This is a genomic window from Mycobacterium intermedium (assembly GCF_002086275.1).
Classification (GTDB): Bacteria; Actinomycetota; Actinomycetes; order Mycobacteriales; family Mycobacteriaceae; genus Mycobacterium; species Mycobacterium intermedium.
Genome location: NZ_MVHT01000049.1, coordinates 1 through 47064 on the forward strand (window position 1 = coordinate 1; position 47064 = coordinate 47064).

The window sequence follows — 47064 nt, forward strand, 5'->3', positions numbered from 1 at the left end:
GCGCAGCCGTCACGGCAATCTCGCTGAGCGCGGGCCGTCGAGATTGCGGCCGCCCCCGCCTTTCCAAGGGTCTTGGCCGTCGAGATGGCCGCCACGGTTGTGGTCGGCGGCCAAAGCGCAGCCGTCACGGCAATCTCGCTGAGCGCGGGCCGTCGAGATTGCGGCCATCCCCCGACTTTCCTGAGCGCGGGCCGTCGAGATTGCGGCCACGGTTGTGGTCGGCGGCCAAAGCGCAGCCGTCACGGCAATCTCGCTGAGCGCGGGCCGTCGAGATTGCGGCCGCCCCCGCCTTTCCAAGGGTCTTGGCTGTCGAGATGGCCGCCACGGTTGTGGTCGGCGGCCAAAGCGCAGCCGTCACGGCAATCTCGCTGAGCGCGGGCCGTCGAGATGGCCGCCACGGTTGTGGTCGGCGGCCAAAGCGCAGCCGTCACGGCAATCTCGGCGACCCTGACCGGCCCGACCGGCGTTCGAGTGCGTCGCCGACCCGCTGGACGATCATGTAGGGACGATCTTCCTTGACCACCTTGATGACGTGCCAACCGCGCTCATAGACCATTTCCGACCTCTTGATGTCATCGACATACTGCGGTCGGTCGGTACGGTGTTGTTCTCCGTCATACTCCACACCCACCTTCGGTTCCTCATAACCCATGTCGATGAAAGCGACACGCCTGCCATCGGTGACTCGGATCTGCGTGACAGGTCTGGGAAGGCCGCCGTCGATGAGAACCAGCCGCAACCAGGTTTCCTTCGGCGATTGGGCACCACCGTCCATCAGAGACAACGCCACCTGGCATTGCCGCACGCCGCGCGCACCTCGATGGCGACCAACCACGTCGGCCACGTCATCGGTAACGATTCCTGTCGCGTTGGAGAGGGCGTCGAGGTTTGCGACGGCTATGTCGCGCGGCAGGTGCCGGCCCAGATCGAAGGCCGTGCGGGCCAGGTTCGTCACCGGTAAGCCGGCCAACTCCACGATGTCGTCGTCGGCGATCCGTTCCCGCCGCACGATGATGCCTGGCGGCGGATGATTCAGCGGACCCACCAGTTCGATCGGCGTGAAGTCGTCGACCCATTTCGCTCCGTGCAGCGCGGCCGCCGCGCGGCCCGCGATGACACCCCTGCGGTCTGACCACAGCCATGCCGCGCGGATGTTGTCCCGTAATGACCTCGCGGCATCCCGCGGGATGTACACATCGCGATGAATTCTCCGGTAATTCCAACGCAATTGGCCACGAGTAAGCGCGCCGCGTGCGAGGGCTTCGCTGCCAAGGAAGACTTCTGCCATGCGCTGATAGTGCTCAGCGTCCTCGACATGTCGCAATGAGATGGCCGCCATGGCTGTGGATAGAGCCAAAAGCACTGCCGTAGCAGCAATCTCGGCGTCAAAGAGGAAGCTCAGCGCCCTCGGCATGTCGCAATGAGATGGCCGCCATGGCTGTGGATAGAGCCAAAAGCACTGCCGTAGCGGCAATCTCGGCGCCAGCCGCGAACGAGGAGCGAAGAAATCACCGCCAGCTAGGCAGCCACATCTCCATGTTCCAGGTCTGCTGTGAGATCGGCAGACCGGTGAGGATGGGGAACAGCCACGCGAAGTTCGTCACCACCAGGGCGACGTAGCAGGAGACGGCGATCATTCCCAGCGTGCGTCTCTCTGCGCCTTGCCTCGGCTGGTACAGGATGTCGCCGAGGATCAGCGCGATGGCCATCACCAGGAAGGGCGCCATCGTCGCGGCGTAGAAGAAGTACATCTGCCGGTCGATGTCGGCGAACCACGGCAGCCAGCCGGCGCAATAACCCACCAACACGACCGCGTAGCGCCAGTCGCGGCGCACGAACATCCGCCAGGCGGCGTATACCAGGACCGGGACCGCCAGCCACCACATCGCCGGGGTGCCGACCAGCATCACCGCCTTGACACACGATTGCGCGCCACAGCCTTTGACTTCGTTCTGGTCGATGGCGTAGAGCACCGGACGCAACGACATCGGCCACGCCCACGGCTTGGACTCCCAGGGGTGGTGGTTGCCCGCGGAATTCGTCAGCGTCGCGTGAAAGTGGAACGCCTTGGCCGTGTAGTACCAGAGCGACCTGACGGCGTCGGGCAACGGAACGATGCTGTCGGCACCGATGGTCTGCCCCACCTGGTGCCGGTCGATCGCCGTCTCCGACGCGAACCAGCCGGCATAGCTGGCCAGATAGACGCCGAAGGGGATGAGCGCAATCGCGTAGCCCGTCGGAAAGAGATCCCGTCGCACGGTTCCCAGCCAGGGCCGCAGCACGTGGTACTGACGCCGCGCCGCGACGTCGAGCGCCAGCGACATCGCCCCGAAGAACACCATGAAGTACAGGCCAGACCATTTCGTGGCGAAGGCCAGTCCGAGTAGCACGCCGGCGCCGAACCGCCACCACCGCACACCCAACCGAGGACCCCATACCGTCTCAGCGATCCGGCCCTCCATGAGGGCGACGTGCATCCGCTGCCGGACTTGGTCGCGGTCGACGATCAGGGCACCGAACGCGGCGACCACGAACACGGTGAGGAAACCGTCGAGCAGCGCCGTCCGCGACGTGACGAAGGTGACGCCGTCGCAGATCAACAGGATTCCCGCGATGCCGCCGACCAGCGTCGAGCGACTGATCCGCCGCACGATCCGGGTAACCAGCACCACCAGGACGACGCCCATGAGCGCACCGGTGAACCGCCACCCCAGGCCGGTGTAGCCGAACAGGGCTTCGCCGAGCGCGATCATCTGCTTGCCGACCGGCGGATGAACGACCAGGCCGTAGCCGGGGTTGTCTTCCACCCAGTGGTTGTTCAGGATCTGCCAGGCCTGCGGCGCGTAGTGCTTCTCGTCGAACAGGGGAGTGCCGGAATCCGTTGGCGAATTCAGGTTGACGAAGCGCGTCAGGATGGCGAGCAGCGCGATCACGCCGGTCACAAGCCAGCCGCGCAACCGGTCCGTCGGCCCGAAATCGGCGATCGGCACCCGCGGCCCCGGGCTGACCAGCAGTCTCGCCCGCTCCTCGCCTACAGCAGCGGCTACTTCGGGCGGGGCGGTCATCGGTATCGATCGTATTCTGTCCGTCATGTCTTCCGGTCGCCTATTGCTCGGTGCGACCCCGTTAGGCCAACCCTCGGACGCCTCGCCACGTCTGGTCGAGGCATTGGTCAGTGCCGACGTGGTGGCGGCCGAGGACACGCGGCGGGTGCGCAACCTCGCCAAGGCCTTGGACATTCGGTTGACCGGCCGGGTGGTGAGCCTCTACGACCGGGTGGAAGCCTCGCGGGCCGCCGCCCTGGTGGAGGCCATGGCTGAGGGTGCGACGGTGCTGGTGGTCAGCGATGCCGGGATGCCGGTCATCAACGATCCCGGCTATCGGCTGGTCGCCGCGTGTGTGGAAGCGGGAATTCCGGTGACGTGTCTGCCCGGGCCGTCGGCGGTCACCACCGCGCTCGTCGTGTCCGGACTGCCGGCCGACAAGTTCTGTTTCGAGGGGTTTGCCCCGCGCCGCGCTTCGGCGCGCCGAGCCTGGCTGGCGTCCTTGGCCGACGAACCGCGCACGTGGGTGTTCTTCGAGTCACCGCGCCGGTTGGCCGCCTGCCTGCGCGACGCCGTCGAGCAACTCGGGGGGGCCCGCCCGGCAGCGGTCTGTCGTGAGTTGACCAAGGTGCACGAGGAAGTGGTGCGCGGATCGTTGAGCGAACTGGCGGAGTGGGCTGCCGACGGCGTGCTCGGCGAGATCACGGTGGTGGTGGCCGGGGCGAACGCCGTCCCGCGCGCCGCCGACGAAGCGACCATGGAATCCCTCGTCGAGGAAGTCGAAAACCTGGTGGCCGCCGGCATCCGCGTCAAGGACGCGTGCAGCGAGGTCGCCGCCGCATACCCGGAAGTGCGCACCCGGCAGCTCTATGACGCCGTCGTCCTCGCCCGCCGTGCAGTGGACGAGGACGAGGACTCAGACGGGAACTAGCGCCGCAGGGCGTTATTAGGGCGTTATTACGGCGTGCAGAACCCGATCGGGCCGAAGCCCGGCGTGCACAGCTGAGGGTGCGGCGGCAGCGCCGGAGGCGGCAACGCCGGCAGGGCCGGCAGCGGAGGCAGCCCCTGCGGCAACCCTGCGGGCAGCGCGGGAAGGCCCGTCGGAATGCCGGCCGCGGCCGCAAGTTGCGGCAGTGCCGCAGCCAGCATCGCGGGGTCCAGCCCCGGCAGCGGCGGCAGGGCAGGCAGCCCCGGCGCACCGGCCGCGAGGGCGGGCAGTGCGGCCGCAATGCCCGGCAGCGCGGCCTCCAGGTTCGGCAGGGCCCCGGCGAGGGCCGGGAGGCCACCCGCGGCCAGCGCCATCAGGTCCTGTGGCCCCACCCCAGGAGGCAGGGCCGGCAGGCCCAGGCTTGGCAACACGCTCGCGGCCAGATTGACCAAGTCTTGCGGCGCAATGCCCGGCAGACTCGGCAGGCCGATGCCGGGCAGGCCGCCCGCCGCCGCCAGCGCCATCAGGCTCGCCGGCGACAGGCCTGGGATACCGGGCAGACCGGGTATGGCCATGGCCGGCAGGGCCGCGGCCTGCGGCAGCAGGATGTTGCCGATCGAACCGACCGCGTTGTTAGCCGCCGGCAAGATGCCCGAGGACTGCAGCATGTTGTAGGCAAGGACCACATAGGTGACGGCCAGCGCGCTGGAGGTCACCAGGCCGGTGACGCTGTTGCCAACGCCGATGAGGCCGTTCACCACCGCGTAGGCCGTGTTCACCCCATTGATGGCGTTGGGCGCGCCAACCACGGCGAAGGGGTCGATCCCGGGGATGCCGTAGCCGGGAATGCCGATGCCGGGTGGAAGCCCGATGCCGGGGACCGCAGCAGCGTCAACGCCCGGCGGCAGCACGGCGTCCGCCGCAGGTCCGGCCGGAGGCAGGGCGCTCGCGGGAGGCAAGGCGGCCGGGGCCACATTGCTGTTGCCCGGCAGCAGCAGGTCAGAACCCCCGGTGCCGGATCCGGGTAGCGTGGCGGCGGCGGGCTCGGCGGCCGGTTTCGGCGGCTCCGGCACCGCGGCAGGTGGCTCGACGGGCCCCGGCGTCTGCGGCCCGAGGTTGTTCGGTGTCGGCTGCGTCTCGGTGTTGGGCATCAGCACCGATGCCAGCCGATCGCACTGCTGACCTGCGGTGCACGTCCCAGTCGGCAGCTTCGTCGGAGTGGAGAACGTCAACGGCGTGACCGCCAGCGCCCCACCCACTACGGCAGCAGCCGCAGCGCCAACGATGGCGACTCTCATCACGGACCCCTCTCAGATTCAATACGCCAAAGACACGTATCGATCACATGAGCTTATGCATGCCCGCTGGTTCGGGGGGCGGTTACGAAAAAATTGTGACGTGTTCGCTCTGAGCGAAAGTTTGCTGGGTTAACCCACTCGGATGGCCGTCGCGGTGACCGGCAAGTCCACGATGGGGGCCGCTTTATGCAGGCATTCCGCCCATTCGGCGGCGGGATCGGAATCGGCGGTAATCCCGCCGCCGACCCCCAGCACGGCGTTGCCGGCAGTGTCGAATTCGACGGTGCGGATGGCGACGTTGAGCTCACACCCGGCCACGGGTGATGCGAAACCAACTGTGCCGCAATATATTCCGCGCCTGTGCTGTTCCCAGTGCGAAATCAGTTGGCGGGCACGAAGCTTCGGCGTTCCGGTGACCGAAGCCGGCGGGAAGGCGGCGTCCAGCAGCGTCGACATGGGCACCTCGAGCGGAACCTGCGCGGCCACGGTGGACACCAGGTGCCACACGCCCGGCGCCCGGCGCACCACGAGCAGCTCGGGAACGGAGACGGTGCCGGTGATCGCCACTCGGCCAAGGTCATTGCGCACCAGGTCGACGATCATGATGTTCTCGGCGACCTCTTTGGGAGAGGCGCGCAATGCCGACGGCCACGCGTCCAACGGCAGGGTGCCCTTGATGGGACTGGAGGCGACGTTGGTACCGCGGCGGCGCAGGAAAAGTTCCGGCGACAGCGAGGCCACGGCGCCCCAGTCGCCGGCGACATACGCCGCCCGCGCCGGTGACGTTCGGGCGACGCCGTCGGCGAAGAAGTCCAAAGGCGATCCGACGACGGTTCCGGTGAACTGGGTGCAGACGCACGCCTGGTAGACCTCGCCCGCGGCGATCGCTTCGAGGCAGCTCAGCACACCATCGCGATGTGCTGAGCGATCGCCCTTTTCCCATTCAATTCGGCACATCTGTGCCGATCTGGGTGTCGCGGCGGGTATGGCGGCCAGGGCGCTGGACAGCCATTCCGGCATGGGCGCTGCCGAGAGGCTTTCGTAGGACCACTGCCCGTCGCGGTCGCGGCGCAGCACGCAATCGGTCCAGCCACCTGCGGCTTCGGGAATCCGATGCGGTTTACCGTCAGCGCCGGGGTCGGGGTAGGACAGATATCCGACCCAACCGCCACCGATCGCCCCTGGAACGCCGCCGACCTGGTCGCTTGGCCCGAATGGGATGGAAAACGCGTCCCGGGGGTCGACGGGTTGTACGGATACGCTCGGTGCGATCACCGCCAGGGCGTCGAACCATTCGCCGGTCAGCGCGGCCGGCGGCGGCAAACCGAGCCGACTGGCGGCCCGCCCGACGGCGCGCAGCACCTCGGGGGCGCTACCCAGATCGCCGAGCCGGTCGATTCGCACCGACCTAGCTTGACAGAACAGCGGATTTCCGCACGCCAGTACCTACACCGGGGCCCACCGACTGGCCGTCCTCAGCCGCGGCTGATCGAGCGTGCCGTGGCCAGCGCCGCCAACTTCTCCGGATTGCGCATCACGTAGAAGTTGGTGATCTTGTCGTCGATGATCTCCACCGAGATCACCCCTTGCAGCTCCTCACCCAGGTACATCAGCACCGCTGGTGCGCTGTTGCAGGTCACAAACTCCACCCGCAGCCCCAGGCCGCCGCCCTTGCGCATCATGCCGCTGACCGCCCGGGCCACCCGGTCGGCGCCCACGATGGGCCGACGGGCCGCGCTCACCTTGCCGTTGCTGTCGGCCATCCAGGTGGCGTCCGGCGCCAGCATCGTCACGAGCGTCTCCACGTCACCGCTGGCAGCGGTCGCCAGAAATTGTGCGGTGAGCTCCGCATTGCGCTGAGGGTCGACCGCGTCGAACCTCTTGCGCCGCGCCTGAACGTGCTCGCGAGCGCGGTGGGCAACCTGACGCACCGTCGGCGCCGGCTTGCCCACCGCGTCGGAGATCTCGTTGTAGTCGAATCCGAACACCTCGCGCAGCACGAAGATCGCGCGCTCGTCCGGGCTCAGGGTTTCCAGCAGCACCAGCATCGCCATCGAAACCGATTCCGCCAGAACGACATCGGTGGACGGGTCTTGCTCGTCGAGCAGTATCGGCTCGGGCAGCCACGGCCCCACGTACTCTTCCCGGCGGCGGGCGCCGGCCCGCAACGCGTTGAGCGCTTGCCGGGTGACCAGCTGGGCCAGGTAAGACTTGGTATCGCGAACGGTCGACAGATCGACGGCGGCCCACCGCAAGTAGCTGTCCTGCAGCACATCATCGGATTCCGTTGCCGAGCCGAGGATTTCGTAGGCAATGGTGAACAGCAATGGGCGTAGCAGGGTGAACCTTTCGGCGTGCTCGCCGCCGTCTGCCGCGTTCGTCACCGGACCACGACCTCCTTGTCCGCCTCGTCGGCTTGCAACCGTGCGGGGCGGTTTCCGCCCTTGAGCCAGCGGTAAAAGCCCGGCTTGGCGGCTTCGCGCCGCAGCTGCCACAGCGTGCCCTTGCACACCGCCTCCTTGATGGAAGCAGCCACCCGCCCTCCGATGATCGCGTTCGCCGGGGTGTCGTCCAAGTGGGCCAACTGGATGGTGCCGTAAGTGCGACCCACGCTGATGCACTGACCGACGAAGGCCTGGTTCAGCACCGCCGGCGTGGTTCCCGCGATCCGGCTGAGCACCGTGTTCGCGGCCTGCGCGGCCAGTGGGAACGCGGCCTGGCAGCTCATCCGCAGGGGGTGGTTGGAAGGCGCGGCGGAGTCGCCGGCGGCGATGATGCGGTCGTCGCTGATGCTGGTCAGTGTCTCGTCGGTGAGCAACCGGCCCAATGCATCGGTGCGAAGTCCGCTGCGGCTGGCCAGGTCCGGAACACCGAATCCGGCCGTCCAGACCGTCACCGCGCTGGGCAGCCGGGTGCCGTCGGCAAGGATCACCGAGTCCCACCGCACCTCACTGACGCTAGCGTCTTCGAGCACGTTTGCCCCGAGCTTGCGCAGGTGCTTGGCCACCGACCGCCGACCGCGTGCGCTCAGCGAGGGGCCCAGGATGCCGCCGCAGATCAGGGTGACCGAGCGTCCCTCCTCGGCCAGCTCGGAGGCGACCTCGATGCCGGTCAGGCCGGCGCCGACCACGGTGACACGGCTATCCTCGCGCACATCGGCCAAGGCGTAGCGCAGTCGCGTCGCGCTCTCCAAATCCGCTACGGAGTAGGCGAATTCGGCTGCCCCGGGTACGGCGATCGGGGTGGCGCCGGTGCTGCCGACGGCGTAGATCAGGTAGTCGTAGTCGAGGGCGGCGCCCGATGCCAGCTCCACCCGCCGAGCCGGGGCGTGGATGCGGTCGGCGGTGTCGACAACTAACTGGATGTCCGCGCCGAGCAGCGTGCCGTAGTCGGCGGTGGCGGTGCCGGTGCCGGCGACCAGTTGGTGCAGGCGGATGCGCTCGACGAATTGCGGGCGGGGGTTGACCAGGGTGATGTCGACGTCGTCGCGCAACCGTAGGTGATTGGCGGCCATCGTCCCGGCATATCCGCCGCCGATGACGACCACGCGGTGGCGCTGGCCGGTGTTCTCGTTCATCTGAACCTCCTTGTTCGGTGTCTTGCAGGCTTGCTGCCCTTCAGACACCGCAGCTCGCCCATACGTGACATCACCACCCCCTTTTGTGAGCTGTCTCACGCCGAGCAGACGCAAACTCGTACGCTTCGGCACGAAAACGTACGAGTTTGCGTCTGCTCGGCGGAGGTGGCTAGCGCGCGTTGGGCAGGAACACGAAGTTGTTGACGTACACCCCGCGGGTGGTCCAGCCTTCGTCAGCGCCGGCGATATTGCCGGGGTTCTGGTGCACGGCCGCGTCGAACTCCGCGATGGGTCGTCGCTCGTCGCCGACCGGGAAGTAGCCCGTGAAGTTCAGGCCCGCCAACAGTTTGGTGATCTCGGCCACGGCATTGGGGTGGTGGCGCTCCTCGGCCTCCACCAGGATCGCCGGGCGGTTGCGGGTCAGCGTGTCGGTTGCCCCGCGCAGCACGGCCAATTCGTGGCCTTCGGCATCGACCTTGACCAGTCCGACGTCATCCAATTTCAGGTCGTCGAGACGCTGCACCGGAACCTCGACCGTGCTGCGGCCGGGGTCGGAACCCAGCACCCGCATGGCGGTGACGCCAGGTTCGTCGGACAGCGCCACCGCTTCGAGGCGTACGGGCGCGCCCACGGCAGCGAACATGGTCGCCAACTCGCGGGCTTGGGCGGGGCGCGGCTCGAACGCGATCACCGAGCGCGACGCCGTGAGCATCGCGATGGTGAACTCGCCGACGTCGGCTCCGATGTCCACGGAGACCCGGTTGGGGTCGCACAGCGAGCGGGCCAGCTGCACGTCCGGCCGGGAGTCGCCGAGGCGTTGCAGGATGCCGTACCTGCGCCGCCAGAACAGGCGGGGCGCCAGGGTCTTCGCCGCCGCCGCAAGCCACCGTTTGGCCGTGCGTGCGTCAGGCATCTGGCTTGGTCCCCCCGGTCCTCATCTACCTGGCGAGTTTCCCCCGGGCCAGCGCAAGTCGCCAGCGATATTTCCGCCCGCACAACCCTAGCCGACGGCGGTCCGCGGCGGCCTCTGCCAGCCCTCCGCTGACCATTCTCTCGGCCGATTAAAAAGCCGTGCGCATGATACGATTTTGGACCAATTACGAACCGCGGACCTAATTCGGTCCTCCTTTCGATGCTCACGGTTGTGCATTCGAAAGTTGCCAATGAAGACCGTCCCCGTGCCACGTCTAACAGGCAGAACGGGGACCCGTTGCACGTATCGGAGGTCCTCGTTGCCACGCAGCCTGGATCTCGTCGTTACCTCCGTAGCCACCCAGTTGATGGAGGCCACGGCCTCGACGGCGACACAAGTCAGCGAAAAAGTCCTCGCGCAGCTTGTCGAACAGTTCGATGTCGACGCCAGCTTCCTGCGGCACCATGACCACGAAATCCGCGCTTCGGTGTTGGTCGCGGAATGGCCCCCGCGCGTAGACGTTCCGAATCCGGACCCGCAGGCCATCGTCCACTTCACCAGTGCCGACCCGGTGCTTGCCCTATGCGAGCACGGCAGGAAGCCAGTGGTGATCCGGCCGGAACAGAACAGCCGACCCCGCTGGATCGGGGGCGCCAGGCAGGCGGCATCGCCGTCGGTGGCGGCGGCGCCGCTGGTGTCGGGCGAGATGACCACCGGTGTGCTCGGCTTCGTCAAGTTCGGCGCCCGCAAATGGAAACAAGAAGAGATCAACACGCTCGAAGCGGTCGCGGCCCTGTTCGCGCAGCTGCAGGCCCGCATCGCCGCCGAGGAGAAGCTTCGCTACCTGGCCGAGCACGACGACTTGACCGGTCTGCACAACCGCCGGGCCCTCGTCGCGCACCTCACCGAACGGTTGTCCTCGGGCAGCCCCGGCCCGGTAGCGGTCCTGTATATGGATCTGGACCGGCTGAAGTCCATCAACGATTACCTCGGCCACACGGCCGGGGACTGGTTCATCCGGGTCTTCGCGCAACGCCTGCGGGTCTGCGCGGGCCCGCAGAGCATGATCGCCCGGCTCGGCGGCGACGAGTTCGTGGTCATCCCGGACCAGACGATGTCGTCGGCTGCGGCGGAGTCGTTCGCCCGCCGGCTCGGCAACATGCTGCGCGAGCGGTTGGCGATCGGCGGCCACCAGATCACCCGCACGGTCAGCATCGGACTGGCCGTCGGCATGCCGGGACGCGACAACAGCACCGACCTGCTGCGCCGCGCCGACGAGGCAGTACTGACGGCCAAACGCGCGGGCGGCAACCAGGTCGCCGTCTCCACCGACGACATGTCCCTGAAGAGCGCCTTCCGTAATGACATCGAGTTGCATCTGCAGGGCGACATCGACAGCGAAGCCCTGTTGCTGCACTACCTGCCCGAGGTCGACCTGTGGACGGGGGCCGTCGTGGCGGCCGAGGCGCTGGTGCGCTGGCGGCACCCGATTTGGGGTCTGCTGTTGCCGGATTCCTTCATCGGGGTGGCTGAATCGACGAACTTGGCCGGCGAGCTCGGACGCTGGGTAATGCGAAGTGCCTGTGCCGAATTCAGCCGTTGGCGATCCAACGGAGTGGGCCAGAGCGCCGTTTTGCGGATCAATGTGTCCCCGGTGCAGTTGATCACTCGCGGCTTCGTGCGCAGCGTCGCCGACACGATTGACGAGTTCGGCATCGACGGTGGCTCGGTCTGCCTCGAAATCACCGAGCGCGCAGTGGTTCACGACATCGAGGCAACCCGTAAGACGCTGCACGAACTGAAGGAGGTCGGGGTCCAGATCGCGATCGACGACTTCGGCACCGGGTACGCCGTGCTTTCGCATCTGAAGTCCCTTCCGGTCGACATGCTCAAGATCGATACCGGATTTGTGCGCGACCTCGGCTCCAACGCCGGTGACCTGGCGATCGTTCGCGCCATCATCGGTCTGGCCGAGGCGTTCGGGTTGCAGTTGGTCGCCGAAGGTGTCGAAACCCCCGCTGCCGCAATGACTTTGATGCAACACGGTTGCCACCGGGCGCAGGGATTCCTGCTTTCGCGCCCCGTCCCGGGCAACGCCATGGAGGCGTTGCTGTCCGCTCGCTGGATGCCCATGCCGTTCCTCGCCGATCGCGAGGCGCTGACGCTGGGTGCCATCTAGCTCAAGTGTGAGAGTGGATGAAAACTAGGAACCGCGTCGTCGTCGTTGCCGTGTGCGCGACGCTGCTGCTCGCCGGGTTGATCACCGGGTGCAGCAGGAACCGAAACCCCGACAGCCCATTGGCCGCTATGGCCAGTCCGGCCATACCACCGGCCGCACAAGAGATTTCGAATCCGTTGCGTGGCCAGTACGAAGACCTGATGCAGCCGCTGTTCCCGCAGGGCGAGCCCGTGCAGCGGCGCTACCCGGCGTGGCCCGCGTCTTATGACGCCAGCCTGCGGGTGTCGTGGCGACAGTTGCAGCCCGTCGACCCGGTCACCTTGCCTCCCGACGCTCCCGACGACGCCAGGTTCGACTTCAGTGCGATCGATGATGCGCTGAACAAGCTCGCCGAGCGAGGCATGCGGCTGACCCTTCGGGTCTACGCCTACAACTCGTGTTGCAACTCCTCGTATCCGGACAACACCAACATTGCGATCCCCGATTGGGTGCGTGCGATACCGAGCACCAACACCAGCTACACGGCATCGTCCAAGGGCTCCACGCCCGGCGTCACACATGTGGTGCCGAACTTCAACGACCCCACTTACCTTGATGATTTCGGTCTACTGTTGGCGGCGCTCGGCCGCCGTTATGACGGCGACGAACGACTCAGCGTGTTCGAGTTCTCCGGGTACGGAGACTCCAGCGAGAACCACATCGCCTTCCTGCGCGACGTGCTGAACGCGGCCGGTCCGGGTCCTGACGAAAGCGCTGGGGCGCTGGGGTATTACAGCCAGTACCGGGACCAGAACATCACCACCGCGTCGATCCAGAAGCTGGTTGCGGCCAACGTCAACGCATTTCCCCGTACGCAACTGGTGGTGACGCCGAACAATCCCGAGATCGTGCGCGAGCTGCTGGCCGACGACGTCACCACGAAACTCGCTGCGCCGGTAGGCATCCGCTCCGATTGCCTGGGCGTGAACGCGCCACTGCCTACCTGGGCCGAGACCAACTCGTCGCACTACGTCCAGACTTCTGATCCGCTCGTCGCCGCGCTCAAGCAGCGGATGGCCACGGCGCCGGTGATCACCGAATGGTGCCAACTGCCGAATGGCACTACGCCGCACGCCTATTACGAGAAGGGTCTGCGTGACGTCATCCGCTACCACGTGTCGATGACGTCGAGCATCAACTTCCCGGACCAGCAAGCGACCTCGCCGATGGACCCCAAGTTGTACGTACTGTGGGCCCAGGCGAACGCGGTCGCCGGCTACCGGTATTCGGTGGAGGCCCGTCAGGGATCGCAAGCCTTGCAGGACAACGTGGCGACCATCGGGGTCACCTGGACCAACTACGGTGCCGCCGCGGCCACCGAGAAGTGGGTGCCCGGCTATCGACTCGTCGACTTCAGCGGCCGTGTGGTCCGGAATCTGCCTGCAAACGTGGACTTGAAGAAGTTGGTCACCGATCAGCCCAGCAGCACCAGCAACCAGCCGACCCCGGCATCAACCACCGAGACCGTCCGCGTTGAACTCAAGGACCTGCCACCCGGGCACTACACGTTACGTGCGGTGATCGAATGGCAGCAGCACAAGCCGAACGGTTCGCACGTGGTGCACTATCCGCCCATGCACTTGGCGCGCGATGGGCGGGACGAGTCCGGCTTCTATCCCATCGCAACGCTGGATATCGGGCGTGACGTGCTGACGTCCACCCCCAAGCCCTGAACCGCGAGCCACGCCGCATACTGCGACAAACGACTCGGGCGCCCAACAAACCGAACATCGTGATGAACGAGCTAATACATATGTCTAGAATGTTGTGAAGCCACTACGGCGACTTTAAGTCTGATCGATATCACGTTTAACTCGCGGGCAAATGCAATACCGCACGTCGCATGACGGACTGCTAACCTCAGAGACGGCGCCCGCCGCCTTACTCCCGGTGAGCGTTTAAGCACCTAGTACGAGGCTCACGACCCTGCTTCGAGAGGAAGGCGCGAACCTGAATGCGACTCTCGGGCGTGAGCATCATCCGTCCAGACGGACCATGTGAGCTATTCGCCCAAGATGACCAGCGACTCGACTGACGGACGAGCGGATACCACTCGTCAGCAGATCTTGCGTGCTGCCGCTCATCAGTTCGCTCGCCGGCCCTACCACGATGTCGGCCTGGACGACATTCTCGCCGAGGCCGAATTGACCAAGGGCGCGATGTACTTTCACTTCCGCTCCAAGCACGCGCTGGCGGTCGCGATCATCGAGCAGCACATCGTGTCGGGCCGGGTTGCCACGCAGGAGTTGATGTCCAAGGAGCTTTCCGGCCTGGAGACGCTGATCGACTTCACTTACCTGGCCGCCAGTCGAGAACTCAGCCAGGACGTGTCACGCGCGGCGGGGCATCTGCTTGAATCGGTCGGGCGTACCGAGGGCCTGCAGGCCAGACTGCTCGGTGGCTGGATTGACGCTCTCGCGGAGGTGGTCCAGCGCGCGATTGCCGAGGGCGACGTCGCACCGCGATGCGAGCCGGCGGATGTCGGACGCCTCGTGGTGTCGATGTACATGGGTTTGCGGCAGACCAGCGACCTGGACGACCCGCAGCGGTATCTGCTCGACCTGGAGAAGAACTGGGTGTTGGTGCTGCACGGTATCTTGCAACCGGATCGGTTCGACTACTTCAGGCAGTTCCTCCGCCGTCGCACGGCGCTGGCGGTCAATTCGATGGCCGCCCGCCAGGCCTCGGCCTGAGTCGCCTTGGGGCTGTTACGATTTAGTCGTCCGACCAGCAAAAACAAGACGCGGAGGTCCGTAATTCGCGGATCGTGGCACTGTCCGGGGGTGCAGAATCGATGGCTCGCCAGGTACGGTCCGAGCTAACCCGGCGAAAGATTCTGGCTGCTGCCATCGACGTCTTTAGCGAGGTCGGCTACGCCGCTGCGGGGTGGGGCACGATCATCGAGCGAACGGGCATGACCAAGGGCGCCCTGTATCACCATTTCGATTCGAAGGAAGCGCTCGCCTCCGACATCATCGACGAAGGCTCGGAAACGATGGTGCAGGCTTTCAACAACGTCTGCGGGTCGGCATCGCCGGCGCTGGAGAACATGATCCACGGCACCTTTGCCATCGCCAAGGTGTTGAGCACCGACAAGGTGGCGCGTGCGGCCGAACAATTGACCGCGGCGCTGAGCGGATTCAACGAGGCGACCGCGCGCAGCTGCCGCAACTGGGTTGAGGCAATGGCGCACCAGGCCCAGCGGGCCATCGCGGAAGGCGACCTTCGACCCGAGCTCGACCCCGGCGTCGTCAGCGCAACGATCGTCGGAGCCATGTACGGTGCGCGCGTGCTGGCGGTTTCCATCTCCGGACAACGTGCCAGCGAAGGTCTGGCCGAAGACCTCAGTGGCCGACTGAGTCAACTGTGGGGAGTGCTGCTGCCCGGCATCGCGACCGAGGAGTCCCTGCCGTATTTCCGGCAGTTCCTGGCCCGCGAGGCGATGCGACATGCCCGTTCGAAGAGGTCGGCCAACGGCCTGGCGGCCAGCGTTTCGGCAGCCGGCGACGCGCCGGCCACCGATGCGCCGGCCATCAACCAGGCGATCCTGGAGAACTAACCAGGCGGCCGCGAGCACGGCCTCTACGGGCAGAGCGTCAGCGCTCCTCCAACCACAGCTGTTCGGTGAGGTCCTGGAACGCTGCGAGGGCGAACTTGTCGTCGGACCGCATGACCGCCGACCGGCTCATCAGCGCCTTCACCACGGAACCGTCCTTGTGTGACAGTTCGACCACCTCGTTGGCCAGGGCCCGCACGAACGACAGCAGCGACGACTCCGAGTCAGGGGTCTGGTGGAAGATCTCGTGGAACTTCAGGGCGAGCACCTCCTCCGGATCGAATCCCACCATCTCCGCGAACGCGGTGTTGGTGAACAAGATGCCCCCGTCATGCCCGATCGCGAGGATGGGAACCGGGATCCGTTCCAACACCACCAGCGCCGGCAACTGCTTAAGGGTGGCCATCGGCGATTGGCTGGCTTGCCGATTCCGTCGTCGCTCCACAGCCCGATTATGTCCTATGCCAGACGGTAGGTCGGACGCTTTCGATTTACCGGTTGTGAAGCGGCACGCCGGACATCGGCGTTTGGTATCAGTCCACTTGATAACGCGGAAAAACCCCGGTTGGCTGTGGTAATGCGGTGCCGGGAACCAGCCGCGCGCCGACGGAAGTAAACGTCCGCTCGTCCGCGGGCTGGCCAAGTAGATCCAGCAATCTGCCCGCCGATTCCGGCATCACGGGCTGCACCAGCAGCGCCGCGATCCGCACCACCTCGCACGTCGTGTACAGCACGGTGCGGAATCTGATCTGGTCCGCTTCGGAGTCGCTCTTGCGCAGCACCCACGGCTGCTGGGCGGAGAAGTACTTGTTCGCGTCACCCAGCATCAGCCAGATCGCTTCCAAAGCCAGATGCATCGCCTGGGCGTCGAAATGCGTGCGCACCCGCTCCAGCAACCCGTCAGCGGTGGCCAGCAGTTCGGTGTCCGCAGCGGTGAATTCGCCGGGTTCCGGGACCGCCCCGTCCAGGTTCTTGGCGATCATCGACAACGAGCGCTGGGCGAGGTTGCCGAGCTCGTTGGCCAGGTCGGTGTTGATCCGGGTGATGATCGCCTCTTCGCTGTAGCTGCCGTCCTGGCCGAACGGCACCTCACGCAACAGGAAATAGCGGACTTGGTCCACGCCGAAGGTGTCTGCCAGGGCCGTCGGGTCGACGGTGTTGCCCACCGACTTGCTCATCTTCTCGCCGCGGTTGTGCAGGAATCCGTGCGCGAAAACCCTTCGTGGCAACTCGATTCCGGCCGACATCAGGAACGCCGGCCAGTAGACGGCATGGAACCTGATGATGTCCTTGCCGATCATGTGCAGGTCGGCGGGCCAGTACCGCTGGAACGACTCCGAGGCGGTGTCGGGGAAACCGGCGCCGGTCAGATAGTTGGTCAGCGCGTCCACCCAGACGTACATGACGTGGTCGGGGTGGTCGGGCACCGGGACGCCCCAGTCGAAGGACGTGCGTGAGACGGACAGGTCCTTCAGGCCGCCGGAGACGAAGCTGATCACCTCGTTGCGGCGTACTTCGGGCCCGATGAAGTCTGGGTTGGCTTCGTAGTGGGCCAGCAGCTTGTCGGCATACGCCGACAGCCGGAAGAAGTAGGTCTGCTCCTCGGTCCAGGTCACCGGGGTGCCCGTTTCGACCGCGATTCGGACGCCGTCTACAACCTCGGTTTCCGACTCGACGAAGAAGCGCTCGTCGCGAACCGAGTACCAACCCGAGTAGTCGTCCAGGTAGATGTCCCCGGCGTCGGCCATCCGTCGCCAGATCTCCTTCGACGCCTCATGGTGATCGGCGTCGGTGGTGCGGATGAAGCGGTCGAAGGAGATGTTGAGCCTCTCCTGCATGCGCTGGAAGACATCCGAATTCCGGCGTGCGTGTTCGGCGGTCGGCACACCCGCTGCCGCGGCCGCCTGGGCGACCTTGAGGCCGTGCTCGTCGGTCCCGGTGAGAAAGCGGACGTCGTACCCGTCGAGCCGCTTGAACCGGGCTATCGCATCGGTGGCGATGTATTCGTAGGCGTGACCCACGTGCGGCGCGGCGTTGGGATAGGCGATCGCGGTGGTGATGTAGAAGGGCTGCTTAGCGGTCATTGGACTTTCACCCTAATTGGGCGCACATATTGTGTGCGACGTGAGCTCCAACCGTCAGCACCGTGACCGACCTCCCGCGCCCGAGCCGTTGGCGCCTCTAGTCGACGCCCACACCCATCTCGACGCGTGTGGTGCGACGGATGCCGCCTCCGTTGGCGCGATCCTCGATCGTGCCAACGCCGTGGGCGTACAGACGGTGGTGACGATCGCCGACGACCTGGATTCGGCCCGCTGGGTGACCCGGGCCGCCGAGTGGGATCCGCGGGTGTATGCCGCGGTGGCGTTGCACCCCACCCGCACGGATGCACTGGACCAGGCCACCCGCAGCGAGATCGAGCAGCTGGTGTCCCATCCCCGGGTGGTGGCCGTCGGCGAGACCGGTATGGACATGTACTGGCCGGGCAAGCTGGACGGGTGCGCCGCGCCGGAGGTGCAGCGGGAGGCCTTCGCGTGGCACATCGACCTGGCGAAGAGGGTAGGCAAGCCGCTGATGATCCACAATCGGCAGGCGGACCGCGAAGTGCTCGACGTGCTCCGAGCGGAGGGCGCACCCGAGACCGTGATCTTTCACTGCTTCTCGTCCGACGCGGCGATGGCTCGCGAGTGCGCCTCCGCGGGATGGTTCGTCAGCCTGTCGGGGACGGTGAGCTTTCGCAACGCGCGAGAGCTGCGTGAAGCGGTGCCACTGATACCGATGGAGCAACTCTTGGTGGAAACCGATGCACCTTTTTTGACGCCGCACCCGTACCGCGGGACAGCGAACGAACCATATTGTCTGCCCTACACCGTCCGTGCGTTGTCTGAGCTGGTACATCGGCCCCCCGAGGAGCTGGCCGAGACAACGACCAGCAATGCGCGCCGGGTGTATGGGCTAGCCTGATTCGGCGGCACCGGGCCTGACATCTGGCCGCAGGAGTTGCCGACCGTTGGCCCGTTCGTTACCGTCTTGTGATCGTACGGGTGGGTGTCCTTCTCTCGAAGGGCCCCATTTTGTGATTTTCAGCTGAGAAGGTCGGAGCTTTGGCAAAACGCTTGTCGCTAAGGTGCTGATTAGGTCGGGATAGAGCTTTTGAAACTGGTTACAAAACTTCACCAATCCGAATCACCGTTGCTGCGCCTGGTAGTTGGCGCGCTGTTGCTGGCCCTGGTTTTTGCCGGCGGGTTCGCGATTTCCGCAGTCAAGACAGTGACGTTGACCGTCGACGGAAACGCGATGCGGGTCACGACCATGAAGTCGCGAGTGATCGACATCGTCGAGGAGAACGGGTTCTCGGTCGCCGAGCGCGACGACCTGTACCCGGCCGCCGATGTGACAGTCGGTGATGCCGCCGACATCGTGCTGCGCCGCAGTCGCCCGTTGGAGATTTCGCTGGACGGCCGCGAGACCAGGCAGGTGTGGACAACCGCTTCCACCGTCGACGAGGCGCTGGCGCAACTGGCGATGACCGACACGGCCCCCGCGGCGGCTTCGCGCGGCACCCGCGTTCCGCTGAGCGGCATGACGCTGCCGGTGGTCAGCGCCAAGACAGTGGAGATCGACGACGCCGGCGTGGTGCGCACGGTGCACCTGCCGGCCCCGAACGTTGCGGGGCTGCTGAGCGCCGCCGGTGCGCCGTTGGAGGCGACCGACCATGTGGTGCCCAGCGCGACGGCCCCCATCGTGGAGGGGATGCAGATCCACGTGACCCGTAACCGCATCGGGCAGGTCACCGAGCGGGTGCCGCTGCCCCCGCCCGCCCGTCGCATCGAAGACCCGGAACTCAATCAGAGCCGCCAAATCGTCGAAGACCCGGGCGAGCCCGGCACGCAGGACGTGACTTTCGCGGTGGCCTCGGTCAACGGTGTCGAAACCGGCCGGCTGCCCATCTCCAATGTGGTGTTGGTACCGCCCCGCGAAGCGGTGGTGCGGGTAGGGGTCAAGCCCGGCACTGAGGTGCCCCCGGTTATCGACGGAGCCATCTGGGATGCCATCGCGGGCTGCGAGGCGGGTGGCAACTGGGCCATCAACACCGGCAACGGCTACTACGGCGGCGTCCAGTTCGACCAGGGCACCTGGGAGGCGAACGGCGGACTGCGCTTCGCGCCCCGCGCCGACCTGGCCACCCGTGAAGAGCAGATCGCCGTCGCCGAGGTGACGCGCCAGCGCCAAGGCTGGGGCGCCTGGCCCGTGTGCAGCGGACGGGTGGGCACCCGCTGACAGTCCGGCTGCTGGGCCGCAACGAGATCAGGCAGCTGGCCAAGGAACTCGATTTCCGGCCCCGGAAATCGTTCGGTCAGAACTTTGTCCACGACGCCAACACCGTGCGACGCGTGGTCACCGTCTCCGGGGTGACCCGCTCCGACGTCGTGCTCGAGGTCGGTCCTGGCCTGGGATCGCTCACGCTGGCGCTGCTGGACCGTGGACCGACGGTGACCGCCGTCGAGATCGACCCCGTGCTGGCTGCCCGGCTGCCGCAGACCGTCGCCGAGCACTCCAACAGCGAGGCCCAGCGGCTCACGGTGCTCAATCGTGACGTGTTGTCCCTGCGCAAGGAGGATCTGGCGGCCGAGCCGACGGCGGTGGTTGCCAACCTGCCCTACAACGTCGCGGTTCCCGCGCTGTTGCACCTGCTCGCCGAATTCCCCTCGATCCGTGTCGTGACGGTGATGGTGCAGGCCGAGGTCGCCGAACGGCTCGCCGCAGAACCCGGCGGCAAGGACTACGGCGTGCCCAGCGTCAAAGTGAACTTCTACGGGCGGGTGCGGCGCAGCGGGACGGTGTCGCCGTCGGTGTTCTGGCCCATTCCGCGGGTCTACTCCGGGTTGGTCCGGATCGACCGATACGAGACCTCGCCCTGGCCCACGAACGATGTGTTCCGCGAGCAGGTGTTCCGACTCGTCGACATCGCGTTCGCTCAGCGGCGTAAGACGACGCGCAATGCGTTCGCGGAATGGGCCGGCTCGGGAAGCGAGTCGGCGAGCCGACTGCTGGCGGCCAGTATCGATCCCTCTCGGCGCGGTGAGACCCTGGCGATCGACGACTTTGTCCGACTCTTGCAGCGGGCCCAAGACAACCCGCCCCGAACTGGTGACGGGCGGCACATTTCGGCGAGCTGAGGACCAGCGATAGTCTGCTGCGGTGGCGGTGGCTGACATCCTGGTTGCTCATGCCTGACGGCAACACCGCCGAATTGTGGGTACCGACCGGCTCGGTGACCGTTCGCGTGCCTGGCAAGGTCAACCTTTATCTGGCCGTCGGCGATCGGCGAGCGGATGGCTATCACGAGCTGACGACGGTGTTCCACGCCGTCTCACTCATCGATGAGCTGACCGTGCGGAACGCCGACGTGTTGTCGCTCGAGCTGGTCGGCGAGGGCGCCGACAAACTGCCGAACGACGAACGCAACTTGGCCTGGCAGGCGGCCGAACTGCTTGCCGACCACGTGGGACGGGCGCCGGACGTGTCGATCGTGATCCGGAAGTCGATCCCGGTGGCCGGAGGCATGGGCGGTGGCAGCGCCGACGCTGCCGGTGTCCTGGTGGCGATGAACTCGTTGTGGGAGCTCAACCTGCCCCGCCGTGACCTGCGCACGCTCGCGGCAAAGCTGGGCAGCGACGTGCCGTTTGCCCTGCACGGCGGGACCGCGCTGGGCACCGGACGGGGTGAGGAACTGGCTACGGTGTTGTCGCGCAACACCTTTCACTGGGTATTGGCATTCGCCAAGAGCGAGCTGCTGACTCCGGAGGTGTACCAGGAGCTGGATCGGCTGCGGGAGGTGGGGGACCCCCCGCGCCTGGACAGGCCGGGTCCGGTGCTGGCCGCGCTCGCCGCCGGCGATCCGCACGAGTTGGCGCCGCTGCTGGGCAATGAGATGCAGGCGGCCGCGATCAGCCTGGATCCGGCGCTGCGGCGGGCGCTGCGTGCCGGGGTGGACGCCGGTGCGTTGGCCGGCATTGTGTCCGGGTCCGGGCCGACGTGTGCGTTCTTGTGCGCCTCAGAGGAGTCGGCCGTCGATGTCGGTGCGCAGCTGGCTGGGGCGGGCGTATGTCGGACCGTTCGAGTCGCCACCGGGCCGGTACCCGGCGCACAGGTGGTGACGCCCACCGAGGCGTGATTGCGCCCACTGAGGTGTGACTTGGCGCCCTCCGCCGCGCTCCGCCGCCTTGAGACCGCGTTGAGACTGCGTGTAGGGCGGCGAAGTGCGAGAAGGCACCGCCAAGAGCGCAGTGTCAACGTGGGGTTCGGTGTGACTTGGCCCTCAGAGTTTGGCAGTTACTTAAGAGGAGCTTAAGATAATCGGCGGTGACAGCCAGCGGAAGGGAGAGAATGCGGTCTCTGCGTTCGCTGGACATCATCATTTTGAGACTTAATTGCTCCCGAAATGTGCGCGCGCGCCTGCTTTAAAGTGCCGTCCAGCAGGCGGAACATGAAAATCCGGGCCCTGGCGCCGGAGCCGAGGAGGTTGCTTTGAGCAGGTTTACCGAGAAGATGTTCCGCAACGCCCATGAGAGCACCAAGGGCATGGTTACCGGTGAGCCGCACAACCCAGTCCGTCACACGTGGCTTGAGGTCCACGAGCGGGCGCGCCAGATTGCCGGAGGGCTGGCCAAGGCCGGCGTCGGACGTGGTGATGCGGTCGGTGTGTTGGCCGGTGCACCGGTGGAGATCGCGCCGACCGCCCAGGCCCTGTGGATGCGCGGCGCGAGCCTGACCATGCTGCACCAGCCCACCCCGCGCACCGATCTGGCGTCGTGGGCCGAGGACACCACGACCGTCATCGACATGATCGAGGCCAAGGTCGTCGTCATCTCCGATCCGTTCATGCCCGCGGCTCCGGTCCTAGAACAACGCGGCGTCAAGGTGCTGACCGTCGCCGATCTACTGGCCAACGACCCGATCGACCCCGTCGAGACCGACGAGGACGACTTGGCGTTGATGCAGCTGACGTCGGGCTCGACCGGTTCGCCTAAAGCCGTGCTCATCACGCACCGCAACGTGTACTCGAATGCCGAGGCCATGTTCGTCGGCGCCAAGTACGACGTCGAAAAGGACGTCATGGTCAGCTGGCTGCCGTGCTTCCACGACATGGGAATGATCGGGTTCCTGACGGTGCCGATGTACTTCGGCGCCGAACTGGTCAAGGTGACCCCGATGGACTTCCTGCGCGACACCCTGCTGTGGGCCAAGCTGATCGACAAGTACAAGGGCACGATGACCGCCGCGCCCAACTTCGCCTACTCGCTGTTCGCCAAGCGGCTGCGCAAGCAGGCCAAGCCGGGCCAGTTCGACCTGTCGACGCTGCGGTTCGCGCTTTCAGGCGCTGAGCCCGTGGAGCCCGCCGATGTCGAGGACCTGATCGACGCCGGTAAGCCGTTCGGGCTCAAGCCCGAGGCGATCCTGCCGGCCTACGGCATGGCCGAGACCACGCTGGCGGTGTCCTTCTCCGAGTGCGGTGCGGGTTTGGTGGTCGACGAAGTCGACGCCGATCTGCTGGCCGCGCTGCGCCGGGCGGTTCCAGCCACCCGCGGCAACACCCGCCGGCTGGCGTCGTTGGGCCCGCTGCTGCAAGGGCTTGAGATCCGCATCGTCGGCGACGACGGCACCGTCCTGCCCCCCAGAGGCGTCGGAGTCATCGAGTTGCGCGGTGAGCCGCTGACCCCGGGTTACATCACGATGGCCGGTTTCATGCCCGCGCAGGACGAGAACGGGTGGTACGACACCGGCGACCTCGGCTACCAGATGGAGAACGGCCACGTCGTGGTCTGCGGTCGGGTCAAGGACGTCATCATCATGGCCGGCCGCAACATCTACCCGACCGACATCGAACGGGCGGCGTGCCGGGTCGAGGGTGTCCGTCCGGGCTGCGCGGTGGCCGTGCGACTGGACGCCGGGCACTCGCGGGAGACGTTTGCGGTCGCCGTCGAGTCGAACGCCTTCGAGGACCCCGCCGAGGTGCGTCGCATCGAGCACCAGGTGGCCCACGAGGTCGTCGCCGAGGTGGACATGCGGCCGCGCAACGTCGTCGTGCTCGGGCCTGGGACTATCCCCAAGACGCCGTCGGGCAAGCTGCGCCGCTCGAACACCCTGACTCTGGTCACCTAACCCGGCCTTCCCGCCGAACGCTCCTCCGCTCGCGAGAAAGCTTGCGGGGGGCTACCAGGCGTGCACGATGTTCTGCGCCGGTTCCAGTCCCAGCTCGACGAGCAACTCGGTGGCGTCTGCAGCCTGCTCGCAGATCGTCGGGACCTCTGCTCGTTCGGCGGCGGTGAAGTTCTCCAACACGAAGGCCGCGGGATCCTTGCGCCCGGGCGGACGACCGATGCCGATGCGGACCCGCTGAAAGTCCTTGGTGCCCAACGCCGACGCAACCGAACGCACCCCGTTGTGGCCGCCTTCCCCGCCGCCGAACTTGAGCCGGATCCGGCCGAACTCCAGGTCAAGCTCGTCCTGGATGACGACGATGTCGGCAGGGGGCACCGAGTAGAACTTCGCCAGCGGACCGACCTGGCGGCCGGACTCGTTCATGTAGCAGCGCGGTTTGGCCAGCACCACCGAACGCCCACCGAGTCGGCCGGTGACCACCTCAGCGCCAGAACGCTTGTGCGCCTTGAACTTCGCGCCCAGGCGCGCAGCAAGGATGTCGGCGACGACGAACCCGAGGTTGTGTCGGGTGCGGGCGTAGGTTTCGCCGGGATTGCCCAGGCCGACCAGCAGGAGCGGCTCGGCCATGCGCCGACCCCCTATTCGGACTCGCCGGAGGCCTCGGCTTCGCCGGCCTCGGCAGCAGCCTCTTCGCCTTCGGCCGCGGCCTCTTCGCCTGCGCCCTCTTCCGCGAGGTCTTCGGCGGTCGGCGCGTTCACCACGTTGACCACCAGCAGCTCGGGGTCGGAAACGAGGCTGACGCCCTTGGGCAGCGGGATCTGGGCTGCGGTGAACTGCGTGCCTGCCTCGGCGCCCTCGATGGACACAGTCAACTGTTCCGGAATCGACAGCGCTTCGGCCTCGATCTCGATCGCGTTGGTTTCCTGCGTGACCAGGGTGTCGGGCCCGGCTTCGCCCTCGACGATGACGCTGACCTCGACGGTCACCTTCTCGCCGCGACGCACGACCAACAGGTCGGCGTGCTGGATGGTGCGCCGGATCGGGTGAATGTCGATGGCCTTGGTGAGCGCCAGTTGCTCCTTGCCCTCGATGTCGAGGGTCAGGACGGCATTGGTGCCCGAGTGCCGCAGCACGGCGGCGAAGTCGTGCCCGGGCAGCTCGAGGTGCTGTGGGTCTGCGCCGTGGCCGTAGAGAACGGCGGGAATCTTGTCCGCGCGCCGTGCGCGCCGGGAGGCACCCTTGCCCGTCTCGGTGCGTACCTTGACGCTCAGCTTGTTGACTGTGGACTTAGCCATGATGTCGCTCCTGTGTGTTCTGGGGCACGGCCAGGATCGCGACGAATTGTCGGTCTCCGTCGATAACGGTGCTGGTAAAGCTGGTGCACCCTCGCCGTGACGCCTGGCCAGGTTAGCGCATGTGCACCTCAGAGGAAAAATTCGGGCGGGCCGTCGCCGCCCGACAACTCGCACCTCAGAGCGGAAATTCAGTGTCGGTGAGCCGCTCCGAGAGTTCCCAAAGGGCGGCGGCGGTCGCCGCATCGCGCGCCCGTCGGCTCCGCCCCACGGCCTGAGTGCGGCCGACATAGCCGAATCGGGGGCCGACATAGGTGTTGCCAGGGAGATCCTGGGAGGCCGCGTACAGCGTCTGACGGGCGCCGAAGTCGGCGTCGGTGGCCATGATGCGGGTGGCGGCCGAGACCACGGCGTCGCCGAACTTGCGCCCGGATGCCCCTTGCAGGTTGGTGTGCGAGTAACCCGGGTGTGCGGCCAGCGCCCGCAGCGGCGACCCGGCGGCCTCCAGGCGGCGCTGCAACTCGCGGGTGAACAGCAGGTTCGCCAGCTTGGACTGGCTGTAGGCCAGCCAGGGTGAATACCGTCGGGCCTGCCAATTGAGGTCGTCGAGGGCGATCCGGCCCGGCCAATGCGCCATCGAGGAGACCGTCACCACCCGATCGGTGAGTTTGGGCAACAGCAGGTTGGTCAGCGCGAAGTGGCCGAGGTGGTTCGTGCCGATCTGGCTCTCGAATCCGTCGACGGTCGTTGCGTAGGGGGCAGCCATGATGCCGGCGTTGTTGATCAGCACGTCGGCCCCGTCCACGCCCTCGGCGAACGACCGCACCGACGACAGATCCTGCAGATCGAGGCGGCGCACTTCGACATGCCCGCTCATCTGGCGGGCGGCGCTCTCGCCCTTGTCGGTGTTGCGGACGGCCATGATGATTGCAGCGCCGCGGCTGGCCAACTCGCGGGCCGTCACCGCGCCCAGGCCGCTGTTGGCGCCGGTGATGATCACCGTGCGCCCGGCGAACGAAGGAAGATCAGCTGCCGTCCATCCCGTCACGGTTGCTTACTGTAGAGAGCCGCTTCTCACCACTTGTCGAACGCCAACGGAAGGGTGGTGGGCCCGGTGATCCCGGCCATGGATCTCCACGGGGCCGGGCCGGTCTGACGGGCCTTGGGCATGCGGGAGGGGATCACCCGAAGCGCCTCGGTCAGTTCCAACCGTGCCAGGTGAGCACCGAGGCAATAGTGCACGCCGCCTCCGAAATTCATGATGGCCGCACTGTTGGTTCGGGTGATGTCGAACTGGTCCGGATCTTCGAAGACCTCCGGGTCGCGGTTGGCGGCGGCGGTGTTGCCGAGCACGATGGTGCCCGCCGGGATGCGGATCCCAGCGAGTTCGACGTCCTCGGCGGCCTGCCGGATGGTGCCGAAAATGATTGGGGAATAACGCATTAGCTCATGCACGGCGTCAGATGCCAGTTCGGGGTTGCGGGCCAGCAGGTCCCACTGGGCCGGATGCGCGCACAACACCTGTATCGCCGCGGCGAGCTGGTTGCGCGTGGTGTCGGTGCCGGCGCCGAGCAGGGTGCCGCACAGCATGAGCAGTTCGTCGTGAGTGAGGCGGTCACCGTCATCTTCGGCGCGGATGAGATCGGAGATCAGGTCATCGGACAGCGACACCCGTCGGCGCCGGATCAATTCCTCTATATAGGCATCCAGTTCACGCCACGCCGCCAAGATCTCCGGAGTGTCCTCGACCACATTGGTTTCGAAGACCTTCTTGATGGCATCGGTCCAATCGGAAAACAGCTGCCAGTCCTGTGGCGGCGCGCCGAGCAGCGCACAGATGACCGGTGTGGGGTAGCGCCGGGCGATGTCGGCGACCAGATCGCAGTGCCCGACGGCGGCGCAGGGTTCGACCAAGCCGGTGATGACGTCGACGATCAAGCCCCGAAGCCGTTCTGCGGCGCGGGGTGAAAAGGCCTTCGACACCAGGCGCCGCAGCCGGTGATGAGCCGCGCCGTCCAAACCGAGGATGTTGCTGGTTGCCCTGTCCCACAGGGGACCCGAGGTGATTCCTTGCACGCTGAGTCCCAGCCCCTGCGCGGTGACGAAGCGGTTGTCGCGCAGCACCTTGCGGACCAGGTCGTAGGTCAGCACTTCGGGGCCGTAGAGGCCGATGGCGATTGGCGAGACGGCGCGCGTCGCGGCGATGACGCGGTGCGCTTCTGCCGGGTCGGTGAATTGGTCGTAGGCGATGGTGGGCAGTGCGGCGTCAAGACCGGTGGGGCAGACGCTGGGGCAATCGAGCGCTGTTTGGATCGTCATGGGCTTGACTATCCGGCGGTCGGCGCCCAGAAAGATCCGCCGCTGCGCGCATTTTTGCGCGCACCGACCGCGCAATTGCGCGCAGCCCTCGGCCCGAACCGCGCGGTTTCGCCGATGTATTGCGTAGGTTGTGGCGGCGATGCTGGCTACCATGAGCCAACACGCGGAGATGCCTGCGCTGACCTGGAGTGAGTTGGGTGTGAGCGAGTTGCTGCCGACCGGGACGGTGACGCTGCTGCTCGCTGATGTCGAGGGGTCGACGCGATTGTGGGAGACCCAGCCCGGGCAGATGACGGCGGCGCTGGCGGCGTTGAACCGGACGGTGGATGAGACAGTCGCCGCATACGACGGAGTGCGCCCGGTGGAGCAGGGTGAGGGCGACAGTTTCGTGGCGGCGTTCGCGCGGGCGTCCGATGCGGTGGGATGTGCGCTGGCGCTGCAGCGAGCGCCGTTGGCGCCGATCAAGCTGCGTATCGGCCTGCACACCGGTGAGATCCAGTTGCGCGATGAGGGCAATTACACCGGCCCGACGATCAACCGCACGGCACGAATCCGTGATTTGGCGCACGGTGGTCAGACGGTCTTGTCGGGGGTGACGGAATCCCTTGTCGTGGACCGGCTGCCCGACGGTGTGTGGTTGACCGATCTGGGCAGTTATCCGTTGCGGGGTGTGCCGCGCCCAGAGCGAGTGGTGCAGTTGTGCCATCCCGAGTTGCGCAACGAGTTCCCGCCGCTGCGGGTCCGCACAGCGGTTGCGTCGCACAACATTCCGGCGCAGCTGACAAGCTTCGTTGGGCGTCAACGCGAGATGGCGGAGCTACGACGATTGGTGGCCGACAACCGGCTGGTCACCTTGACCGGTGCCGGGGGAGCGGGCAAGACGAGACTTGCCGTCGAGGTCGCCTCGCAACTCGGGGCGGAGTTCACCGACGGGTTGTGGTACGTCGACCTGGCCCCGATCAACAATGCTGCCGCGGTGCCGGTAACGGTCGCGCGCACACTGGGTCTGCCCGATCAGCCGGGCCGTTCCACCATCGAACTGCTGGGGCGGTTCTTCGCCGAGAAGACGATGTTGATGCTGCTCGACAATTGCGAGCATCTGCTCGATGCGTGCGGGGGCATGGTCGTCGACCTGTTGCGGTCGTGCCCGCAATTGACGGTTCTGACGACCAGTCGTGAGCCGCTGGGGGTCCCCGGGGAAATGAGCTGGCGGGTGCCGTCCTTGGCGGTTGCCGACGAGGCGGTCGAATTGTTCAGTGATCGGGCCCGGCGGGCCCGCCCCGATTTCGTTGTCGACCAAGCTAATTCGGAGCTAGTGGGCGAGATCTGTGCGCGCCTGGACGGAATGCCGTTGGCCATCGAGCTTGCCGCTGCGCGCACTCGGGCCCTGTCGCTGACCCAGATACTGAACAGCTTGCATGACCGGTTCCGCTTACTCACCGGGGGTGCACGTACCGCGGTGCGTCGACAGCAGACGCTGCGGGCGTCGGTCGATTGGTCGCACGCGCTGCTGACCGATCCCGAGCGGATTCTGTTTCGCCGGCTTGCGGTGTTTTCCGGCGGGTTCGACCTCGATGCCGCTCAGGCGGTGGGTGCCAGCAACGAGGTCGAGGGTTACCAGTTGCTGGATCAACTGACCCTGTTGGTCGATAAGTCACTGGTGGTCGCTGACGATACTGCTGGGGGCATGCGCTACCGACTGCTGGAAACAGTGCGCCACTACGCGCAGGAAAAGCTTGGCGAGTCCGGTGAGGCCGACGAAGTACGCACCCGACACCGTGACTATTACGTCGGCACGGCGTTGCGTCTCGCACTGGCGGCTCTACCCGGCGACCAGCCTTTGCTGGACTGGGCGCCGGTCGAGATCGACAACCTGCGGACCGCTTTCGTGTGGTGCCGGGAGAACGGCGACCCTGAGACGGCACTGCGGCTGTTGTCGTCGTTACAGCAGTTCTGGCTCAGAAGCGGGCGGTTGCGCGAGGCGCTCACCGGCTTCGACGCTGTGTTAGCCGAGGTGCGTCCTGGGCAGGTCGCGCCATCGGTCTGGGTCTGGGCTGTGGGCGACCGCAGCACCCTGGCCTTGGTGGCGGGTCTGCCAGCCGACCCGGATGTGACGCAGGAAGCGCTGGCCATTGCCCGTCAACTGGGCGACCCGATGCTGATCGCCCAGGCTCTCGCTGCCTGCGGAATGCTCGCCTACTACGACTCCGAACTCGGCCAGCCCTACCTCACCGAGGCCATCGAGTTCGCCCGCGCCAGAGGTGATCGGTGGCGGCTGTGCCAGCTCTTGGCCTACCAGACGAGCGTGAGCGTTTATGACGGAGACCTGCTCGCGGCCCGGGCGTTTGGCGAAGAGGGGCGGGAGATCGCCGACGCGCTGGGCGACCGCTTCACCGTTGCCAGCGGCGGCGTCTGGCTGTGCGGGACCCTGGCCATCCTGGGCGAGTTTCCCCGCGCTTGCGCGATCATCGAAGAAATCCTTGGGGAGGTTGAACGATCTGTAGACCTCACCTTGCAGGTCTACGCACATACGGTCCACGCGAATGTGCTTGCGTTCCAGGGCGAGGCGGACGCAGCCGGCGTCGCAGCGCAAGCTGCGCTGGTGGCCGCGGAGTCCGTCGGCGGCTACTTCGGAGACGCGGTGTATGCGGTGCTGGCCCACGCGGCGGTGGCCGCCGGCGACACCGTTGTGGCCAGGCAGGCGTCCCAGGCGTCTTGGCAGCAGACTGATGAGCGCCGCCAGGCGTTCCTTGCTACCTTCAATCCGCTCGCCGAGGCGGCACTCGCGGCGGGCGACTTGGTGGCCGCGCGCGAATGGGCCGACCGGACCGTAGCGCTGGTACCGGGTGGCCATCAAGTGCGCGCGCTGACGATTCGGGCCTGTGTCGCAGCGGCCCAAGGGGACCTGGACCAAGCAGAGCGCGACGCCCACGACGCCCTTGCGGTCGCCACGCGTACCCAGGCATTCATGCGCGTCCCCCAGACCTTCGAGTGCCTTGCCCGGCTGACGGCCGATGCCGGCAACCCGCACTATGCGACGCGATTGTCAGGGGCGGCGCACGCGATGCGGCAGCGCATGGCCCAACGTCGCTTTCCGATGTACGAAGCCGACTACGAAGCAACCGTGACCACCCTTCGCCAGACGCTGGGGGCGACCGATTTCAACTCTGCCTGGGCCGATGGTTCGGCCCTGTCCGTCGAGGAAGCGATCGCCTATGCGCAGCGTGGCCGTGGCGAGCGTAGGCGTCCGACGAGTGGTTGGGGGTCGTTGACTCCGACGGAGCTCGATGTGGTGCGCCTGGTCCGTGAAGGATTGGGAAACAAAGAAGTCGGCGCTCGTCTTTTCATCTCGCCCCGCACCGTGCAGAGCCACCTAACCCACGTTTACGCAAAGCTCGGCCTAGAATCACGGGTGCAGTTGGTCCAAGAAGCAGGCCAGCACGTCTGACGCCAGTCGTCGCTGCGCCCTTGTTGGGCGGCGATGTGCGCCCTGCGCAATTCTTTGTTTTGCTATGAAATTGCGCGCGGGCCCACCGGCAAGATCAGCGATGTGCCACGATTTGTGCGTCTGAAAGCGGCGAGAGTCTGTGGTACCGACGGGGAGCCAAACATTGATCGAGATGATTCGCCGATGGTGGCGGCCCGATCAGTACGATTGGCTTTCCGGCTATCTCGGGGCGCGGGGTGTCAGCGGCATCACACGGGCGGTGATCGCGGCCATTGCCGGTTCCATGGTGTTGTGTCTGCTCGTACTCCTCTTCGGTTCCGACGGTCCCCGCGACACGCGGGGGGTCGTCATGACCTGGATCGCGGTCGCGTTGGGAGTGATCGGGGCCTTGCTGTGGATTTGGCGTTGGCCAAGCCGAATACAGTCGGTGGCCTTCGCAGGGTTGTGCAACATCGCCGTCGCGTTGGCGTGTCTGGCGCACCCGGAGCCACTGGCCGCGCTGATCGGGTGTACAGCGTTTGCCACGTTCGGCGCGTACATCGCGTTCTTTCACAACGCCGGATTTGTGCTTTACAACTTCGCGGTGGCGGCAGTCGTCGGAGTCTACGAGGCCGCACGACTGGCCGCGGCCGGACACCCCTCATTGGCTGGGGTGGATTTGTGGCTGGTGGTCGAGGTCAACATCGCCCTGCCGCTGGCGATCGCAGGCCTGGTCCGTGCTTTGGCGGGTGATCTGTTGCGCGCCGACCGCGATCCCTTGACCGGGCTGCTCAACCGACGGTCCTTTCAGCAAAACGCGCTGGGAATGATGCTGGCCCGCCGGGGCATCGACTCTCACATGGTGGTGTTGCTGATCGATCTGGACAACTTCAAAGGGCTCAACGACATGCGTGGCCACGCCGCCGGTGACAACGCCCTCGTCCAGGTTGCCCAGTCGCTACTGGCCGCAGCAGGTGATCGGGCGGTCGTCGCACGCACCGGCGGCGAGGAATTTATTCTTGCGGGCACTTCGGCGGGTTGCAACGCGGAGCCTTTGGCGGGCCAGATGTGCCAGGCGATCGCGGCCTCGGCCGCCGGGGTCACCGCGAGCATCGGCACCGCCTGTGCGCGTTTAGAAGATACCGTTCCCAGCGAACACCAGCCACTGCTCGAGGAATTGATCGCCGCCGCGGATGCGGCGATGTACGAGGCGAAGCGGCTGGGCGGAAATCGCGCGAAACACCACGAGCTCTGCTGATCTCATGCCGAGCGCGGCTTGGCCGGGCTACTTTCTGGCGACCACGAATCCGCGAATGATCGTCTCGATGTCCTTCGCTTCGGGGCCCGCCTGCTCGGCGAGGCTGGTGATGGTCAGCTGAACCAGGAACTTCTCTTGGCCCGGCCCGGGGCTGGTGGGAATCACAATCCGGTTCCAGGTGTGCAGTCGCTGTCCCTCGAGGTTGTAGCTGCCCTGCAGCATCGACGACGGAAAACCATTGAAATCCGCGGAAGACTCGTCGAGCTTCTTGAAGTTGTCGAATAGGTACGCGTCGGCGTTGCCGTGCCTGGCGACTTCGACCGGGTCAAAGGTTCCGGTCAACGTGAACACGACCAGCCTGGCCGTCGGATACTTGCGGCCTTTCGAAAGCAACACCGTTTCCGGGGGGATGTTCGGATTGGTAAACCGCTCCCACCCCGGGGGCGTCGGAATGGACACCGTGAGGCCTGGCAGCGAATCGGTCGCCACTTGATGCCCGCCGACACCGATGCTTTCCAGATACTTCGACAGGGGGACGGGCTTCTCGGTGGTCGTAGGCGTACTGGTTTGCGAGCTGGGCGTCAGGATCGTTTGATAGTCGGGGACTTTCGGTCCGCAGGCCACGGCGGAGCCGGTCAGAACGGCCAAAGCGGCAGCGGCCGCGATTCGTCCTATAGCCGGTGCTCTCACAGAATCTCGCGGACCGTATCGATCGGCCTCGCCAGCCGCGTGCCCTTGGGCGTGACGACAAATGGCCGCTCGATCAGGATGGGGTGTTCGGCCATCGCATCGAGCAACTCGTCATCGGTCGCGTCGGCCAGATTGAGTTCGGTGTACAGCGATTCGCGTTTGCGAACCGCGGTGCGCACGTCGATGCCGGCGTCGCGGATCATGCCTTTCAGCTCGTCGCGGGACGGCGGCGTTTTCAGATACTGCACCACAGTGGGCTCTATGCCGTTGTCCCGCAACAGATCTAACGTCTTGCGCGACGTGCTGCATTTCGGGTTGTGGTAGATGACTGTCTTACCCTGGGCAGCAGCCATCTATGCGTCTCCATCGAAAAGGCCGGTGACGGAACCGTTTTCGAAGACGGCACGAATCGTGCTGGCGAGCAGCGGGGCGATGGACAGCACGGTGAGCTGGGGGAACCGCTTTTCTTCGCCGATCGGCAGCGTGTTGGTGACGATCACTTCCCGGGCGCCACAGGCGGCCAACCGCTCGGCGGCCGGATCGGACAGCACCCCGTGAGTGGCGGCGATGATCACGTCGCTGGCCCCGTCATTGTGCAGCAGCTGAACAGCGCCGGCGATGGTGCCGCCGGTGTCGATCATGTCGTCGATCAGAACGCAGGTCCGGCCGGCGACCTCGCCGACGACGCGGTTGGACACCACCTGGTTGGGCACCCGCGGGTCGCGGGTCTTGTGGATGAAGGCCAGCGGGACGCCGCCCAGGGAGTCCGCCCACTTTTCGGCGATGCGCACGCGTCCGGAATCGGGCGAGACCACGACCATGTTGCTGTCGGGGTAGTTGTCCCGGATGTAGCCGGTCAGTAGGTTCTGGGCGCGCATGTGGTCGACGGGCCCGTCGAAGAACCCCTGGATCTGGTCGGTGTGCAGGTCGACGGTGACGATCCGGTCCGCGCCGGCGGTCTTGAGCAGGTCTGCGACCAGGCGGGCGGAGATCGGCTCACGCCCGCGGTGCTTCTTGTCCTGGCGGGCATAGGGATAGAACGGCATGACGGCGGTGATCCGTTTGGCGCTACCGCGTTTGAGCGCGTCAATCATGATCAGCTGTTCCATCAGCCAGCGGTTCACCGGCCACGGGGACGACTGCAGGACGAAGGCGTCGCAGCCGCGGACCGACTCGTGGAAGCGGACGAAGATCTCGCCGTTGGCGAACTCGCGAGCCGTCTGCGCCGTGACGTGGACGTCGAGTTCTTTGGCGACCTGTTCGGCGAGCTCAGGGTGAGCGCGGCCGCTGAACAGCATCAGGTTTTTGCGGTTATCGGTCCAGTCGTGGCTCAACGTGCTGCCCTCGCGATATCAGGGGAGATTGACGAATCAGAAAGAGATTGAATTGGTGAAAGCAGGCCCTATCGTAGCCGGGTTTGCCAAAACCCCGGTCACGGTGTCTGGTCCGGGCCGGGTTGCTGCTCAGCCGCCTCAGCCGCCTCAGCGGACGGGGTCCCCGGCCGTTTGCGCTGGACCCACTTCTCGATATTGCGCTGCGGACCTGCGGATACGGCCAACGCCCCCGGTGGGACGTCCTCGCGGACCACGGTGCCGGCGCCCGTGTAGGCGCCGTCCCCGACGGATACCGGAGCCACGAACATGGTGTCTGACCCGGTCCGCACGTGGGAACCGATCTTCGTGCGGCTCTTGTTCACGCCGTCATAGTTGACGAAGACGCTGGAGGCGCCGATGTTGCTGTGTTCGCCGATGTCGGCGTCGCCGACGTAGGTCAGATGCGGCACTTTGGTGCCGGTGCCGATCGTGGAGTTCTTGGTCTCGACGAACGCGCCCAGTTTGGCCTCGGCGCCCAACACCGTTCCGGGCCGGACAAAGGTGAACGGGCCGACGGTGGCTCCGTCACCGATCGAGGCCGACGCGCCGTGGGTGCGGCAGACGGTGGCGTCGTTGCCGACGGTGACGTCGCTCAGGGTGGTGTCCGGCCCGATCTCGCAGTGACCGCCGATCTGGGTCTTGCCCAGCAGTTGGGTGCCCGGGTAGATGACGGTGTCGCGGCCGATGGTGACGTCCACGTCGATCCAGGTCGTGGCGGGATCGATGACGGTGACCCCGGCCAGCTGGTGGGCAGAGACGATGCGTCGATTCAGCTCGGCGCCCAATTCGGCGAGCTGCACCCGGTTGTTGACGCCGGCAACCACCGCGCTGTCGTCGAGGTGGCTGGCCTGGACCGTGTGGCCGTCGCGGCGCAGGATCGCGACGACATCGGTGAGGTAGAGCTCCTGCTGGGCGTTGTTCGAGCTCAGCTGGCCCAGCGCGGAGCGCAGAGGAGCGATGTCGAAGGCGTAGACGCCGGTGTTGACCTCGCGGATCTCGCGCTGCGAGGGCGTGGCGTCGGTCTGCTCGACGATCGCCATCACTTCGTTGTCCTGCGTGCGCAGGATGCGGCCGTAGCCGTAGGGATCGTCCAGGGTGGTGGTCAGCACGGTCACCGCGGCCGAGGTGGCGCTGTGGGTGGCGATCAGGTCGGCCAGGGTGTCGGCGTCCAGCAGCGGTGTGTCCCCGGCAGCCACTACCACGATGCCTGCGTAGTCACTGGGCAGCGCGGACAGCCCGCACAGCACCGCGTGCCCGGTACCTAGGGGCTTGTCCTGCAGTGCCACGTCGATCGTGCGTCCCAGCTTCTCCGCCAGCTCACTGACCAGCGGGGAAATGCGCTCGTGGCCGTGCCCCAAGACCACCACCAGGTGCTGCGGCGCGAGCTTGGTCATCGCGTGCAGGGAGTGCGACAGCATGCTGCGCCCGCCCAGAGTGTGCAGGACCTTCGGGGTGTCTGACCGCATCCGAGTGCCGGGGCCGGCCGCTAACACCAGGACCGCGGTGTCACCACGAAACGCCATGTCTTCCTCTCCGGACCGCGAGCGTGCGTGTCTGCTCGACGACACGCCGTCCAGCGTGACATTTCATGCACGCTCGCGGCAAAAAAGCGTGCTCCGTCGCCAGGACTCGAACCTGAACTATCTGAACCAAAATCAGAGGTGCTGCCGATTACACCACGACGGATTGCGAGCGGCGGGCCGCTGCGGGCCCTCGCTTCACCATGAGACTTTAGTCGGACGACGATGGCGGCCGCGGGCGGCCGGAGGAGGAGTCCGACAATTCGGCCACGTGGACGACGATGGCGGCCGCGGGCGGCCGGAGGAGGAGTCCGACAAGCCCGTAATCCTGCAGGCAAAGTTCGAGTGGCGACCTGCGAAGTTACAGGCTCAGCGTTGACACCAGGCGGGATGTGAGACGGCTACCCGATCGGCGGCATACGCTGGTTGCCGTGGCTGAGCCGCTCAAGGGTCCGGAAAAGGAAATACGGGCTCCGCGCGCCAGGATGACCGGCAGCGAACGCCGACACCAACTGATCGGCATTGCGCGATCCCTGTTTGCCGAACGTGGCTATGACGGGACCTCGATCGAAGAGATCGCCCAACGCGCCAACGTCTCCAAGCCGGTCGTCTACGAGCATTTCGGCGGCAAGGAAGGCCTCTACGCCGTGGTCGTGGACCGAGAGATGTCCGCCCTGCTGGACGGCATCACGTCCTCGCTGACCAACAACCGGTCCCGGGTGCGGGTGGAACGGGTCGCGCTGGCGTTGCTGACCTACGTCGAGGAACGAACCGACGGTTTCCGCATCATGATCCGCGACTCGCCGGCCTCGATCAGCTCGGGAACATACTCCAGTCTGCTCAACGACGCCGTCAGCCAGGTCGCGTCCATCCTGGCCGGCGACTTCGCCCGTCGGGGACTCGACCCCGACCTGGCCCCCCTTTACGCCCAGGCGTTGGTGGGTTCGGTATCGATGACCGCGCAATGGTGGCTCGACACCCGTGAACCCAAGAAGGAAGTGGTTGCCGCGCACCTGGTCAACCTGATGTGGAACGGCCTGACTCATCTGGAAGCCGACCCGCGCTTGCAGGACGAGTGACTCCTTCGGGCGCAAGAAGAACGCAAGCGCACGGTGTTGTGATCGGTAGCAGTCCGGCGGCAGTTACCTGCTAGGTAGGCGGCCCGGACGGGATCAGCCAGCACCCCAGGAGCCAACATGAACCGAGCACGACGCATATTCCCCTTCATCGCGGCAGGAATCGCTACGGCGGCCATCATCGCTGCACCGTCCGCGACGGCCGATCAAGGCAACTGCCCCCGCCTCCAGGCGTGCACGACGTGGTGTCCGGGCGACCCCAACCCGGCGGGGCGGCCCGTTCCGTGGGACGGCAGCGTCTGCCACGAGTACTACTGGGACTCGTACGGCGTCCATGACGTCGGCAACGGCGCCTTCTACTCGTGGGCGACGATGCCCTGGTAGCCAGCCGTCGAGTCCCAACGCCCGTAAGGCCAAATCCCGACGATAGGAGCCTGGTTCAGGCGAGCCCGCGGGCTGGTCGGCCGCGCCGGGCTCGGAAGCGGCACAACCAGCGCCCTTAGAATGGGCGAATCATGACCGCAACGGGGGCTGCTAGCCCAGATACCCCGATCGCCGGGCTCCTCGACTTGGCGCTCACCGCGCCCACTTTCCAACATCTGATCGAGCGCGCCTCCGATCGGCCCGACGAATTGGCGCTGGTAGGCCCTGCCAGTGCGCGCCTTTTCGTGGCCGCAGCACTGGCGCAGCAAGGCCCGCTATTGGTGGTCACCGCCACCGGGCGCGAAGCCGACGACCTCACCGCCGAGCTGCGGGGCGTCTTCGGCGATGCAGTCGCGGTCTTCCCGTCATGGGAGACCCTGCCGCACGAGCGGCTCTCGCCGGGCGTCGACACCGTGGGGACCCGGCTGATGGTCCTGCGCCGGCTGGCCCACCCCGACGACACCAGGCTGGGCCCGCCACTGCGGGTGGTGGTGACGGCGGCGCGCTCGCTGTTGCAGCCCATGTCGCCGCAGCTGGGCCTGATGGAACCGCTCGCCCTGACCGTGGGCCTGGAGATCGACTTCGAGCAGCTGATCGCGCGCCTGGTCGAACTGGCCTACACCCGCGTGGACATGGTCGGCCGGCGCGGCGAATTCGCCGTTCGCGGCGGCATTTTGGACGTCTTTCCGCCGACCGCCGAACATCCCGTTCGCATCGAGTTCTGGGGTGACGAGATCACCGAGATCCGGATGTTCTCGGTCGCCGACCAGCGCTCGATTCCCGAGCTCGACGTCGACACCGTGATCGCCGTCGCCTGCCGGGAAATGCTGCTCACCGACGAGGTGCGGGCGCGCGCGGCGGAACTGGCCGCCGAGCATCCGGTGGTCGGCGATGTGGTGACCGGCAGCGTCTCCGACATGCTGGCCAAGCTCGCCGAGGGCATCCCGGTCGACGGCATGGAGGCGTTGCTCCCGGTGCTGCGGCCCGGCGCTCACGCGCTGCTGACCGACCAGCTGGCCGACGGAACGCCCGTGCTGGTGTGCGACCCGGAAAAGGTCCGTACCCGCGCCGCCGACCTGATCAAGACCGGCCGCGAATTCCTCGAAGCGTCCTGGTCCGTCGCCGCGATCGGCGGCGGGGCGCCCGTCGACATCGAACAGCTGGGCGGTTCGGGCTTTGCCGAACTGGACGAGGTACGCGCCGCCGCGGCACGGGGAAACCATCCCTGGTGGACTTTGAGCCAGCTTTCCGACGAATCGGCGATCGAACTGGACGTTCGCGCCGCGCCGTCGGCCCGCGGCCATCAACGGGACATCGACGAGATCTTCGCCATGCTGCGCGCTCATGTCGCCGGCGGCGCCTACGGTGTGGTGGTCGCGCCCGGCGCCGGTACCGCGCATCGGGTGGTCGAGCGACTGGCCGAATCCGACACCCCCGCAGGGTTGTTGGAGTCGGGCGCCAAGCCCAAGCCAGGCGTCGTCGGCGTGCTCAAGGGGCCCCTGCACGAAGGCGTCGTCATCCCAGGTGCCGACCTCGTCGTCATCACCGAAAGCGACCTCACCGGCAGCAGGACGACGAACGCGGAAGGCAAGCGACTGGCGGCCAAGCGCCGCAACACCGTCGACCCGCTGGCGCTCACCGCCGGCGACCTGGTGGTGCACGATCAGCACGGCATCGGCCGCTTCGTGGAGATGGTCGAACGGACCGTCGGAGGTGCCCGGCGCGAGTATCTGGTGCTCGAATATGCGTCATCCAAGCGCGGCGGCGGCTCCGACAAGCTGTATGTCCCGATGGATTCGTTGGATCAGTTGTCGCGGTACGTCGGCGGCCAGGCGCCCGCGCTGAGCAAGCTGGGCGGCAGCGACTGGGCCAACACCAAGACCAAGGCGCGCCGCGCGGTGCGCGAGATCGCCGGCGAGTTGGTGGCGTTGTACGCAAAACGCCAGGCCAGCGCCGGGCATGCGTTCGGGCCGGACACCCCGTGGCAGGCCGAGATGGAGGACGCGTTCGGCTTCACCGAGACCGTCGACCAGCTCACCGCGATCCAAGAGGTCAAGGCCGACATGGAGAAGCCGATCCCGATGGACCGCGTGATCTGCGGCGACGTCGGCTACGGCAAGACCGAGATCGCGGTGCGGGCGGCGTTCAAGGCGGTTCAGGACGGAAAGCAGGTCGCGGTGCTGGTGCCGACGACCTTGTTGGCCGACCAGCACCTACAGACCTTCAGCGACCGGATGGCCGAGTTCCCGGTGACCGTCAAGGGTCTGTCCCGATTCACCGACGCGGCCGAGTCGCGCGCGGTTATCGAGGGGTTGGCCGACGGGACGGTGGACATCGTGATCGGCACGCACCGGCTGCTGCAGACCGGCGTGCGCTGGAAGGACCTGGGCCTGGTCATCGTTGATGAGGAACAGCGATTCGGTGTCGAACACAAAGAACACATCAAGTCGATGCGCACCCACGTCGACGTGCTGACCATGAGCGCGACGCCGATCCCGCGCACCTTGGAGATGAGCCTGGCCGGCATCCGCGAGATGTCGACGATCCTGACCCCACCCGAAGAGCGCTATCCGGTGCTGACCTACGTGGGCCCGCACGACGACAAGCAGGTCGCTGCGGCGCTGCGACGCGAGCTGCTTCGCGAGGGGCAGGCCTTCTATGTGCACAACCGGGTCAGTTCGATCGACCGCGCAGCTGCCCGGCTGCGCGAACTGGTGCCGGAGGCCCGGATCGTCGTCGCGCACGGGCAGATGCCGGAAGAGCTGCTGGAACGTACCGTGCAGGGATTCTGGAACCGGGATTACGACATCCTGGTCTGCACCACCATCGTGGAAACCGGGTTGGACATCTCCAACGCCAACACCTTGATCGTCGAGCGCGCCGACACTTTCGGCCTGTCGCAGCTACATCAGCTGCGCGGACGGGTCGGCCGCAGCCGCGAACGCGGTTACGCCTACTTCCTGTATCCGCCGCACACGCCGCTGACCGAGACCGCCTACGACCGGTTGGCGACCATTGCGCAGAACAACGAATTGGGCGCGGGCATGGCAGTGGCGCTGAAGGACTTGGAGATTCGCGGCGCCGGCAACGTGCTGGGCGTCGAGCAGTCCGGGCACGTTGCCGGGGTCGGGTTCGACCTCTACGTACGGTTGGTCGGCGAGGCGGTGGAGGCGTACCGGGCGGCCGCGGACGGCGAGGTCGTGAGCAGCCCCGAAGAGCCCAAGGATGTGCGGATCGACCTGCCCGTCGATGCGCACCTGCCGCCGGACTACATCGCCAGCGACCGGCTACGGCTCGAGGCATACCGGCGCCTGGCCGCTGCCCAGGACGACGCGGCCGTCGGCGCCGTGGTGGATGAGCTGATCGACCGTTACGGGGCGTTGCCGGAACCGGCCCGGCGCCTGGTCGCGGTGGCCCGGCTGCGGCTGCTGTGCCGGGCCGCCGGTGTCACCGAGGTGTCGGCCCCGTCAGCGGCGACAGTGCGCCTGGCGCCGATGAATCTGCCCGATTCGGCCCAGGTGCGGCTCAAACGGATCTATCCGGGCGCGCACTACCGGGCCACCACCGCCACCGTGCAGGTTCCCATCCCGCGCGCCGCCGGCGGGATCGGCGCTCCGCGCATCCGTGACGTCGAACTGGTGCAGATGGTGGCCGATCTGCTGACGGCGCTGGCCGGGAAGCCGCAGCAGGATATTGGTATGACGAAGGCATCCAGTGAATAGTGGGCAGCAATGATCGTCGTTCTGGTCGACCCACGCCGCCCCTCGCTGGTGCCCGTCGACGCCATCGAGCTCCTCACCGGGCCGGTGCAATACACCGAGGAAATGCCGATCGCGGTGCCGTGGTCGCTGCCCGACGCGCATCCGGTGCACATGGGCGAGGATGCGCCGGTATTGCTGTCTTCTGACCCTGAGCACCCGGCGGTGGTGGCTAGGTTGGTAGCCGGAGCGCGGTTGATCGCCGCACCGCCTCCGCAGCGCGGCGAACGTCTGCTCGATGCCGTGGCGATGATGGACAAGCTGCGCACCAATGGGCCTTGGGAAAGTGAACAAACCCACGACTCGCTGCGCAGGTATCTGCTGGAGGAAACCTACGAGTTGTTGGATGCCGTCCACAGCGGCAGTGTCGACCAACTGCGTGAAGAGCTCGGCGATTTGCTGCTTCAGGTCCTTTTCCATTCGCGCATCGCAGAGGACGCTGCGCAGTCGCCGTTCAGTGTCGACGATGTAGCCGACACCCTGATCCGCAAACTTGGCAACCGGGTGCCGGGAGTCCTTGCGGGCGAAAATATTTCGTTGCAAGACCAGATGGCGCAGTGGGAGGAAGCCAAGGCGCTGGAACGGTCACGCAAGGCGCATCACTCGGTATTGGACGACGTGCACACCGGCCAACCGGCGTTGGCGTTGGCGCAGAAGGTGATTCAACGAGTAGAGCAGGCGGGACTGCCCGCTGAGCTGATACCGGAAGAGATCACTTCGATTTCGGTATCGGCCGATGTCGATGCGGAAAACACGCTGCGGACAGCGATTTTGGACTTTACCGACACGTTGCGCAAGGCGGAGGCGGCCATCGCCGCCGCGCGCCGTGGCGACAGCGTCGCAGAGGAGTTGGATGTGACGCCGTTGGGTGTTGTTTCTGCCGAGGAGTGGCGTGCACACTGGCCGGTGGACGCGGGCTGGGATGGGGGCGCTGCTGGCGCCGATGATGTCGCCGAAGACGTCGTCGAAGTGTCGGAAAGCCCGGAAGATGCGGAAGTGTCTAGAGAGCCTCGCGGTGGGTCGAAAAAGCGCAAAGGTCGTCGCTAGGAACCATGCCGATGTTTGCGGTGTGCAATTTCTGGCTGTTTAGCGCTGTGATGACGATTGCTAAAATCACCGCCAGCAAATTGGTAATTGTTTGAAACTCGTGAGATTTGTGGGTGGCGCGCCCCGTATTCGCCCGGGGACTTTGCGCGGTCATGGGACGATGGCAGGACTCGAGCTTGTACAGGGGAGTGTTTTGTCGCCGAGACGTTGGTTACGCGCGGTTGCCGTGATAGGGGCTACCGCGATGCTCCTAGCGTCTAGTTGCACCTGGCAGCTCAGCCTCTTCATTCCTGAGGGCGTGCCGCCTCCTCCCGGTGATCCGGTGCCGCCGGTTGACACCTACGCCGCGGGTAGACCCGCTGATCAGCTACGGGAGTGGGCCGAGCTGCGGGCGCCGGCGTTGGAGATGCCGGTCGTGGCGCTTGAGGCGTACGCGTATGCCGCACGGGTCGCGGAGGTGGAGAACCCGAAGTGTCATCTGGCGTGGACCACGCTGGCGGGCATCGGGATGGTCGAGAGCCACAACGGTACCTATCGAGGGGCCACAATTGCGCCCAACGGGGATGTGAGGCCCCCGATTAGAGGGGTTCGCCTCGATGGCACGGGGGGAAATCTCCGGATCGTGGACACCGAGGCGAGCGAGCTGGCCGGCGAAGAGGCCCTCGAACGGGCGAAAGGGCCCATGCAGTTCATCTCCGAGACATGGCGTCTGTACGGGGTGGATGCCAACAACGACGGCGTCGCCGACCCGGACAACATCGACGATGCGGCGCTATCGGCCGCGGGTTACTTGTGTTGGCGCGGAAAGGATCTCTCGACTCCGCGGGGGTGGATTACCGCGCTCAAGGCCTATAACAACTCGGGCGTTTATGCGCGAGCGGTGCGGGACTGGGCGACCGCCTATGCGGCAGGTCACCCGCTATAGAAGGATGGATCGCTGACCAAGGCTTTACGCTAGGGCGCTAAGGCGCTAAAGGCGCTAAAGGCGAGCCCAGGGGCCGCCGGCAACCAGGACGCAGCTAGAAGGTAAAGGAGAACCCAGTGCCGATTATCGAGCAAGTCGGGGCCCGCGAGATCCTCGATTCCCGCGGCAACCCGACGGTCGAGGTCGAGGTGGCGCTGATCGACGGAACATTCGCGCGCGCCGCGGTGCCTTCGGGCGCGTCGACCGGCGAACACGAAGCCGTCGAGCTGCGCGACGGCGGCGAGCGTTACGGCGGCAAAGGCGTCAAGAAGGCTGTGCAGGCCGTGCTCGACGAGATCGGCCCGGCGGTGATCGGACTCAACGCCGACGACCAGCGACTGGTCGACCAGGCGCTGGTCGACCTCGACGGGACGCCGGACAAGTCCCGGCTGGGGGCCAACGCGATCCTGGGCGTCTCGTTGGCGGTGGCCAAGGCTGCGGCGGATTCCGCGGAGTTGCCGCTGTTTCGCTACGTCGGCGGACCGAACGCCCACATCCTGCCCGTGCCCATGTTGAACATCCTCAACGGTGGCGCCCACGCCGACACGGGAGTTGACGTCCAGGAGTTCATGATCGCCCCCATCGGGGCGCCCAGCTTCGCCGAGTCGCTGCGGTGGGGCGCCGAGGTGTATCACTCGCTCAAGTCGGTGTTGAAGAAGGAGGGTTTGTCCACCGGTCTGGGGGACGAGGGCGGCTTCGCTCCCGACGTGGCCGGTACGACCGCGGCGCTGGATCTGATCGTGCGGGCCATCGAGTCTGCGGGCTTGAAAGTCGGCTCCGACATCGCGCTGGCCCTGGACGTCGCGGCCACCGAGTTCTACACCGACGGAACCGGTTACAACTTCGAGGGCTCGGTACACACTGCCGAGCAACTGACCGAGTTCTACGCCGGTCTACTCGGTTCTTATCCGTTGGTGTCGATCGAAGATCCACTGTCCGAGGATGATTGGGACGGCTGGGTCACTCTGACGGGCGCAATCGGTGACCGGGTGCAGATCGTCGGCGACGACCTGTTCGTCACCAATCCCGAACGCCTCGAAGAGGGAATCGAGCGTGGTGCGGCAAATGCGTTGCTGGTCAAGGTGAATCAGATCGGGACGCTGACCGAGACGCTCGATGCGGTTGCGCTGGCCCACCACAGCGGGTACCGCACGATGATGAGCCACCGCAGTGGTGAGACGGAAGACACCACGATCGCCGATCTGGCCGTAGCCGTGGGTAGCGGACAGATCAAGACCGGTGCGCCGGCCCGCAGTGAACGCGTCGCCAAGTACAACCAGCTGTTGCGGATCGAAGCGGCGCTGGGCGACGCCGCTCGCTATGCCGGCGACCTGGCCTTTCCGCGGTACACGCCGGACCCGAAATAGGCTGAAATAGCTTGGCGCCCAAGTCCGACCCGAAACGTCGCGGCCCGGCCTCGCGGCCGGGGAAGGCTGGCGACTCGGGTCGTGGCCGTCGCTTTACCAAGCCCTCGCCGGCACCCCGGGCAAGCCGCAATGGCACGCACTCGGTGCAGGAGCATGTCGTTGAACCGATCAAGCGGTCGATCAGCGAATCGCTGGAGCAGCGGTCGGAGCAGCGGCTGGGTTTCACGGCGCGACGAGCGGCGGTGCTGGCCGCGGTGGTCTGCGTGCTCACGTTGACCATTGCGGGGCCGGTGCGCACCTATTTCGCCCAGCGCACCGAGATGGAGCAGCTGGCGGCCACCGAAGCCGCGCTGCGCAGTCAGATTGCCGAGCTGGAACAGCGCAAGGGTCAGTTGTCCGACCCGGCGTACATTGCGGCGCAGGCTCGTGAGCGTCTGGGATTCGTCAAGCCTGGGGACATTCCAATCCAGGTTCAGCTACCGCAGGTCACGCCGTCGCGGGCACCGGGGGCGGAGGAGCCGATGCCGACCAAGAACGATCCCTGGTACACCGCGCTGTGGCACACCATTGCCGATACCCCGCACCTTCCTCCCGCCGCCGTTACGCCGGCGCCCTCCGAGCCCGAGTCGGGCCCGGGCGGACCGGCGCCGAGCAACCCAACGACGCCCGGTGGTTGACCCAGCGGATCTCGAGGTGGTGGCTCGTCAGCTCGGCCGCGCGCCTCGTGGAGTGCTTTCCATCGCTTACCGGTGCCCCGACGGCACACCGGGAGTGGTGAAGACCGCGCCGAGACTTCCTGATGGCACACCGTTTCCGACGTTGTACTACCTGACGCATCCGGTTCTCACGTCGGCGGCGAGCAGATTGGAAACCACCGGCCTCATGCGTGAGATGACCGAGCGTTTAGGAAGGGAACCGGAGTTGGCCGCCGCTTATCGGCGGGCGCACGAGTCGTATTTGGCGGAGCGGAATGCGATCGAGCCGCTTGGGACCGGGGTTTCGGCCGGTGGTATGCCCGATCGGGTCAAGTGTCTGCATGTGTTGATCGCGCATTCGCTGGCTAAGGGGCCCGGGTTGAACCCTCTTGGTGATGAGGCGGTGTGGCTATTGGCCGCGGAGCCTTCCACGGTGGCGATGCTGACGGGAGAGTGGCGCTGATGTCAGGGAGGACTAGGCGTCTCGCCGGTATCGACTGCGGTACCAATTCGCTGCGGTTGCTCATTGCCGACGTTGCCGACGGTGCGTTGCGCGATGTTCACCGCGAAATGCGAATTGTGCGGCTGGGGCAGGGAGTTGATGCCACGGGCGAGTTCGCCGATGCGGCGATCGAACGGACCCGCGTCGCGCTGACTGACTACGCGGAGTTGTTACGGAAGCACGGCGTCGAAAGGGTGCGGATGGTCGCGACGTCGGCAGCGCGCGATGTGGCCAATCGCGATGTCTTCTTTGCCATGACGGCCGAGGTGCTCGGTGCGGTGATTCCCGGCTCGGTGGCCGAAGTGATCACCGGCGCTGAGGAAGCAAAGTTGTCATTTCGTGGTGCTGTCGGTGAATTGGACAGTGCCGAAGCTCCTTTCGTGGTTGTCGACTTAGGGGGCGGGTCGACGGAAATCGTGCTCGGCAAGTCGGGCGCCGATGTGGTGGCGAGCTATTCGGCGGATATCGGCTGTGTCCGGTTGACCGAGCGCTGTCTGCACTCCGATCCGCCGACCGCCGACGAGGTGGCGGCGGCTCGGTTTGTGGTTCGCGAAAAGCTCGATGCCGCACTGCAAGTGGTGCCGGTCGAGGAAGCCCGGACGTGGGTGGGATTGGCCGGGACGATGACCACCTTGTCTGCACTGGCACATGAGATGCCGGCGTATGACTCTGCGGCCATTCACCTTTCGCGGGTTCCGGGCGATAGATTGATGGCCGTCTGCGAGGGATTGATCGGTATGACTCGTGCCGAACGTGCCGCCCTGGGTCCGATGCACGAGGGCCGGGTGGACGTAATCGGCGGCGGTGCAATCGTTGTCGAGGAGTTGGCGCGTGAGTTGCGTGCCCGGGCGGGCATCGATGAGTTGGTCGTCAGCGAGCATGACATCTTGGATGGGATCGTGTTGTCGCTGTGCGGCTGAGTCACATCTGTCGCTTGCGTCTCTAGCCCGGGTGGGTGGCTTCGTGCCCGGCTTGTAGCGACAATCTGGGGGTGCGGCGCTGTCGCTGTGCGGCTGAGTCACATCTGTCGCTTGCGTCTCTAGCCCGGGCGGGTGGCTTCGTGCCCGGCTTGTAGCGACAATCTGGGGGTGCTGCCGACCGCGAGATCGGTTGTGCAGCAGAACTTTCAATTTCATGTCGGACCCGTATGCGAATGTTATGACATGACCAGACAACTCCGTGGGATCGAACTTCGTTACGTACTGACGTTGCACCTGGCACTACATGGGCCGGCGACCGTCGCCGAAATGATTGATGTGCTGAAGTACTACGGCTTCAGCGTTCGAGGCAGGCCATCCAAGGCCATTTCCGACGCTCTGCGTTGGGAGGCGGGACGGGACCGGGTGCGGCGGCTGAAGCGCGGCCGATACGGGCCGGGGTGCATACCGCGCGGTACCGAACACCGAATTCATCAACGAGTGCTTGCGTTGCGGGAGGCGGCGAAATTGTCCGCGTGAGCTCGGTGAGCTCGCCGCCCGCAGAGGAGACGCAAGTGGCCGAAATGATTTCAGTTGGTGCCGAGCGCTTTGTGCCCGTCGGGTGGTGGCTCGCGTTGTCGCTACGAGCCGGGCACGAGGCCACCCGTCCGGAACGGAGACGCAAGTGACGGGTGTGACTTGCCGTGAAGCGTCAGCGCCAACCGCGCACTTGTCG

Annotated in this window: 39 protein-coding genes and 1 tRNA gene; 22 read left to right on the forward strand and 18 right to left on the reverse strand. The window is 66.2% G+C overall.

Annotated elements, in window-relative coordinates; translation table 11 throughout:
* Window positions 1-427: 427 nt before the first annotated feature.
* On the reverse strand, window positions 428-1288 hold the full coding sequence (locus tag BST27_RS17550) for a hypothetical protein (protein ID WP_069418732.1): 861 nt from the start codon (window positions 1286-1288) through the stop codon (window positions 428-430).
* 220 nt (window positions 1289-1508) lie between these two features.
* Window positions 1509-3065: a dolichyl-phosphate-mannose--protein mannosyltransferase gene (locus BST27_RS17555; protein ID WP_069418649.1), complete on the reverse strand. Its 1557-nt coding sequence runs from the start codon at window positions 3063-3065 to the stop codon at window positions 1509-1511.
* Between the two features lie 25 nt (window positions 3066-3090).
* Between BST27_RS17555 and rsmI the strand changes: the two genes are divergently transcribed.
* On the forward strand, window positions 3091-3975 hold the full coding sequence (rsmI, locus tag BST27_RS17560) for a 16S rRNA (cytidine(1402)-2'-O)-methyltransferase (protein WP_069418648.1): 885 nt from the start codon (window positions 3091-3093) through the stop codon (window positions 3973-3975).
* A 26-nt stretch (window positions 3976-4001) separates the two neighbouring features.
* Here rsmI and BST27_RS17565 read toward each other — a convergent pair whose 3' ends face one another.
* From BST27_RS17565 to BST27_RS17585, 5 genes are all read right to left on the reverse strand, one after another.
* Window positions 4002-5270, reverse strand: coding sequence for a hypothetical protein (locus BST27_RS17565; RefSeq protein ID WP_069418647.1), 1269 nt, complete (start codon window positions 5268-5270; stop codon window positions 4002-4004).
* A 129-nt stretch (window positions 5271-5399) separates the two neighbouring features.
* Window positions 5400-6674, reverse strand: coding sequence for an aminodeoxychorismate synthase component I (locus BST27_RS17570; RefSeq protein ID WP_197518091.1), 1275 nt, complete (start codon window positions 6672-6674; stop codon window positions 5400-5402).
* 71 nt (window positions 6675-6745) lie between these two features.
* Window positions 6746-7654, reverse strand: coding sequence for an RNA polymerase sigma-70 factor (locus BST27_RS17575; protein ID WP_069418645.1), 909 nt, complete (start codon window positions 7652-7654; stop codon window positions 6746-6748).
* Complete coding sequence (locus BST27_RS17580) at window positions 7651-8847, reverse strand: NAD(P)/FAD-dependent oxidoreductase (RefSeq protein ID WP_069418644.1); 1197 nt, start codon at window positions 8845-8847, stop codon at window positions 7651-7653. The genes BST27_RS17575 and BST27_RS17580 overlap by 4 nt, the downstream gene beginning before the upstream one ends.
* A gap of 169 nt (window positions 8848-9016) precedes the next feature.
* Complete coding sequence (locus BST27_RS17585; protein WP_069418643.1) at window positions 9017-9760, reverse strand: FkbM family methyltransferase; 744 nt, start codon at window positions 9758-9760, stop codon at window positions 9017-9019.
* Window positions 9761-10079: 319 nt separating this feature from the next.
* On the opposite strand from BST27_RS17585, the gene BST27_RS17590 reads away from it, so the two are divergent.
* The 4 genes from BST27_RS17590 to BST27_RS17605 all read left to right on the forward strand — a co-directional run bounded on the left by BST27_RS17590 (window position 10080) and on the right by BST27_RS17605 (window position 15537).
* On the forward strand, window positions 10080-11939 hold the full coding sequence (locus tag BST27_RS17590) for a putative bifunctional diguanylate cyclase/phosphodiesterase (protein ID WP_069418642.1): 1860 nt from the start codon (window positions 10080-10082) through the stop codon (window positions 11937-11939).
* A gap of 17 nt (window positions 11940-11956) precedes the next feature.
* A complete protein-coding gene (locus tag BST27_RS17595; RefSeq protein WP_069418641.1) occupies window positions 11957-13651 on the forward strand; it encodes a hypothetical protein in 1695 nt (564 codons plus the stop codon).
* A gap of 342 nt (window positions 13652-13993) precedes the next feature.
* Window positions 13994-14671 carry a TetR/AcrR family transcriptional regulator gene (locus BST27_RS17600; protein ID WP_069418640.1) on the forward strand — a complete coding sequence of 226 codons (678 nt, stop codon included), beginning with the start codon at window positions 13994-13996 and terminating at the stop codon, window positions 14669-14671.
* A 101-nt stretch (window positions 14672-14772) separates the two neighbouring features.
* On the forward strand, window positions 14773-15537 hold the full coding sequence (locus BST27_RS17605; RefSeq protein ID WP_069418639.1) for a TetR/AcrR family transcriptional regulator: 765 nt from the start codon (window positions 14773-14775) through the stop codon (window positions 15535-15537).
* A gap of 37 nt (window positions 15538-15574) precedes the next feature.
* On the opposite strand, the gene BST27_RS17610 is transcribed toward BST27_RS17605, so the two are convergent.
* The gene (locus BST27_RS17610; protein WP_069418638.1) at window positions 15575-15940 is read right to left on the reverse strand and encodes a PAS domain S-box protein; all 366 of its coding nucleotides are present in this window, start codon (window positions 15938-15940) and stop codon (window positions 15575-15577) included.
* A gap of 127 nt (window positions 15941-16067) precedes the next feature.
* Window positions 16068-17618, reverse strand: coding sequence for a methionine--tRNA ligase (metG, locus tag BST27_RS17615; RefSeq protein ID WP_069418637.1), 1551 nt, complete (start codon window positions 17616-17618; stop codon window positions 16068-16070).
* Window positions 17619-17658: 40 nt separating this feature from the next.
* On the opposite strand from metG, the gene BST27_RS17620 reads away from it, so the two are divergent.
* From BST27_RS17620 to BST27_RS17640, 5 genes are all read left to right on the forward strand, one after another.
* Window positions 17659-18498 (forward strand): TatD family hydrolase, encoded by an 840-nt coding sequence (locus BST27_RS17620; RefSeq protein ID WP_069418731.1) that lies wholly within the window; start codon window positions 17659-17661, stop codon window positions 18496-18498.
* Window positions 18499-18687: 189 nt separating this feature from the next.
* The gene (locus BST27_RS17625) at window positions 18688-19815 is read left to right on the forward strand and encodes a resuscitation-promoting factor (RefSeq protein ID WP_197518090.1); all 1128 of its coding nucleotides are present in this window, start codon (window positions 18688-18690) and stop codon (window positions 19813-19815) included.
* Window positions 19779-20714, forward strand: coding sequence for a 16S rRNA (adenine(1518)-N(6)/adenine(1519)-N(6))-dimethyltransferase RsmA (gene rsmA / locus BST27_RS17630; protein WP_069418635.1), 936 nt, complete (start codon window positions 19779-19781; stop codon window positions 20712-20714). The genes BST27_RS17625 and rsmA overlap by 37 nt, the downstream gene beginning before the upstream one ends.
* 50 nt (window positions 20715-20764) lie before the next feature.
* Window positions 20765-21712 carry a 4-(cytidine 5'-diphospho)-2-C-methyl-D-erythritol kinase gene (locus BST27_RS17635; protein ID WP_069418634.1) on the forward strand — a complete coding sequence of 316 codons (948 nt, stop codon included), beginning with the start codon at window positions 20765-20767 and terminating at the stop codon, window positions 21710-21712.
* Window positions 21713-22065: 353 nt separating this feature from the next.
* Complete coding sequence (locus tag BST27_RS17640; RefSeq protein ID WP_069418633.1) at window positions 22066-23700, forward strand: fatty acyl-AMP ligase; 1635 nt, start codon at window positions 22066-22068, stop codon at window positions 23698-23700.
* A gap of 51 nt (window positions 23701-23751) precedes the next feature.
* Here the strand turns inward: BST27_RS17640 and pth are convergent, their stop codons facing one another.
* From pth to BST27_RS17660, 4 genes are all read right to left on the reverse strand, one after another.
* Window positions 23752-24327: an aminoacyl-tRNA hydrolase gene (pth, locus tag BST27_RS17645; RefSeq protein ID WP_069418632.1), complete on the reverse strand. Its 576-nt coding sequence runs from the start codon at window positions 24325-24327 to the stop codon at window positions 23752-23754.
* A gap of 11 nt (window positions 24328-24338) precedes the next feature.
* Window positions 24339-24995 carry a 50S ribosomal protein L25/general stress protein Ctc gene (locus BST27_RS17650; RefSeq protein ID WP_069418631.1) on the reverse strand — a complete coding sequence of 219 codons (657 nt, stop codon included), beginning with the start codon at window positions 24993-24995 and terminating at the stop codon, window positions 24339-24341.
* Between the two features lie 175 nt (window positions 24996-25170).
* On the reverse strand, window positions 25171-26040 hold the full coding sequence (locus BST27_RS17655; protein WP_069418630.1) for an oxidoreductase: 870 nt from the start codon (window positions 26038-26040) through the stop codon (window positions 25171-25173).
* Window positions 26041-26066: 26 nt separating this feature from the next.
* Window positions 26067-27311 (reverse strand): cytochrome P450, encoded by a 1245-nt coding sequence (locus tag BST27_RS17660; RefSeq protein ID WP_069418730.1) that lies wholly within the window; start codon window positions 27309-27311, stop codon window positions 26067-26069.
* A 139-nt stretch (window positions 27312-27450) separates the two neighbouring features.
* Between BST27_RS17660 and BST27_RS17665 the strand changes: the two genes are divergently transcribed.
* Together BST27_RS17665 and BST27_RS17670 are read left to right on the forward strand one after the other, a co-directional pair.
* Window positions 27451-30759 (forward strand): helix-turn-helix transcriptional regulator, encoded by a 3309-nt coding sequence (locus BST27_RS17665; protein ID WP_197518088.1) that lies wholly within the window; start codon window positions 27451-27453, stop codon window positions 30757-30759.
* A 172-nt stretch (window positions 30760-30931) separates the two neighbouring features.
* A complete protein-coding gene (locus tag BST27_RS17670) occupies window positions 30932-31996 on the forward strand; it encodes a GGDEF domain-containing protein (protein WP_069418628.1) in 1065 nt (354 codons plus the stop codon).
* A 27-nt stretch (window positions 31997-32023) separates the two neighbouring features.
* Here BST27_RS17670 and BST27_RS17675 read toward each other — a convergent pair whose 3' ends face one another.
* From BST27_RS17675 to BST27_RS17695, 5 genes are all read right to left on the reverse strand, one after another.
* The gene (locus tag BST27_RS17675; protein WP_372515483.1) at window positions 32024-32671 is read right to left on the reverse strand and encodes an LpqN/LpqT family lipoprotein; all 648 of its coding nucleotides are present in this window, start codon (window positions 32669-32671) and stop codon (window positions 32024-32026) included.
* An 11-nt stretch (window positions 32672-32682) separates the two neighbouring features.
* Entirely contained in the window at window positions 32683-33039 is a 357-nt protein-coding gene (arsC, locus tag BST27_RS17680; RefSeq protein ID WP_069418626.1) for an arsenate reductase (glutaredoxin), read from the reverse strand.
* A complete protein-coding gene (locus BST27_RS17685) occupies window positions 33040-34020 on the reverse strand; it encodes a ribose-phosphate diphosphokinase (protein WP_069418625.1) in 981 nt (326 codons plus the stop codon).
* A gap of 98 nt (window positions 34021-34118) precedes the next feature.
* Window positions 34119-35582 carry a bifunctional UDP-N-acetylglucosamine diphosphorylase/glucosamine-1-phosphate N-acetyltransferase GlmU gene (gene glmU / locus BST27_RS17690; RefSeq protein ID WP_069418624.1) on the reverse strand — a complete coding sequence of 488 codons (1464 nt, stop codon included), beginning with the start codon at window positions 35580-35582 and terminating at the stop codon, window positions 34119-34121.
* Window positions 35583-35673: 91 nt separating this feature from the next.
* A tRNA-Gln gene (locus BST27_RS17695) sits at window positions 35674-35745 on the reverse strand.
* 319 nt (window positions 35746-36064) lie between these two features.
* On the opposite strand from BST27_RS17695, the gene BST27_RS17700 reads away from it, so the two are divergent.
* From BST27_RS17700 to BST27_RS17745, 10 genes are all read left to right on the forward strand, one after another.
* On the forward strand, window positions 36065-36658 hold the full coding sequence (locus BST27_RS17700) for a TetR/AcrR family transcriptional regulator (RefSeq protein ID WP_069418729.1): 594 nt from the start codon (window positions 36065-36067) through the stop codon (window positions 36656-36658).
* Between the two features lie 117 nt (window positions 36659-36775).
* The gene (locus tag BST27_RS17705) at window positions 36776-37039 is read left to right on the forward strand and encodes a hypothetical protein (RefSeq protein WP_069418623.1); all 264 of its coding nucleotides are present in this window, start codon (window positions 36776-36778) and stop codon (window positions 37037-37039) included.
* A 131-nt stretch (window positions 37040-37170) separates the two neighbouring features.
* Window positions 37171-40800 carry a transcription-repair coupling factor gene (mfd, locus tag BST27_RS17710; protein ID WP_069418622.1) on the forward strand — a complete coding sequence of 1210 codons (3630 nt, stop codon included), beginning with the start codon at window positions 37171-37173 and terminating at the stop codon, window positions 40798-40800.
* Between the two features lie 9 nt (window positions 40801-40809).
* Window positions 40810-41883, forward strand: a complete 1074-nt coding sequence (locus BST27_RS17715; RefSeq protein WP_069418621.1) for a nucleoside triphosphate pyrophosphohydrolase — start codon at window positions 40810-40812, stop codon at window positions 41881-41883.
* A 193-nt stretch (window positions 41884-42076) separates the two neighbouring features.
* Entirely contained in the window at window positions 42077-42808 is a 732-nt protein-coding gene (locus tag BST27_RS17720; RefSeq protein ID WP_069418728.1) for a lytic transglycosylase domain-containing protein, read from the forward strand.
* Window positions 42809-42924: 116 nt separating this feature from the next.
* Complete coding sequence (eno, locus tag BST27_RS17725) at window positions 42925-44214, forward strand: phosphopyruvate hydratase (RefSeq protein ID WP_069418620.1); 1290 nt, start codon at window positions 42925-42927, stop codon at window positions 44212-44214.
* Window positions 44215-44225: 11 nt separating this feature from the next.
* Complete coding sequence (locus BST27_RS17730) at window positions 44226-44891, forward strand: FtsB family cell division protein (RefSeq protein WP_069418619.1); 666 nt, start codon at window positions 44226-44228, stop codon at window positions 44889-44891.
* Complete coding sequence (locus BST27_RS17735; protein WP_069418618.1) at window positions 44884-45372, forward strand: DUF501 domain-containing protein; 489 nt, start codon at window positions 44884-44886, stop codon at window positions 45370-45372. The genes BST27_RS17730 and BST27_RS17735 overlap by 8 nt, the downstream gene beginning before the upstream one ends.
* On the forward strand, window positions 45372-46331 hold the full coding sequence (locus BST27_RS17740) for a Ppx/GppA phosphatase family protein (protein WP_069418727.1): 960 nt from the start codon (window positions 45372-45374) through the stop codon (window positions 46329-46331). The genes BST27_RS17735 and BST27_RS17740 overlap by 1 nt, the downstream gene beginning before the upstream one ends.
* A gap of 243 nt (window positions 46332-46574) precedes the next feature.
* Complete coding sequence (locus BST27_RS17745) at window positions 46575-46868, forward strand: hypothetical protein (protein ID WP_069418617.1); 294 nt, start codon at window positions 46575-46577, stop codon at window positions 46866-46868.
* Window positions 46869-47064: the final 196 nt, after the last annotated feature.

What these genes read in the sequence shown, in the direction of transcription:
- BST27_RS17550 (WP_069418732.1), bottom strand. Translation starts at nt 1,288, where the DNA reads ATGGCAGAAGTCTTCCTTGGCAGCGAAGCCCTCGCACGCGGCGCGCTT.
- BST27_RS17555 (WP_069418649.1), bottom strand. Translation starts at nt 3,065, where the DNA reads ATGACCGCCCCGCCCGAAGTAGCCGCTGCTGTAGGCGAGGAGCGGGCG.
- rsmI (WP_069418648.1), top strand. Translation starts at nt 3,091, where the DNA reads ATGTCTTCCGGTCGCCTATTGCTCGGTGCGACCCCGTTAGGCCAACCC.
- BST27_RS17565 (WP_069418647.1), bottom strand. Translation starts at nt 5,270, where the DNA reads ATGAGAGTCGCCATCGTTGGCGCTGCGGCTGCTGCCGTAGTGGGTGGG.
- BST27_RS17580 (WP_069418644.1), bottom strand. Translation starts at nt 8,847, where the DNA reads ATGAACGAGAACACCGGCCAGCGCCACCGCGTGGTCGTCATCGGCGGC.
- BST27_RS17585 (WP_069418643.1), bottom strand. Translation starts at nt 9,760, where the DNA reads ATGCCTGACGCACGCACGGCCAAACGGTGGCTTGCGGCGGCGGCGAAG.
- BST27_RS17595 (WP_069418641.1), top strand. Translation starts at nt 11,957, where the DNA reads ATGAAAACTAGGAACCGCGTCGTCGTCGTTGCCGTGTGCGCGACGCTG.
- BST27_RS17600 (WP_069418640.1), top strand. Translation starts at nt 13,994, where the DNA reads ATGACCAGCGACTCGACTGACGGACGAGCGGATACCACTCGTCAGCAG.
- BST27_RS17605 (WP_069418639.1), top strand. Translation starts at nt 14,773, where the DNA reads ATGGCTCGCCAGGTACGGTCCGAGCTAACCCGGCGAAAGATTCTGGCT.
- BST27_RS17610 (WP_069418638.1), bottom strand. Translation starts at nt 15,940, where the DNA reads ATGGCCACCCTTAAGCAGTTGCCGGCGCTGGTGGTGTTGGAACGGATC.
- metG (WP_069418637.1), bottom strand. Translation starts at nt 17,618, where the DNA reads ATGACCGCTAAGCAGCCCTTCTACATCACCACCGCGATCGCCTATCCC.
- BST27_RS17635 (WP_069418634.1), top strand. Translation starts at nt 20,765, where the DNA reads ATGCCTGACGGCAACACCGCCGAATTGTGGGTACCGACCGGCTCGGTG.
- pth (WP_069418632.1), bottom strand. Translation starts at nt 24,327, where the DNA reads ATGGCCGAGCCGCTCCTGCTGGTCGGCCTGGGCAATCCCGGCGAAACC.
- BST27_RS17650 (WP_069418631.1), bottom strand. Translation starts at nt 24,995, where the DNA reads ATGGCTAAGTCCACAGTCAACAAGCTGAGCGTCAAGGTACGCACCGAG.
- BST27_RS17660 (WP_069418730.1), bottom strand. Translation starts at nt 27,311, where the DNA reads ATGACGATCCAAACAGCGCTCGATTGCCCCAGCGTCTGCCCCACCGGT.
- BST27_RS17665 (WP_197518088.1), top strand. Translation starts at nt 27,451, where the DNA reads ATGCTGGCTACCATGAGCCAACACGCGGAGATGCCTGCGCTGACCTGG.
- BST27_RS17670 (WP_069418628.1), top strand. Translation starts at nt 30,932, where the DNA reads ATGATTCGCCGATGGTGGCGGCCCGATCAGTACGATTGGCTTTCCGGC.
- arsC (WP_069418626.1), bottom strand. Translation starts at nt 33,039, where the DNA reads ATGGCTGCTGCCCAGGGTAAGACAGTCATCTACCACAACCCGAAATGC.
- glmU (WP_069418624.1), bottom strand. Translation starts at nt 35,582, where the DNA reads ATGGCGTTTCGTGGTGACACCGCGGTCCTGGTGTTAGCGGCCGGCCCC.
- BST27_RS17700 (WP_069418729.1), top strand. Translation starts at nt 36,065, where the DNA reads ATGACCGGCAGCGAACGCCGACACCAACTGATCGGCATTGCGCGATCC.
- BST27_RS17705 (WP_069418623.1), top strand. Translation starts at nt 36,776, where the DNA reads ATGAACCGAGCACGACGCATATTCCCCTTCATCGCGGCAGGAATCGCT.
- mfd (WP_069418622.1), top strand. Translation starts at nt 37,171, where the DNA reads ATGACCGCAACGGGGGCTGCTAGCCCAGATACCCCGATCGCCGGGCTC.
- BST27_RS17715 (WP_069418621.1), top strand. Translation starts at nt 40,810, where the DNA reads ATGATCGTCGTTCTGGTCGACCCACGCCGCCCCTCGCTGGTGCCCGTC.
- BST27_RS17740 (WP_069418727.1), top strand. Translation starts at nt 45,372, where the DNA reads ATGTCAGGGAGGACTAGGCGTCTCGCCGGTATCGACTGCGGTACCAAT.
- BST27_RS17745 (WP_069418617.1), top strand. Translation starts at nt 46,575, where the DNA reads ATGACCAGACAACTCCGTGGGATCGAACTTCGTTACGTACTGACGTTG.